42 protein-coding genes, 1 tRNA gene, 1 other RNA gene and 3 pseudogenes (1 of these 47 running past the window's edge) are annotated in these 57,671 nt (G+C 69.7%); 21 read left to right on the top strand and 26 right to left on the bottom strand.

Annotated features, from left to right (window positions below; all coding sequences use genetic code 11):
- The 5 genes in view from GF068_RS21160 to GF068_RS21140 are tightly spaced (at most 48 nt apart) and all read left to right on the top strand, a layout consistent with a single transcriptional unit that may run on beyond the window.
- Nucleotides 1–389, top strand: partial view of a reverse transcriptase family protein gene (locus GF068_RS21160; protein WP_153821265.1) — the final stretch only. It extends 1,054 nt beyond the left edge of the window; the window shows 389 of its 1,443 coding nt (coding positions 1,055–1,443); its start codon lies beyond the left edge, outside the window; its stop codon occupies nt 387–389.
- Nucleotides 390–406: 17 nt separating this feature from the next.
- Nucleotides 407–919, top strand: a complete 513-nt coding sequence (locus GF068_RS21155) for a hypothetical protein (protein WP_153821264.1) — start codon at nt 407–409, stop codon at nt 917–919.
- Nucleotides 920–928: 9 nt separating this feature from the next.
- Entirely contained in the window at nt 929–2,143 is a 1,215-nt protein-coding gene (locus GF068_RS21150; protein ID WP_153821263.1) for an aminotransferase class V-fold PLP-dependent enzyme, read from the top strand.
- A gap of 28 nt (nt 2,144–2,171) precedes the next feature.
- Nucleotides 2,172–3,848, top strand: a complete 1,677-nt coding sequence (locus tag GF068_RS21145) for an FAD-dependent oxidoreductase (RefSeq protein WP_153821262.1) — start codon at nt 2,172–2,174, stop codon at nt 3,846–3,848.
- A 48-nt stretch (nt 3,849–3,896) separates the two neighbouring features.
- Nucleotides 3,897–4,925, top strand: a complete 1,029-nt coding sequence (locus tag GF068_RS21140) for an aldo/keto reductase (RefSeq protein WP_153821261.1) — start codon at nt 3,897–3,899, stop codon at nt 4,923–4,925.
- A 22-nt stretch (nt 4,926–4,947) separates the two neighbouring features.
- Here the strand turns inward: GF068_RS21140 and GF068_RS21135 are convergent, their stop codons facing one another.
- The 3 genes from GF068_RS21135 to GF068_RS21125 are packed head-to-tail and all read right to left on the bottom strand — an operon-like array spanning nt 4,948 to nt 8,467.
- Nucleotides 4,948–5,826, bottom strand: coding sequence for a formylglycine-generating enzyme family protein (locus GF068_RS21135; RefSeq protein WP_153821260.1), 879 nt, complete (start codon nt 5,824–5,826; stop codon nt 4,948–4,950).
- Between the two features lie 32 nt (nt 5,827–5,858).
- Nucleotides 5,859–6,362 carry a hypothetical protein gene (locus tag GF068_RS21130; RefSeq protein WP_153821259.1) on the bottom strand — a complete coding sequence of 168 codons (504 nt, stop codon included), beginning with the start codon at nt 6,360–6,362 and terminating at the stop codon, nt 5,859–5,861.
- Nucleotides 6,359–8,467: a c-type cytochrome gene (locus GF068_RS21125; RefSeq protein ID WP_206079510.1), complete on the bottom strand. Its 2,109-nt coding sequence runs from the start codon at nt 8,465–8,467 to the stop codon at nt 6,359–6,361. Before GF068_RS21125 ends, GF068_RS21130 begins: the two co-directional genes overlap by 4 nt.
- Nucleotides 8,468–8,535: 68 nt before the next feature.
- Between GF068_RS21125 and GF068_RS21120 the strand changes: the two genes are divergently transcribed.
- The 4 genes from GF068_RS21120 (at nt 8,536) to GF068_RS21105 (ending at nt 13,664) form a co-directional block, all read left to right on the top strand.
- Nucleotides 8,536–9,645 (top strand): DUF4215 domain-containing protein, encoded by a 1,110-nt coding sequence (locus tag GF068_RS21120; RefSeq protein ID WP_153821258.1) that lies wholly within the window; start codon nt 8,536–8,538, stop codon nt 9,643–9,645.
- A 149-nt stretch (nt 9,646–9,794) separates the two neighbouring features.
- Entirely contained in the window at nt 9,795–11,102 is a 1,308-nt protein-coding gene (locus tag GF068_RS21115; RefSeq protein ID WP_170319597.1) for a plastocyanin/azurin family copper-binding protein, read from the top strand.
- 104 nt (nt 11,103–11,206) lie between these two features.
- Entirely contained in the window at nt 11,207–12,823 is a 1,617-nt protein-coding gene (locus GF068_RS21110; RefSeq protein ID WP_153821256.1) for a PAS domain-containing protein, read from the top strand.
- Nucleotide 12,824: 1 nt separating this feature from the next.
- Entirely contained in the window at nt 12,825–13,664 is an 840-nt protein-coding gene (locus GF068_RS21105; protein WP_153821255.1) for a hypothetical protein, read from the top strand.
- A 5-nt stretch (nt 13,665–13,669) separates the two neighbouring features.
- On the opposite strand, the gene GF068_RS21100 is transcribed toward GF068_RS21105, so the two are convergent.
- Nucleotides 13,670–15,232, bottom strand: a complete 1,563-nt coding sequence (locus GF068_RS21100; protein WP_153821254.1) for a carotenoid oxygenase family protein — start codon at nt 15,230–15,232, stop codon at nt 13,670–13,672.
- A gap of 21 nt (nt 15,233–15,253) precedes the next feature.
- Nucleotides 15,254–17,071, bottom strand: coding sequence for an NYN domain-containing protein (locus GF068_RS21095; RefSeq protein ID WP_153821253.1), 1,818 nt, complete (start codon nt 17,069–17,071; stop codon nt 15,254–15,256).
- 161 nt (nt 17,072–17,232) lie between these two features.
- Between GF068_RS21095 and GF068_RS21090 the strand changes: the two genes are divergently transcribed.
- The gene (locus GF068_RS21090; RefSeq protein WP_153821252.1) at nt 17,233–19,635 is read left to right on the top strand and encodes an FG-GAP repeat domain-containing protein; all 2,403 of its coding nucleotides are present in this window, start codon (nt 17,233–17,235) and stop codon (nt 19,633–19,635) included.
- A 3-nt stretch (nt 19,636–19,638) separates the two neighbouring features.
- On the opposite strand, the gene GF068_RS21085 is transcribed toward GF068_RS21090, so the two are convergent.
- Complete coding sequence (locus tag GF068_RS21085; protein WP_153821251.1) at nt 19,639–23,040, bottom strand: ATP-binding protein; 3,402 nt, start codon at nt 23,038–23,040, stop codon at nt 19,639–19,641.
- Nucleotides 23,041–23,274: 234 nt separating this feature from the next.
- Between GF068_RS21085 and GF068_RS21080 the strand changes: the two genes are divergently transcribed.
- Nucleotides 23,275–24,084 (top strand): SIMPL domain-containing protein, encoded by an 810-nt coding sequence (locus tag GF068_RS21080; RefSeq protein WP_170319596.1) that lies wholly within the window; start codon nt 23,275–23,277, stop codon nt 24,082–24,084.
- Between the two features lie 2 nt (nt 24,085–24,086).
- Here GF068_RS21080 and GF068_RS21075 read toward each other — a convergent pair whose 3' ends face one another.
- The 5 genes from GF068_RS21075 to GF068_RS21055 form a co-directional block, all read right to left on the bottom strand.
- Nucleotides 24,087–24,542, bottom strand: a complete 456-nt coding sequence (locus GF068_RS21075) for a hypothetical protein (RefSeq protein WP_153821249.1) — start codon at nt 24,540–24,542, stop codon at nt 24,087–24,089.
- A gap of 3 nt (nt 24,543–24,545) precedes the next feature.
- Nucleotides 24,546–25,529, bottom strand: a complete 984-nt coding sequence (gene floA / locus GF068_RS21070) for a flotillin-like protein FloA (RefSeq protein ID WP_153821248.1) — start codon at nt 25,527–25,529, stop codon at nt 24,546–24,548.
- A 4-nt stretch (nt 25,530–25,533) separates the two neighbouring features.
- Nucleotides 25,534–26,910, bottom strand: coding sequence for an NfeD family protein (locus tag GF068_RS21065; RefSeq protein WP_153821247.1), 1,377 nt, complete (start codon nt 26,908–26,910; stop codon nt 25,534–25,536).
- A gap of 72 nt (nt 26,911–26,982) precedes the next feature.
- Nucleotides 26,983–30,471, bottom strand: coding sequence for a protein kinase domain-containing protein (locus tag GF068_RS21060; RefSeq protein ID WP_153821246.1), 3,489 nt, complete (start codon nt 30,469–30,471; stop codon nt 26,983–26,985).
- A gap of 95 nt (nt 30,472–30,566) precedes the next feature.
- The gene (locus GF068_RS21055) at nt 30,567–31,352 is read right to left on the bottom strand and encodes a sterol desaturase family protein (RefSeq protein WP_153821245.1); all 786 of its coding nucleotides are present in this window, start codon (nt 31,350–31,352) and stop codon (nt 30,567–30,569) included.
- 186 nt (nt 31,353–31,538) lie between these two features.
- On the opposite strand from GF068_RS21055, the gene GF068_RS21050 reads away from it, so the two are divergent.
- Nucleotides 31,539–32,300, top strand: a complete 762-nt coding sequence (locus tag GF068_RS21050; RefSeq protein WP_153821244.1) for a hypothetical protein — start codon at nt 31,539–31,541, stop codon at nt 32,298–32,300.
- Nucleotide 32,301: 1 nt separating this feature from the next.
- Here GF068_RS21050 and GF068_RS21045 read toward each other — a convergent pair whose 3' ends face one another.
- Nucleotides 32,302–35,034: a phosphoenolpyruvate carboxylase gene (locus GF068_RS21045; protein ID WP_153821243.1), complete on the bottom strand. Its 2,733-nt coding sequence runs from the start codon at nt 35,032–35,034 to the stop codon at nt 32,302–32,304.
- Nucleotides 35,035–35,246: 212 nt separating this feature from the next.
- Here GF068_RS21045 and GF068_RS21040 point away from each other — a divergent pair, with 212 nt between their 5' ends.
- On the top strand, nt 35,247–35,867 hold the full coding sequence (locus tag GF068_RS21040) for a DUF4360 domain-containing protein (protein ID WP_153821242.1): 621 nt from the start codon (nt 35,247–35,249) through the stop codon (nt 35,865–35,867).
- A 29-nt stretch (nt 35,868–35,896) separates the two neighbouring features.
- On the opposite strand, the gene GF068_RS21035 is transcribed toward GF068_RS21040, so the two are convergent.
- The 4 genes from GF068_RS21035 to ffs all read right to left on the bottom strand — a co-directional run bounded on the left by GF068_RS21035 (nt 35,897) and on the right by ffs (nt 38,212).
- Entirely contained in the window at nt 35,897–36,442 is a 546-nt protein-coding gene (locus GF068_RS21035; RefSeq protein WP_153821241.1) for a hypothetical protein, read from the bottom strand.
- A complete protein-coding gene (locus tag GF068_RS21030) occupies nt 36,439–37,200 on the bottom strand; it encodes a TerC family protein (RefSeq protein ID WP_153821240.1) in 762 nt (253 codons plus the stop codon). Before GF068_RS21030 ends, GF068_RS21035 begins: the two co-directional genes overlap by 4 nt.
- Before the next feature lie 74 nt (nt 37,201–37,274).
- Nucleotides 37,275–38,060, bottom strand: coding sequence for a hypothetical protein (locus GF068_RS21025; RefSeq protein WP_153821239.1), 786 nt, complete (start codon nt 38,058–38,060; stop codon nt 37,275–37,277).
- A gap of 64 nt (nt 38,061–38,124) precedes the next feature.
- An RNA gene (ffs, locus tag GF068_RS21020) (signal recognition particle sRNA small type) lies at nt 38,125–38,212 on the bottom strand.
- 162 nt (nt 38,213–38,374) lie between these two features.
- Between ffs and purD the strand changes: the two genes are divergently transcribed.
- From purD to GF068_RS47590, 4 genes and pseudogenes are all read left to right on the top strand, one after another.
- Nucleotides 38,375–39,718 (top strand): phosphoribosylamine--glycine ligase, encoded by a 1,344-nt coding sequence (gene purD / locus GF068_RS21015; RefSeq protein WP_338046491.1) that lies wholly within the window; start codon nt 38,375–38,377, stop codon nt 39,716–39,718.
- Between the two features lie 47 nt (nt 39,719–39,765).
- Nucleotides 39,766–40,275, top strand: coding sequence for a hypothetical protein (locus tag GF068_RS21010; RefSeq protein WP_206079509.1), 510 nt, complete (start codon nt 39,766–39,768; stop codon nt 40,273–40,275).
- A 31-nt stretch (nt 40,276–40,306) separates the two neighbouring features.
- Entirely contained in the window at nt 40,307–41,245 is a 939-nt protein-coding gene (locus GF068_RS21005) for an FHA domain-containing protein (RefSeq protein ID WP_153821238.1), read from the top strand.
- Between the two features lie 9 nt (nt 41,246–41,254).
- A pseudogene (locus GF068_RS47590) lies at nt 41,255–41,515 on the top strand (FHA domain-containing protein); the annotation flags it as partial.
- An 87-nt stretch (nt 41,516–41,602) separates the two neighbouring features.
- Here the strand turns inward: GF068_RS47590 and GF068_RS47585 are convergent.
- The 3 genes and pseudogenes from GF068_RS47585 to GF068_RS20990 all read right to left on the bottom strand — a co-directional run.
- Nucleotides 41,603–41,824: pseudogene (locus GF068_RS47585) on the bottom strand (hypothetical protein); the annotation flags it as partial.
- Nucleotides 41,825–42,005: 181 nt separating this feature from the next.
- A complete protein-coding gene (locus tag GF068_RS20995) occupies nt 42,006–42,632 on the bottom strand; it encodes a DciA family protein (protein ID WP_153821236.1) in 627 nt (208 codons plus the stop codon).
- A 74-nt stretch (nt 42,633–42,706) separates the two neighbouring features.
- A tRNA-Leu gene (locus tag GF068_RS20990) sits at nt 42,707–42,789 on the bottom strand.
- Between the two features lie 115 nt (nt 42,790–42,904).
- Between GF068_RS20990 and GF068_RS20985 the strand changes: the two genes are divergently transcribed.
- Entirely contained in the window at nt 42,905–44,206 is a 1,302-nt protein-coding gene (locus GF068_RS20985) for a DUF362 domain-containing protein (RefSeq protein WP_153821235.1), read from the top strand.
- A 45-nt stretch (nt 44,207–44,251) separates the two neighbouring features.
- On the opposite strand, the gene GF068_RS20980 is transcribed toward GF068_RS20985, so the two are convergent.
- On the bottom strand, nt 44,252–46,252 hold the full coding sequence (locus GF068_RS20980; protein WP_153821234.1) for a protein kinase domain-containing protein: 2,001 nt from the start codon (nt 46,250–46,252) through the stop codon (nt 44,252–44,254).
- A 123-nt stretch (nt 46,253–46,375) separates the two neighbouring features.
- On the opposite strand from GF068_RS20980, the gene GF068_RS20975 reads away from it, so the two are divergent.
- Nucleotides 46,376–48,307, top strand: coding sequence for an ABC-F family ATP-binding cassette domain-containing protein (locus GF068_RS20975; RefSeq protein ID WP_338046490.1), 1,932 nt, complete (start codon nt 46,376–46,378; stop codon nt 48,305–48,307).
- A gap of 7 nt (nt 48,308–48,314) precedes the next feature.
- Here GF068_RS20975 and GF068_RS20970 read toward each other — a convergent pair whose 3' ends face one another.
- From GF068_RS20970 to GF068_RS20960, 3 genes are all read right to left on the bottom strand, one after another.
- Nucleotides 48,315–48,518, bottom strand: a complete 204-nt coding sequence (locus GF068_RS20970; RefSeq protein ID WP_153821232.1) for a hypothetical protein — start codon at nt 48,516–48,518, stop codon at nt 48,315–48,317.
- Nucleotides 48,519–48,650: 132 nt separating this feature from the next.
- Entirely contained in the window at nt 48,651–49,889 is a 1,239-nt protein-coding gene (locus tag GF068_RS20965) for a phospholipase D-like domain-containing protein (RefSeq protein ID WP_153821231.1), read from the bottom strand.
- 57 nt (nt 49,890–49,946) lie between these two features.
- Nucleotides 49,947–51,698, bottom strand: coding sequence for a vWA domain-containing protein (locus tag GF068_RS20960; RefSeq protein ID WP_153821230.1), 1,752 nt, complete (start codon nt 51,696–51,698; stop codon nt 49,947–49,949).
- Between the two features lie 265 nt (nt 51,699–51,963).
- Between GF068_RS20960 and GF068_RS20955 the strand changes: the two genes are divergently transcribed.
- Entirely contained in the window at nt 51,964–53,268 is a 1,305-nt protein-coding gene (locus GF068_RS20955) for a hypothetical protein (protein ID WP_153821229.1), read from the top strand.
- Nucleotides 53,269–53,317: 49 nt separating this feature from the next.
- On the opposite strand, the gene GF068_RS20950 is transcribed toward GF068_RS20955, so the two are convergent.
- The 3 genes from GF068_RS20950 to GF068_RS20940 form a co-directional block, all read right to left on the bottom strand.
- Entirely contained in the window at nt 53,318–54,949 is a 1,632-nt protein-coding gene (locus tag GF068_RS20950; protein ID WP_153821228.1) for a TROVE domain-containing protein, read from the bottom strand.
- A 300-nt stretch (nt 54,950–55,249) separates the two neighbouring features.
- The gene (locus GF068_RS20945; protein WP_153821227.1) at nt 55,250–56,707 is read right to left on the bottom strand and encodes a sensor histidine kinase; all 1,458 of its coding nucleotides are present in this window, start codon (nt 56,705–56,707) and stop codon (nt 55,250–55,252) included.
- On the bottom strand, nt 56,704–57,375 hold the full coding sequence (locus GF068_RS20940) for a response regulator transcription factor (RefSeq protein ID WP_153821226.1): 672 nt from the start codon (nt 57,373–57,375) through the stop codon (nt 56,704–56,706). Before GF068_RS20940 ends, GF068_RS20945 begins: the two co-directional genes overlap by 4 nt.
- 92 nt (nt 57,376–57,467) lie before the next feature.
- Between GF068_RS20940 and GF068_RS20935 the strand changes: the two are divergent.
- Nucleotides 57,468–57,671, top strand: a pseudogene (locus tag GF068_RS20935) (dioxygenase family protein); the annotation flags it as partial.

Genomic DNA, 57,671 nt, shown 5'->3' with positions numbered 1-57,671 from the left:
CCACGTATACCCGGTATGCCGACGACCTCACCTTCTCCTTCCGCGACCCGCCTGCGCGGCTCGGCCGGTTCCTCTGGTGGGTCAACGGAATCCTCCAGCAGGAGGGTTTTGCGGAGAACGTCAAGAAGCGCCGCATCATGCGCAAGGGCGGTCGCCAGCGCGTGACGGGCCTCGTCGTCGCCGAGAAGCCCGCCATCCCGCGCGAGGATCGCCGCCGCTTCAAGGCCATCCTGGCCAATTGCCGCCGCCACGGCGTGGAGTCGCAGGCCCGCGGCAAACCCGACTTCCCGGCGTGGCTGCGCGGATATGCGGCCTACGTGCGGATGGTCCACCCCGAGCTCGGCGCAAAATGGCAGCGCGAGGTCGAGGAGATCCTGTTGAAGAAGTGAAAAGAGGGGGAAAAATCGTGTCGAACGAAACCGAGCTGAATCCGTACGAGGCGCCCAAGGAGACGAAGGGCACGAAGAGGACCAGGAAGAAGAAGGAGCTCGCCGAGGACGATCACGAGCAGAGCGCGGCGATCGACGCGATCGTCTTCTCCCTGCGGAAGACGCGGCCCTGGATCACCCTGTTCGGCACCCTGAGCTACATCTTCGCCGTCGTGCTCGTGGGCTTCGGCCTCTACTCCATGAGCGCCACCTCGTCGTCGCGCGTGCTTGGCGAGATCGGGGCCGTCACCTTCGTCCTTTACCTCCTCATCGCGATCCTCTACGGCGTGATCGGCACGCGCCTCTTCCGGTATCGTGACAGCATCAATCAGGTCCTCGCCAGCGAAGGCCGCCTCGAGTTCGTCGCGACCGCGATCGAGCGGCAACGCGAGTTCTGGGCGCTCGTCGGGGTCATGACGGTCGTGCTCCTCGGCCTGTATCTGCTCACGATCCTCGGCGCGCTCCTCTTCTTCCCCCTCATCGGCCGATAATCCACCCCGATGCCCATTCACGAGTTCCCTCCCTCCCACGCCGCCCGCGTCCGGCCGCTCTGGGACCTCGACCCCACGATCGTCTACCTCAACCACGGCTCCTTCGGCGCCTGCCCCTTGCCGATTCGTGAGGCGCAGGATCGGCTGCGGGCGCAGATGGAGCGCGAGGCCGTCCGGTTTTTCCTCCGCGAGCTCGAGCCGCTCGCCGCCGCGGCCCGGGAGGCCCTCGGGGCGTTCGTCGGCGCGGGCCCCGACGATATCGCGTTCGTCCCCAACGCCACGGCCGGCGTCAATACGGTGCTCCGCTCGCTCGACCTCCGCCCCGGGGACGAGCTCGTCACGACGGACCACGAATACAACGCTTGCAAGAATGCCCTCGACGCCGCGGCCGCGCGCGCCGGGGCCCGCGTCGTCGTCGCCCGCGTCCCTTTCCCCATCGATTCCCCCGACCACGTCGTGACGGCCGTCCTCGATTGTGTCGGCCCGAGGACCCGCCTCGTCCTCGTCGATCACGTCACGAGCCAGACCGGCCTCGTGTTGCCCGTCGAGCGCCTCGTCCCCGAGCTCGCCCGCCGCGGCGTCGATACCCTCGTCGACGGCGCCCACGCCCCCGGCATGGTCCCGCTCGACCTCCGCGCGCTCGGCGCCGCCTACTACACCGGCAATTGCCACAAATGGATGTGCGCCCCCAAAGGCGCGGCCTTCCTCCACGTGCGCCCCGACAAACAGCTCGACGTCCGCCCGCTCTCGATCAGCCACGGCGCGAACAGCACGCGCACGGACGTCTCCCGCTTCCGCCTCGAATTCGACTGGACCGGCACCCACGATCCCACCCCGTACCTCGTCCTCCCCGAGGCGATCCGCTTCCTCTCGTCGCTGCTGCCGGGGGGCATCGCGGCCCTCGCCGCGCACAACCGAGGCACGGTCCTCGCCGCGCGTGAGCGGTTGTGTGAGGCCCTCGACGTGCCGCCGCCAACGCCCGACGCCATGATCGGCTCCCTCGCCAGCGTCCCCTTGCCGGACGGCACGGGGGAGCCGCCGCCGCCGCCTTTTTCCTTCGATCCTCTGCAGGAGGCGCTTTTTACGCGTCACAGCATCGAGGTCCCCGTCACCCCGTTTCCGCCCCCGCGCGGGCGGCTGCTCCGCATCTCGGCGCAAATCTACAACGACGCCGAAGAATACGCGCGCCTCGTAGACGCGCTCCGTGCCGAAGGGGTATCTTGACGGCCTCACGGATCCTTGGAGGTAGACCATGAAATTCAAGAGTGACCCCCCGAACCGGAAGCCCCTCAAGACGCTGGCCCCTGGGCTTCGGCGCCGCGATTTTCTGAATGGCCTGCTCGTGGGCGCCTCCGGGGTCTTCCTCGGCGGCCTCGGCGCGGGCTGCAGCGACGATCCCGGCACGGGCACGCCGCCCCCCGCGGGGCCGCAGTACAAGGGCGACGTCTTCACGATCTGCCACGAGATCCGCGACGGAAAGGCCTTCGAATTGCCGGCGGCGTCGGGGGAGCTCCTCGACTGCGTGATCATCGGGGGCGGCATCAGCGGCCTCGTCGCCGCGCGCAAATTGCAGCGGAGCGGGGTCACGAACATCCTGCTGCTCGAAAAAGAGGATCCCGTCGGCGGCGTCTCCAAGAAGGGCGGTGATCCCGACCGCACCCACGGCCAGGCCGCCGCGTACACGGTCTTTCCGTACAACGACAACCTCAACGAGACCTACGAGGACCTCGGCATCATCACGGGTTACGACATGGAGGGCACCCCCATCGTCGACGAGAAGTACATCATCCCGGGCCCGGCGAACGGCGACTGGATCGCCGGCAAATTCTACGAAGACGGCTGGGAGGCGGGCATGGACGCCCTGCCGTATCCGCCGAACGTCATCGCCGACCTCAAGGCCTTCCGCGAGGACATGATCGCCTGGTACGACTACGAGGGCCAGGACATGAAGTTCGGCTTCGACACGCCGACCGACAACTCCACGACGGATCCCGACGTCCGCGGCCTCGACAACATCACGCTCGCCGAATACATCGCAGGGAAGGGCTGGGCGCCCGAGGTGGGCCAGTATTTCGACCCGTACTGCCGCTCCTCGCTCGGCACGACCTACGACAAGGTCTCGGCCTGGGCCGCGATCAGCTTCCTCTGCGCCGAATTCGGCCCCGTCCTCTCCCAGCCCGGCGGCAATGCCTACCTCGCGCTCATGCTCGCCGAGAAGATCGGCGTCGACAAGATCAAGACCGGCGCCTTCGTGCTCCGCGCGAAGAACGAGGGCGACGAGGTCCACGTCTCCTACATGATCGACGGCGTCGTCACCACGATCCGCGCCAAGACCGCGATTTATGCGGCGAACCGGTACATCGCCAAGCACGTCCTGCCCGACCTCGGCGCCGCCGGCCGCGACGAGGCGAAGGATTTTCATTACACGCCCTACCTCGTCGCCGCCGTCTACGTGAACAAGACGCCGGCGAACCTCGGCTTCGACAACTGGGTCCACGGCGCCGATACCCTCTTCGCCGACTTCATCGTCGCCGACTGGACGAGCCACGCCGACCCGGTCAATGCCCCGCTCGATCGGCCGAACGTGCTCTCCTGCTATTGCCCCCTGCTCGGGCCCACGGCCCGCGTCGACCTGCAAACGAAGCCCTTCGAGGAGTACGAGGAGCGTATCCTCTCGGACCTCGAGAAGGTCATCCCCGGCGTGCGCGACACCGTCACGGGCGTCGACCTCTACCGCTGGGGCCACGCCATGATCGCCGCTGACAAAGGGTTTGTCTTTGGCGCGGCGCGCCTCTCGTCGAGGCAGCCGCTCGGCAAGATCAGCTTCGCCTGCCACGACACCGACGGCGTGCCCGCGTTCGAGAATGCCGTCGGGGCCGCGTATCTCGCCGTCGTCGAGGTGGCGGCCCACCTGGGCGTCATGCCCTGAGCGCACGCGCGGGGTCGACAGCCGCGGTCCGCGCGCTATGACGACCCCATGGAATACCGCACCCTCGGAAGCAGCGGCGTCAAGGTCTCCACCCTCTGCCTCGGCGCCATGACGTTCGGCGAGGCCGACGAGAAATCGTTCATGCACAAGGTGGGCTGCGACGAGCCCACGGCCCACGCCATCATGAACCGCGCCCTCGACCGCGGCTTGAACTTCATCGATACGGCCGACGTCTACGGGCAGGACGGCCTCTCCGAGCGCGTCGTCGGCAACTGGCTCGTGCAGGGCAAGCACCGCGAGCGCACGGTCCTCGCCACGAAATTCCGCTTCCGCATGGGCGACGGCCCGAACGGCACGGGCGCCTCGCGATATCGCATCATGCGCTGCGTGGAGGACAGCCTGCGCCGCCTGCGCACCGATCGAATCGACCTCTACCAGATCCACATGCAGGACAACGACACGCCCGAGGAGGAGACCTTGCGCGCGCTCGACGACCTCGTGCGCCAGGGAAAGGTCCTCTACATCGGCGCCAGCAATTACGCGGCGTACCGGCTCACCGATAGCCTCTGGACGAGCCGCACCTCGCACCTCTCCCCGTTCGTCTCGCTGCAGATGCAATACAGCCTGGTCTCGCGCGAGCTCGAGCGCGAGCACGTGCCGCTCTGCAAGAGGTTCGGCCTCGGGCTCTTGCCCTGGTCGCCGCTCGCGGGCGGCTTTCTCACGGGCAAGTACCAGAAGAACCAGCCCCCGCCCGAGGGCGCGCGGCTCGACAAGTGGAAAAACCAGCTCGCCGGCTTCGACAGCCCGCGCAACTGGCGGATCCTCGACGCCGTCACCGCCGTCGCCAGGGAGCGCAATTCGACGAAGGCCGCCGTCTCGCTGGCCTGGCTGCTCCACAAGCCCGCGGTGACGAGCGCGATCTTCGGCGCGCGTAGCCTCGAGCAGCTCGACGCTTGCCTCGTCGGCGCCGACCTCTCGCTCTCGGCCGAGGAGATGAAGCGGCTCGACGAGGCGAGCGCGTTCGAGCCGGGGTATCCCTACGAGATGATCGGCCGCGTGCAGCAGGGCCGCTGGTGATCGCGGAGCGGCGCGACCTGCCTCATTGACCTGCCGCCGCTCTCGGAGGCATCGCGCAACGAATCCCGAGAAATCCGCAGCGGTAGGTCACCTGGAAACGCCCCGGCCGCTCGTTGCGGAACATGTTCGGGATGCCGTCCCGCCAGCTCGCGCCGCGGCCCACGCGGTCCTTCGTCCTCGAATCCTGCACGCTCGTCGTCCATTCGAAGACGTTGCCCGCGAGCCCGAGCAGCCCGTCCTTGCTCGCGCCGGCGGGGTGCGCCGCGACCGGACACGTGCCCTTCAAGAGGCCCTCTTTTCCGCCCGACCAGCAGAGCTGATCCTTCGGAGCCTCGTTGCCCCACGGATAGACGCGCCCCTCCTCGCCGCCGCGCGCGGCCCACTCCCACTCCTCGTCCGAGGGCAGGCGTTTTCCTTGCGAGCCGCAGTAATCGATCGCCTGCTGGAAATCGACGCAGACCATCGGATGGTCCTCCTTGCCGGCCTTCTTGTACGTCGCCTCGGGCGCGCAGGTGACGAACGCCTCGTTGCATTTCTTCGATTCGACGCACGCCTCGTAGTCCTTCGCCGTGGCCTCCGTCTTGTCGAGGCAAAAATCGGCGACCTTCGCCTCGTTCTTCAAGAAGCCCATCTTGTACGCCCCGCCCTGGATGAACGCCATTCCCTCGGGGCAAGGGCTCGGGGGCGCCTTCGGGGGTTCGGGCGCGGGCGCGGCGGTCGCTTCGGGCGCGGCGGTCGGCGCGGCGGCCGTCGTCGCGGGCTCGGGGTCGCTCTTCGTCGCTTGCGGCTTGTCCTCGGCCGGCGCCGGCTCCTTCACGACGGCAGCGCCCTCCTGCGCGCCGCCGCCGCAGCCGAAGCCAGAAAGCGCCGTGCCAAAAGCGAGCCAACGAAGAGCCTTCATCTGCAATCCTCCCACACCCGAAAAACCGTTTGTCAGCGTAGAACGAGGACCGGCGCCGGGTCCCCCTCGATCCAGTATTCTTGCAATACGAGCCCCGGCGAGACCATGGAGCCGCCATAGGTCTCGCCGAAGGAGAACAGCTCGAAGATCCGCCGGTCCCCCGGCCGGATCGGGAACATGACCTGGCCCGACGGCGGCGCGGGCACGCCCTCCTTGGGCTCGGACATCCAGAGCGAGACGCCCCGGCTCGCGCCGCCGACGAGCGAGGCGGCCGTCGTCTGCACGTCGCAATGCACCTTGAGCCAGCCCCGCGCCCGCCACGCCCGGCAATGCTCGGCGCGCGGGCCCTTGCGGTGGATCTTCACCCGCGCCGCGTTTTGCCATTCGGCCGGCGTGGGTGGCTTCGGCGTCCCCTCCTCGACCGGGATCGGCTCGAAATCGATCGGCTTCTCCTCCTCGCTCGGCGGCTGCTCGGCCTTGGCGGCCGGCAGGAGCAGGAGGAAGACCAGGGCTTTGAGGATCCGGGCGCGGCTCATAACGTCTTCAAAAAGGCGACGAGGGCCTCGCGGTCCTCGGCGGAGAGCTGGCTCGTGTTCCCCATGCGATCGCCGTTCATCTCGATGAGTTTTTCCAGGGTCGAGACGCGGCCGTCGTGGAAATAGGGCGGCCTGCCGGCGACGAACCGGAGCGAGGGCGTCTTGAACTCCTGCTTCGTCTCGTCGTCGAAGCCGCTCACGGGCGGCAGGCGCTTCAGCGGATAGGGCGTGCGATCCGTGTAGCTCGTCTCGGGCACGTGGCAGCGGGCGCATTTCGTGGCGTCGCTATTGAAGAGCTCGCGCCCGCGTTTTTCCTTCTCGGTGAGCTCGCGATTCTCCCGCGGCGGCGGGACCAAACCTTCCCGCACGAACGCGGCGACGAGCGCGGCGCGGCCCACCGCGGCGCCGCCGATGTTCTGCGGCATGCGACCCCAGCGATGCAGGCTCATGCCCGCCGTCACGCGCGCGCCGAGGTCCGGGCTCTCGCCGTGCCAGCCATAAGGCCCGGCCGCGTTCACGAGGCCCGCGAGCATCGGCGTTCGTCGGGGAAAACCTTTTGATTTTGCGAGATCGGGGATGTTCTCGTGGGCGCCCACGAAGTTCGTGCCGAGCCCGTCGACGGTGTCGAACGTCGCCTCGCGCCAGACGTGACCGTCGTCGCGCCCGTCGGGGTGACAACCCGCGCAGCCGAGGCCGCCGCTGAGAATGGGATCCGTCGCGTTGTAGAAGAGCCTCCGCCCCTTCTGCGCGTCCCCCGAGAGTTTGTCGTCGGCGAGATGGACCCGGGTTTTTCTTTCGCGCACCACGGGGTCGATTGGCGCCTTCGGCGCGAGGTCGAGCGCGACCACGTCGTAGGTCGAGCGGCAAAACACGTACGCCGTGTCCTCGTCCGGCGAGAGCGTGATCCCCGAAGGCGCGCCGCATTCGCCGGCCGCGCCGTAGCCCGGATCGTATTTCTGGCCGACCTGGAAGATCCGCACGATCGCGAGCGTCGGATCGAGCGCCACCGCGTCGAGCTCGGCGACGACGTCGTCCCCTTCGCCGGCGACGAGCAGCGTGTCGGATTTCGCGCGGTAGACCATCGCGCGGGGCTGCGTGAACGGCCCTCGGTCGCGGCCCGGGATCGACACGGGCGTGTCCGCGGTCATCGTCAGATCCGCGACCCGGCTCTTCTGCGCAGGCAGCCCGCCCACGTGGATCGCCGCGAGCTGCGTCGGCGCCGCGTGGCCGTTTTTCCCGGGCAGGAGCACGACGTCCACCGTCGGCTGCCCGTACCACGAGCGCCGCGCGAGCGCGCCCACCGCGTGCCGCGCCACGAAGAGCCGCCCCTCGTCGGGCGAGGTCACGAGCGAATACCCGAGCGACGCGTGGACCTTTTTCCCCGAGGGCGCGCGCGCGGGGGAAGGCATCACGCTGATCGTCGAGACGACCGGCGCGCCCGCCTCCTCGCGCACGTGCGTCACGTCCGCGCCCACGAGGTGGCTGACGAAAACCTCGCCGTTTCCGAGCGCCACGACGCCCCGCGGCTCGCGCGCGACGTCCGCCGACCACACGACCTTGCCCGCCGCGAGATCGACCTTCGAGACCCGGTGCGTCCAGGCGCTCGTCACGAAGGCGTGACGTGCGTCCGCCGTCGCCGCGAGGCCCCAAGCGTCGGCGGGCAAGGCGACACGGTTCGTCTCGACGAACGAGCCCGATGCGTCGGGCCGGAGCACGAGGAGCAGGCCGGGATCGCGGATCGTCACGAGCACGGCGCCGTCGATCGAGAGGACCTCGGCCGGCGCGCCGGGCAGCGGCACCTCGGCGACGGCCGCCCCGGGCGCGAGCGGGAGCGGGATTTTCCGCAGGACCTTGTGATCCTCGTCGGCCACGAAGAGCACATCCCCCTGCCGGCTCCGCGTGATCGCCCCGCCCTTGCGTTCGGCCGGCGAGAGCGGCGATGGCTGCGCGGGCGCGGCGCTCGTCTGCGGCAGGGCGGCTTGTGAGGCCGAGGGCGCGGGCGCCGACGCGTCGGGTGTGTCCTTCGACGACGAGCAAGCGACGGGCGAGGCGAGCGTGATCGCGATCGCGAGGGAGAAGGAAACGCGAGGGTCTGGTCCACCCACGAAGAAAAGCTCTATCGGAGCGCCGCGCGCGCGGCAAGAGGCGGCGCGCTCGTGGTAGGTTCGCTCGCATGCACGCACGTGCTCTCGCCGCTCTCGCGCTGCTCGGCCTCGCCGCCGCGTGTGGCGCGCGCAGCGCCCTTTTTGCGCCCGAGGCCGAGCGGGGGGATCCTTTTTGCGGCGACGGCCTCGTCGACCCGGGCGAGGCGTGCGACGACCACAACGACGTCGCCACCGACGCCTGCGTCCCCGGCTGCCTCTTCGCGCGTTGCGGCGACGGCATCGTCCGGGCCTTCGTCGAGGCCTGCGACGACGGCAACCTCGTCTCGGGCGACGGCTGCACGGCGAGCTGCGCCCTGCTGAGCTGCGGCAATGGCATCGTCGAGCCGGGCGAGGTCTGCGACGACGGCAATGGCGTCGACACGGACGATTGCCCCTCGCGCTGCTTGCCGGCGATCTGCGGCGACGGCTTCGTGCACGCGGGCCTGGAGGCGTGCGACGGGGGCGCGGCGAACGCCGACAGCCCGGCCTTTTTGCTCCTGCAGGGCGCGCTCGCGCGGCCCGTCCTGCCGATCACGCGGCCCATGCCGCTCGTCTCGTTCTACGACTACGGCTCGGCCAGCGCGCACACGGGGTTCGAGGAGCTCGGGGCGAGCAAGCTGTTTTTGTATCGCGACCTCGCGCCCGGGGGCCTGCTCGGGCTCGTCACGGTCCACGGCGTGGACAAGAATACGAGCGGGCAGGAACAGCCTCCCGCGCGCGTGCAGATGGGGTTTTTGGGCTTGCCGGAGGGCACGTTCGTCGCGGTCGTGGACGACGGGAAGGGCGAATTCTCGCTGCTCGATCCCGCGACGGCGCAGGGAGACTGGACGTTCGACAACAACACCGACGGCGCCGCGCTCTCCGGCCTTCCCTCGCCGGGCGCGTGGGTGGTCGACGTGGTGCCCGGCTTTCTCCAGGGGATCGAGCGCTGGGAATGGGTGGACGGGAGCGGCGAGAAGAACGTGCTCGATCGCACCACGACGGCCCGGATCGTCGCGCTGGGCGCGCCCTCGGTTTGTCGGCTCGATTGCACGATTCCGCGGTGCGGCGACGGAATTCTCGACGCGGGCGAGGTGTGCGACGACGGGAATGTCGTGAGCTTCGACGGGTGCGCGGCGGATTGCAGATCCACCAATTGAACGGCAATCGGTTCGTCGCGTGAACCGTGGGAGCTGCAAGTTTCGAGCTGCACGAGATCCTTGACAGGCGCGGGAAAATTTGTCAATTGCGGTTCCCGTCCCGGCCGTACCATGGCCGTTCGGATGACCCTTACCCTTCGAGGCACCTCATGAAGATGCAGAACGCAAAGATCCTGACCGGCGCCGTGCTCGCTGCCGCGGGGCTCGTCTCTTTCGCTTCGGGCTGCGAGCTCATCGCGACCGTCGATCGTGGTCAGATCGACATGACGGGCACGGGGGCCAGCACGGGCGGCATGGGCGGGACCGGCGGCATGGGCGGGACCGGCGGCATGGGCGGGACCGGCGGCATGGGCGGGACCGGCGGCATGGGCGGAGCCGGCGGCATGGGCGGAGCCGGCGGCATGGGCGGGACCGGCGGCATGGGCGGAACCGGCGGCATGGGCGGAACCGGCGGCATGGGCGGCGCTGGTGGTATGGGCGGAACCGGCGGCATGGGCGGCGCCGGTGGTATGGGCGGCGCCGGTGGTATGGGCGGCGCCGGCGGTATGGGCGGCGCGGGCGGCGGCATGGGCGGCGCGGGCGGCGGCATGGGCGTGTGCCTCACGCCGAACGATTGCCCGACGCCTGCGAACGAGTGCGAGCAGGCGACCTGTATGGCCGGCACCTGCGGCACCGAGGCCAAGGCCAACGGCACGCCGACCTCGGGCGAAATGGCCGGCGACTGCAAGCGTCACGTCTGCGACGGCATGGGCATGGCGATCGTCGAGGACGACGCGATGGACGTGATGGACGACAACAACTCCTGCACGATGGACGCGTGCCTCGCGGGCGCGCCCACGCACACGCCCGTCGCGGTCGGGACCATGTGCACGGACGGCGGCGGCGCGGTTTGCGACGACAATGGCACCTGCGTCGCCTGCAACGTCGACGCCGATTGCATGAACGGCGACGTCTGCATGAACAACGCATGCGTGGCCCCCGCGACCTGCATGGACGGCATCATGAACGGCGACGAGACCGGCATCGATTGCGGCGGCGCGACGTGCACGAAATGCAATGGCGACGCTTGCGGCGGCGATGCCGAATGCCAGAGCGGGATCTGCGACGGCGGCCAGTGCGTGGCGAACATCAATGGCTGCACGCCGTCGATGGCGACGGACCTCACCGCCATGTCGGCGACGACGGTGACGTTCTCGAGCTTCGCCTACACCCCGAAGTGCATCAAGGTGAAGGCGGGGACGGTCGTGACGTTCTCGGGCTCGTTCTCCAGCCATCCGCTGCAGGGCGGCGTGGTCGCGAACGGCATGGCCACGCCCGCGGCGACGGGCCCGTTTGCCACGGTCACCAACTCGGGTGCGTCGGCGGATTTCACCATGTCGACGGCGGGGACCTATCCCTACTACTGCGTGCCCCACGCGCTCGGCGGCATGAACGGCGCGGTGTTCGTCGTTCCGTGACAGCACGATGACGTCGAGGAGCGGGCGCGCTCGTCCGAGCCGTGCCCGCCGCCCGCGCGGCGTCGCCCAACCTGCCGGCTCGTGTTATCGTGGCCGGCAAAATCATGGCAACCCTCGACGGCGCGCCGGCCTCGTTCTCCATCCACCCGGACCTCCTGCTCTCGGTCCTCGATGACGCGACCGCGCTCGTCGACGCTCGTGGCCGCGTTCGGCTCACCAACCCGCGCATGGACCGCCTCTTCGCCTCGGAGGAGGGCGCGCGTTTCCTCCCGTTCTTCGAGCGTCAGGGCGCCTTCCGGCTCCTGCCGACGAGCGTGCTCGAAGGGGCGGCGCTCGCGGCGGCGCGGGGGATCGAGGACGTGCTGGCGGGCGCGCGCGAGCGGCTCGAGCTCGACCTCGGGGCCCCGGGCAGCTCGATCCTGGCGATTGCGTGCGCCGTCGACGGCGGCCGGGGCGCGCTCGTGCGGGTGCGCTTGCGGACGGCCGAGGAGGAGCACCGGGCGCGCTGCGCCGAGGTGGTCGAGGCGATGCAGCTCGGGCTCTACGTCTATCGGCTCGAGGATTCGCAGGGCGACGAGGCCGCGCTGCGCTGCGTGTACGGCAACCCCGCCGCCGAAGAGCTCACGCAGCGGCCCACGGCGAAGTTCGTCGGAAAGCTGCTCGACGAGGTCTCGAGCGTTCCGCGGCAGAGAGGGCTCATCGATCGGTACGTCGAGGTGGTCCACCAGGGCAAGACGGTGGACATCGATTACACGACGAAGGACGCGAAGACCGGCACGGACATCGCCTGGGCGATCAAGGCCTTCCCGCTCTCGGGGCAATGCGTGGGCTCGATCTTCGAGGACGTCACGAAGCAAAGGGAGACCGAGCAATCGCTGCGGAGCACGTCACAGTTCCTGGATACGATCCTCGACAACCTCCCGATGTTCATCTTCATCAAGGACGCTCGGGACCTGCGCTACATCCACACGAATCGCTACATGGAGCAAGCCTTCAACTTTTCGTGGGTCGGCAAGAACGATCACGAAATCTTCCCGAAGGAGCAGGCCGACGTGTTCATCCAGCAGGACCGGGAGATCCTGGCGGGTCGGGTGATCGTCGACATCCCCGAAGAGGTTGTGCCGATCGGAGGCCTGGGCGTGCGGATCTGCCATACCCGCAAGATCCCGCTTTATGACGAGGCGGGGCAGCCGCTCTTCCTGATTGGAATGAGCGAGGACATCACGGATCGGAGATCGGCCGAGGACGCCAAGCGGCGCGAGCTCGTGCTCCTGGAGACGCAGACGAAGCTGATGGAGCTCGTCCGGCAGCTCTCGACGCCGCTCCTGCCGCTCGCGAAGGGCGTGCTCGTGGCGCCGCTCGTGGGGCAGATGGACGAGGCGCGAGGCCAGCATTTCATGGAGGCGCTGCTCGCGGGGATCCAGGATCACCAGGCGGAGACGGTGCTCATCGACATCACGGGCGTGCCCTCGATCGACGCGTCCGTGGCCGAGCAGCTCCTCCGGGCCACGCGCGCGGCGGGCCTGCTCGGCACGGAGACGGCGCTCGTCGGGGTCTCTCCGGACGTGGCGCGCACGATCGTGGACCTCGGGGTCGATTTCGGGAGCCTCGTGACGTACGCGGACCTGAGGGCGGGCATGCGGGCGGCCGAGGAGGCGAGGCGGCGAAGGCTCGTCGCGAAGCCACCCCAGGGAAATGGGCGCCCGAGCCCGCGGACGTGAAATGCCCCGCCCGAGCCCGCTGACCCCCGTCCTCGCGGCCGCGCTGCCGGCGAAGGGCGCGGCCGACGAGGCGCACGGAGAGGCCTTCCGCCGCGCGGCGCACGTCCTTCTCAATCACGCGACGCTCCACATCGCCGGAGCTGCTCATCGCCTCGCCGAGGTCGAGTTTTACTGGTACGGACCCGGGCACGAGGACCCGTTCGCGCACCGGGACCCGATCCAGGTCGAGTCGGGGATCTGGTATTTCCACCGGCAGGGCGGCACCTACAAGGGCGGCACTTACAAGGGCGTCGACATCGCCATGGGGCGGAGGCCCGATACGTACGTCGGCATCTTGATTCGCACGATCGTGGAGGCGGCGAGCGGCGCGATCATCGAGGGATCCTGCACGTGTGTCGATCACGTGCTCGCGAGGACGGGAATGGAGAGCGTCGCGGCGCTCGTGGGCTCGTTCGATGGGTCGATCGATCCGAGGGAGGGCTCGCCGCTTTACCTCACCCACGACAAACCCCGCGGCGGCGCGGCGGAGGTCTTCGATTCGCCGCGGGTGGGTTTGACCTTGAAGAAGGGCGCGACCCCGGAGCGGCGCGCCTTCCTCGGGCGGCCCTATCGATTCACGATCGAGCCGGCCCGGACGAAGAAGGGCCGGCCGCACCTCGTCGTGGGGCTGCACCAGAAAGGGCGGACGAACGAGGAGATCCGCCGGATCACCGGGAGCGGCGCGGCCCTGGTCGAGCGGTACGTGCGCGCGTTCGAGGCGGGGAAGGGGAAAAACCCGGACGAGTATCGCCGGGACCTCTCGACGGAGGAGCTCTGCGCGCTCTGGGGAGCGCTCTCGTAAAATGGTCAGCCCGCTCCGGGGATCCACGTGCCGTGAAAGCCGTAGGGGACCCGCTGGCGCGCGCGGACGACGGCGACGGGCTCGGCGTCGAGGTCCATGGCGTCGAGGATCAAGAGGTCGCTCTCGCCCTCGTCGGCGTGGTAAACCGTGGTGATCAGGTATCCGTCCCCCTCGGGCGCGTCCTTTGCGCGTGGGAGGAAGAGCGGCTCGTTGGTGTAGGTCGATCGGCCGAGGTTTCGATAACGGACCTCGCCGGTCTGGAAATCGACGCGGCCGATCGCATTCATGATGCCGCGGCCGCAGTTGGGCCAGAGCCTCGCCGCGACCCAGCCGTAGCGGTGGCGGCGCATGGCGAAGCGCCCGTCGACGACGGGGAACTCGCAGGGCGCGTCGTCGAGGACCGTCTCGGTGATCGCGCCGGTGTCGAGGTCGAGCCGGAGCCGCACGAGCAGGCCGGGCGGGTACTCTTCGATACCCGGGTTCATCGTCTCCCCGCCCGGATCGAAGAGCGGCAGGCGCGGATACCGCACGATGTCGAGCACGACCGCATGGCCGTCGTCGTACGCGTTCATCGGGTGGAAGACGAAGCAGGGCGGGATCTCGTACCAGCGCACGGGCGCGTGGGGGTCGTCCCGTAAAACCACGCCGATCCGCGCGCCCCGCGAGGGCTGCCACCGGACCGTGTTCGGGCTCTCGAGGTCGTCCATGCGGAGCACGGCCGGGAGGTGGTAAAACACAGCGCGCGTCTCGGTCACGCTGAAATCGTGCATCATCGCGGGGAACGGGGCCTCGATGTCCCGCGACAAACGCAGGGCGCCGTCCTTGCCGAGGACGTGATACGAGAGCCCGCCGCGGCCGCCCCAGTAGCCGAACGTGTAGACCGTCTCCGTGCCGGGCTCGATCTTGGGGTGCGCGACCATTCCGCCCTTGCCGGCCTGGATGGCGCCGCCGAAATCGAAGGAGCCCCTCGTCTCCAGCGTGACCGGGTCGATCTCGTGCGCGGCCGAGCCCTCGACGAGCGTGAGCAGCCGCCCCGCCATCCGCTGGATGCTCGTGTTGCTGCGGTCGACGGCGCGCAGGATGCGCTCGAGCTGCTCCGGGCTCGGCCCCTTGCCGAGCATGGCCTGGGCCTGCAGACCGACGAGCTCTTGTCCGGAAAAACCAAGCGCGAGCCAGCCCTCGATCGTCGTGGAGCGGGCGAGGTCGCGGAGGCCGCCGTAAAGCGCGCGGCCGGCGCGGTCCTCGAGGCGCCATTTCTCGGTGCGGACCCAGCGGTTCTTCTGGGAGACGCGCCCGTCCTCGATCACGAACGCGTCGATCATCCCGTCGCCGTCGAACCAATGATACAAATCCGGGTTCGGCGGCTCGAAGCGGGGGCCGGGGCTCATCCGGTAGAGCGTGCCGCGAAGCTCGCGCGGGACCTCGCCCGAGAGGACCGAGAGCGACGGGAAATCACCCTCCCGGCCCACGGGCGCGAAATTACCTTCGAGGTAGGGGTTTGGCCGGACCGAACGCGGCCTCGGCCTCTTCTTGTCGAGCGTGAGGAGGAGGTCTTCGACGAGGCCCATGGTGATCGGTCCTTTCGAGGCTCAGACTTTCAGTTCTTGCGTCGTTCCGCTCACGATGGTCTCGTCCGCGGGCGGCGCCTCTTCGATCCCGCCGATCAGCCAGCGCTCGATCGCCGCGCGTTCGGCCGCCGAGAGGTTGAGCTCGGCGTCCTCGCACATCGCGAGCACGTTGCGCTGGAAGGCCTCGGCGAGCAGGCGCGCGCCCCAGGGCTTCGGCGCCTCGTGCAGCGGCAGACCGCCGTACATGATGCCACGCAGGACGAAGGTCACGGCCGAGCGCGACACCGAGTGGCCCTCTGCGAGCAGCGCGTCCCGCACCGATTTCGAGGTCGCCGTGACCTGGAACGCGCTCTTGCCGAGGATGTCGGCGATCGTCCGGAAGAGCAGGCCAAACTCGGGCGGCCGGAGGACGGGCACGCCCGTGATCTCGTGCACGCGCCGGAGCACGCCCCAGAACTCGTCGCGCGAGGGCGGAGGCCAGTCCTCGCTCTCGGCGGGCGGCGCCTCGTGCCGCGTGGGATCGAAGAGGTGACCCGGGCTCGCCGTGTGCACGACGAAGCCGGGATCACTCGCGTGCAGCAGCAGATCCTTGAAGCTGCCGGTGCCGGCCCAGCGGCTGTCGACGACCACGTTGCCGAGCCGCCGGATGACCTCCTGCGAGGCCGAGGCCATCGTCACGGGGCGAGGCGAGCTCGACACGAAATCCCGCAGGACGCGGACGATCTCGGCCCGCAAATCGGAGGGGCGCGCCAAGGTGTCGGGCGAGGACTCGATCGTCGCCGAGAGCTGAACGTTCGGGCTCGAAGGAACCGGCACGCTCGGCGCCGGGCTCGACATCGGGCTCGACATCGAGCTCGACATCGGGGCGGGCATCGGCGGCGGCGGCGGGACGATCTGCGGAGGGGACGCGGGCGAGGTGAGCGACGACGGCACGGGCCCGGCCGGGTCGGCCGTGACGCGCCAGCTCTCGGCCTCGTCCTCGATGATCCGCAGGCGGCCGTCGCGGCGGCAGAGCTCCTCGGTGAGGGCGCGCAGGCTCTTGAAGCCGAGCCAGTCGCTCGCGGCGGAGAACTCCTGGAAGCGGCGGTAGACGCGCGGCAGGCTCGCGGCGGGCAGGCTCCCGGCCGCGCGCGCGGCGCCCACGACGGCCGCGGCCATCTGTGAGAGCAGCTCCGCGCCCGCGTCGCCGGCGGGCAACGAGGCCGGCGGAGGCGCGATGGAGGCCGAGGGGAACATCGAAAACGAGCGCTCGCGCAGGGAGAGCGCGGTCGTCTCGAACCCCTCGCCGCTCTCGGTCGCGACGCGCAGCGTATCCTCGATGAACCGGTCCTCGGTGATGAGCCTGTCGCACGCGGCGATGTAGGCCGAGGCCGCATAACCGACGGCCACGACCACGGTGCGCCGGTCGTGGGCGCGGAGGCGCAACAATACGGGCGTGAAGTCGGCGTCGCCCGACATGATCACGAACTCGTCGAAGCGCGTCGGGTGGCCGAGCGTGTCGAGGATGTCCATGACCATGCGGATGTCGGAGCTCGTCTTGCCCAGCGAGGTGAGGGGCGGGCAATCGACGACCTCGAACGCGGCGCGCGTGAAGTAGGGCCGGTACTTGTGGAACGTCTTCGGGTTCAGGTAGCACTTGCGGACGAGGACCGAGAGCGGCGTCCTGCCCGGCTCGCTGCTCTGCGACTTGCCGATGAGGCCCCGCTCCATCCACGCGAGCCAGCGCGTGGGCTCGGTGGCGAAGACCTCGGCGGCCTCCGGATCGACCCGATGGAGCCCGAGGTAGATGTTGTCGAAATCGACGAAAAGCGCGGTTCTGATCCGCTCGACTTGAGGCATGGAAGTCCCCCCGACGATCCGGGAGCGCGGAGCCTAGGCTGGGGCGGCGAGGTGCGTCAAGCGAACCCCGACGCGGATCTCGGGCGTCACCGGAGACTGGAAGGGGGGACCGAGGAGATTTGTCCTTCACGCCTGTACGTCGCAGTGCCATTCCTCCTGGGATGCGACGAAGGTTTGGCATCCTGGTTCTTTCTTCATCCGCCGCGGTCTTGGTGGCGGCGCTGGGTCAAGGGTGTGGCGACGGCGGCTCGTCGACGGGCGGCGCGGGGGCCTCGGGCAGCGCGACCGGGACGGGGGGCATGGGAGGCGCGAGCTCGTCGTCGGGCACGGGCGGCGACGACACGCTCTTCGACGCAGGGAGCTGCCCGCCCGGCGAGGCGTGTGACGGCGGCGTATGCGCGGGCGGCGTGTGCTGCGTGGTGGAGCTCGCGTGTGGCGACGCGTGTTGCGGCGGCGGTCAGGTCTGCTCGTTCCAGAAGTGCGTGGCGCCGGGGGCGAGCTGCGCCGAGTCGGGCGACTGCGCGGCGGGGGAATATTGCGAGCTCTCGCTCGGCGACCCGCAGGGCGGGGACGCCGGCATGGACGCGGGGTGCATGGGCGGGGCGGCTCTGCCCTCGGGCAAATGCCTGCCGAAGCCGCCGACGTGCGCGCCCGGCATGCCCCCGCCCGAGCCCGGGGCGCCGCTCACGTGCCTCGAGAGTTGTCAGTACAAACCCGCGCCCTCGACCTTCGCGCCGGAGCTGAAGTTCGCCTGGGGTGGGCTGCTCGCGCCGCCCTACTCGACGGACGTGATGATGTCGCCGATCGTGATCGAGCTCGACGACGACGACTGCGACGGGAAGGTCACGGCGAAGGACATCCCGGAGATCGTGTTCGCGACGTTCACGAACGGCAACTACCAGGGCGCGGGCGTGCTGCACGCGATCAGCGTCGTGGGCGGGCAGGTCGTGGAGAAATGGTCCGCAGCCGGCATTCACCCGACGAAGCAGCTCGCGGGCGGGAACATCGACGGCGCGCCGGGCAACGAGGTCGTGGGCTGCGCCGAGGGCGTCGACGGCGGCGTGCGCGCGCTGCGCGGCGACGGCACCGAGCTCTGGGCGACGCCGCCGATGCGCTGCTTCATGCCCACGATCGCGGACGTCGACGGCGACGGGACGGTGGAGGTCGTCGTCGAGGACGGCATCCTCGACGGCGCGACGGGCGTGATGGAAGCGCCGTTCTCGGCGCCGCTCGCGAGCTCGTTCGTCGTGAGCGACGTGACCGGCGACGGCGCGCTCGACATCGTGACGGGCAGCCAGGCCTTCGACGCGAAGGGCGTGCTGCTCGTCGACACGCAGACGGCGAACGGGAGCAACTTCTACGCGACGCAGGACTGGAAGAGCCCCTGGCCGGCGGTCGCCGATTTCGACGCCGACGGCAAGCCCGAGGTGGTCGTCGTGGACAACCTGAACCACGCGCTCGTCGTGTGGCGGTACGACGCGGCGGCGCCGGGGGGCTTCACGATCGTGCGCCCCGCGCTCGACATCAATGGCCCGCTCTCGCCCTCGCTTTGCCCTGCGGGGAGCTGGGGCAACACGCACGGCGGGGGCCCGCCCACGATCGCCGATTTCAATGGGGATGGGACGCCGGACGTGGCGATGGCCGGCGGCGTGGGGTATGCGGTGCTCGACGGCAAGAAGCTCGTCGACCCGGCCGTGCAGGGGGTCGATACGTTTTTGTGGATCAAGCAGACGAGTGATTGCTCGAGCGCGTCGACGGGCAGCACGGTCTTCGATTTCGACGGCGACGGCAAGGCCGAGGTCGTGTATTCGGACCAGCAGCGCCTGCGGGTCTACGAGGGCCCGACGGGGGAGGTGCTCTGGGAGCGGTGCAACACGACGGCGACCTTGATCGAGAACCCGGTCGTGGCGGACGTGGACAACGACGGGCACGCCGACATCGTGGCCGTGTCGAACGCGTACGGGCAGGCGAGCGCCTCGCTGCAATGCAACGACGGCGCGGCGAACGCGCAGTCGGGCGTGCGGATCTTCGGCGACACCGCGGGCAAGTGGGTGCGCACGCGGCGGGTGTGGAACGAGCACGCCTACCATATCACGAACGTCGAGGAGGACGGGACGATCCCGACGAAGGAGCCGCCGAACTACCTCCAGCCGGGCCTCAACAATTTCCGCCAGAACAAGCAGCCGGGAAGCGAGTTCGCCGCGCCGGACGCGATCGTGTCGGTGGGCCCATTCTGCGGCGGGCCGTACGCGCTCGTGGCGGTCGTGCGCAACGTGGGCGAGGCCTCGCTGCCCGCGGGCGTGGTCGTCGGGTTTTACAAGGGAAACCACCCGAACGGCGAGCTCCTCGGGCAGGCGACGACCTCGAAGGTGCTGTATCCGGCGGAGTCCGAGTCGGTCGTGCTCCCGCTCGCCGCGGCGCCGGGTGATGTCACGAACGGACAAACCCCGATCTACGCCGTCGTCGACGACGTGGGCGCGCCGCCGCACCCGACGTGGACCGAGTGCCGGACGGACAACAACGTGTCGGCCTCTGCGAGCGGCGCCTGCAATTCGCCGAAATGAGGCCTACGCCGCGGCCGCGGCCTGGAGCAGGCCGAGGACCACGTCGGGCTGGGCCGGCTTCACGAGGTGCTGCGTGAAGCCGGCCGCCAGGGCGAGGCGGCGGTCCGACTCCTGGCCATAACCGGTCAGCGCGATGAGCTTCTCCGGGCGCTCCGCGGAGGCGCGCAGCCGGCGGGCGACCTCGTAGCCATCCATCCCGGGCAAACCAATATCGAGAAAAACGATCTCGGGGCGCTGCTCGCCCGCCGCCGCGAGCGCGGAGAGCCCGTCGTGCACGATCCGGACCTCGTGGCCCGCATGCCGCGCGAGCTCCCCGATCATGGCCGCGGCGTCGACGTTGTCGTCCACCACGAGGACACGTAACCGCCGGCCCGGGTGTGGCAGCGTCGTCGCGTTGTGCTCTGCGTTCTCCCGGTCGTTCGAGGCCTCGGCCGGCGCGTCGGGCGCGACCGGCAACCACACGAGGAACGTGCTGCCGTGCCCGAGGCCGCGGCTCCGCGCCTCGACCGTCCCGCCGTGCATCTCGACCAACCGCCGGACGATGGAGAGCCCGATCCCGAGCCCGCCCTGGGCCCGGTCGAGGGTGCGCTCGGCCTGCTCGAAGATGTGGAAGACCCGATCGAGCATCTGCGGCGCGATTCCGACACCGTCGTCGGCGACGGAGAGCTCGACCCGACCGTCGATCCGCTCGACGTGGACGACGATGTGACCGCCCGGATCGGTGTATTTCGCCGCGTTCGTGAGCAGATTGACGAGGACCTGCTCCATACGAACCGCGTCCGCGAAGATGGCCACGGGTTCGTCCGGCAATTCGACGGTGATCACGTGCCGTCGCGCCTCGATGAGCCCGCGTGTCGCGTCGAGGGCGCGTGAGACCACGGACGCGACGTCGATCCGCTCCTTGCGGAGCTCGATCTTGCCCCGGGTCAGCCGGGAGACGTCGAGCAGGTCGTCGACGAGGCGGGCGAGGTTGTCGGTTTGTCGCTCCAGGATCTGGAGGTGCCGCTCGGTGCCGGGGCACGCCTGCCGCGCCCGGATGATGTGCAGCGCCATCCGCATGGGCGCGAGCGGGTTCCTGAGCTCGTGCGCGAGCATCGCGAGGAACTCGTCTTTGCGGCGGTCCGCCTCCGCCTGCATCTGCTCGGCCTGCTTGCGCTCCGTGATGTCGGTGCACGAGCCGATGAAGCCGAGGACGCCGCCGTCCTCGCCGCGCCGCGGGACGCCGTGATCGAGGAACCACCGGTACGAGCCGTCCGTCAATCGCAAGCGATACTCGAGCGTGACCGGCTCCTGACGGCGCACAGTGGCGCTGAAGATCTCCTCGGCGCGTGGCCGATCCTCGGGGTGCACCATGTCGAGCCAGCCGAAGCCCTGGGACTGCTCCGGCGATTGACCCGTGAGCCGCTGCCAGGTGTCGTTGATGTATTCGCACGACCCGGACGCGTCGGTCACCCAGATGACGACCGGCGCGTTGTCGGCCATCGTGCGGAAGCGTCTTTCGCTCTCGCGCAGGCGCTCTGTCTCGTGCGCCACCTGCCGGCGCAGCCGCGCGAGCTCGAGCCGCGAGCCGACCCGCGCGAGCAGCTCCCGCGGCGAGAAAGGTTTGACCAGGTAATCGTCGGCGCCGAGCAGGGCGCCCTCCACCCGCGCCGATTCGCTGGCGCGGGCCGAGAGCATCACCACGGGCACGGTCTGCGTCCGCGGATCGGTCCGCAACGCGCGGAGGAGCGCGCTGCCGTCGAGGCCCGGCATCATCACGTCCGTGAGGATCAGATCGGGGACGTGCTCGCGGGCCCGCTCGAGCGCCTCGATCCCGTTCGAGGCGACCTCGACGTCGTAGAGCGGCTCGAGCAGGCGGCGGACGTAACGCTGCATGTCGGCGTTGTCCTCGGCGAGCAGGACGCGGGCGCGGGTGATCGCGGGCGCGAGGCTCGAGGACGGGGGGGCCTGGTCGAGGAGCCGCGCGGGCGCGTCGATCCAGTGTGACGCCTCCTCCGCGAAGGCCGCGGCGGTCGTGGCCGAGAGGCCGTGCTCGCGTTCGGCGCCGAGGCGCTCGGCGGGCAGGTGCGCTTTGCCCGTGGGAATGGAGACCGTGAACGTGCTGCCTTTGCCGAGGGTGCTCGTGACGGAGACCTTGCCTTCGTGGAAGCCGACGAGCTCGCGGACGAGCGCGAGCCCGATGCCCGAGCCCTCGAACGTGCGCCCGCGCGCGCGCGGCACGCGATGAAAACGCTCGAAGAGCCGCGGCAGCTCGTCTGCGGGGATCCCCGTGCCGGAGTCGCGCACCACGAGCTCCACCTGCTCGCCCTTCCAGCGGAGCGAGACCTCGATCGTCCCCTCGAACGTGAATTTGAAGGCGTTCGAGACGAGGTTCGAGACGATCTTCTCCCACATGTCGCGGTCGACGTGGACCGGCTCCGGGAGCGGCGGGCAATCGACGACGAAATGGAGCCCGGCCCGCTCGACGACCGAGCGGAAGGTATTCGCGAGCTCCGCCGTGAAGGCGGCGAGGTCGGTCGGCTCGTGAGCCACCTGCACGGCCGCGGCCTCGATCCGCGAGAAATCGAGCAGGGCATTGACGAGCCTGAGCAGCCGGCGCGCGTTGCGCCGCACGACCTCGATTTCGTGGCGCTGCTCGGCCGAGAGCGGGCCATGCGCGCCGTGCAGCAGCTCCTCGACCGGTCCCAGCATGAGCGTGAGCGGCGTGCGGAACTCGTGGCTCACGTTGGAGAAGAAGCGGGTCTTGAGCTCGTCCAACCGGCTGAGCTTCTCGTTCGCGATACGGAGCTCCTCATTGGCCCGCTGGATCTCCTGGGCGCGGTGGTAGAGCTCCTCCTCCATCCGGTGCGCGCGCGACCGCTCCGCCTCGACGATCCGGCGCTGTTCGCCGCCGAGTTGCCTCAGGTGGACGAACTCGGTCACGTCCTCGCCGCGGTGGAGGACGTGCGTGACCCGCCCGTTCTCGTCGAGGACCGGCGTATTCGTCGGGCTGTAATACCGCTCGGTGAAGCCCCCGCCCTCCGATTCGGGCACGCGAATGTCGTACTTCTGCACGGCCATCGTGTCGGCGACCCCGGTCGCGAAGACGCGCTCGAGCGAGGCCCGCAGGTTGCGCATGCCCGTGGCGTTCGGATCGTCGGGGTTATCCGGAAAGACGTCGAACAGGTGGCGGCCGAGGATCGCCTCGCGCGTGACCAGCCTCGTGCGCAAAAAGGCGTTGCTCGCGGCCACGAGGGTGAGGCTCGCGTCGACGACGAAATAACTCTCCGGCGCGGACTCGAAGAGCGCGCGAAAGTCGGGCAGGCGCGCCGAGGAGCGCCCGCGTCGGTCGCGCGAATCGCGCTCGTCGGGGCCGATCCTCGGACGTTGCCGTCGCGCGGAGGAGAATGTGGCTCGCCCAGGCATATCGTCGTCCTGATGCGCCGCTCGTGCGCTGTCGCTCGGCCGCGCCTCCGTGCGCGTCGGGTACGAACATTGCGCACGGCGTGGACGATTCGACGCTCTTGCACGATCCCTTCCAACCCGGCCCCGGAACAATCGGGAGAACTCGACACCGGCGTGACCATCTGCCAGAGTCCGGGCGGCCGCCCTCGACGTGTGTGGTCGCTCGGCGTGATTTCCGTCAGGAGGATCTTTCGTATGCGCTTCGGTTCCGTGCTCGCGTTCGTCCTGCTCGTCCCCGCGTCATTCGGGCTGCTCGGCTGCGGCGCCGGGCCTCATCACGGCTCTCGCGGCGCGCCGCACCAGGCGATCCGCCACATCACCGTCGTCGGCCAGGGCGAGGCCAAGGGCAGCCCCGACATCGCGCGCACGAGCCTCGGCGTCGAGGCCTCGGCCGCGACGGTCGAGGAGGCGATGAACCAGACGAGCGCGCGGATGAAGGCGATCATGGGCGCGCTGAAGAAGCTCGGGATCGAGGACAAGGACCTGCAAACGGCGAATTTCTCGATTCAGGTCGAGCGACCCTACGTCGAGCCGCCGATGCCCATGCCCGCGGCCGCGCCTTCGCCCGCCGCGCCGCCCGCGCCGGCCGTGAAATACCGCGTCAGCAACACGGTGGAGGTGACGATCCGCGACGTGTCGAAGGCGAGCCAGGTGCTGCAGGCGGCCGTCGACGCGGGGGCGAACAACGTGTGGAGCGTGAGCTTCGGCATCGACGAGACGAAGCCGCTCGAGGCCGCGGCGCGGGAGAAGGCGGTCGCGGACGCGAAGGCGCGCGCCGAGGCGCTGGCGAAGCTCGCGGGGCTCGAGCTCGGGCCGGTGATCAGCGTGAGCGAGGTGATCGGCCGCGGCCCGATCGGCCCCATGCCGATGTTCGCGTCGGCCGAGGCGAAATGGGGCGGCGGCGGCCCGCCCCTCGCGCCGGGCGAGGTGACGTATTCGACCTCGATCGAGGTCGTCTTCGGCATCAAGAAGGCGCCCGCGCCTGCCGAGGCGAAGGACGACTGATCTCAATCGGCGCCGCGCGGCCGGCCGAGCAGGGTCGCGAGCAGGATCGCGCGGCGCACGTCGGAAGGTTTTTCCAAACGAACCAGCGGCGCGCGTCGGGCGAGCCGGCGCGGCTCGGGGGCGACGGGCGAGGGCGGCTCGGGGGTCCCTTCGAGCGTGCTCGGGACCTCGGGCAGCATCTCTTCGAGCGCGGACGCCCGCGGCGGGAGTTTTTCCAGCGAGACTGGGCGCGCGGGGATCTCCTCCAGCGATCGATATTCGGGGTGGGCCCGCGCGGGCAGGGGGCGCGACGGGGATGGCAACCTCTGCCGCGAGGCCTCCGCCACGGCGCGCCTGTGCTCCACGAACGCCTGCTCGGCGCGCTTTTGAGCCTTCTGGGCGGCCCGCGCGAACAGCGCGGGCAGGAGCGGCACCAGCAAAAAAAACATCAGGATGAGCAGCGAGACGAGCGCGTCCACGGCTCACCTGCGCGTCTGCCCGATGGCGGGCCTGACGTCGCTCGACACGTCGTTCGCGACCGAATGCCGCATGGACGTGTCCGCCTCGAGGTTCCGCATCCGGTGATAATCGAAGATGCCGAGGTTCCCCGAGCGGAACGCCTCGGCCATGGCGCGCGGCACGTCCGCCTCGGCCTCCACGACCAGCGCCCGCATCTCCTGCTCCTGGGCCACGGCCATCGCCCGGCGCTCCTCCGCCTTGGCCTGCGCGATCTGTTTGTCCGCGTTCGCCTGGTCGATCTGCAATTTCGCGCCGATGTTCGCGCCCACGTCCACGTCCGCGATGTCGATCGAGAGGATCTCGAACGCCGTGCCCGCGTCGAGCCCGCGCGCGAGGATGTTCTTCGAGATGTGATCGGGGTTCTCCAGCACCTCCTTGTGGCTGCCGGCCGAGCCGATGGTGCTCACCATTCCCTCGCCGACACGCGCGATGATCGTCTCCTCCCCGGCGCCGCCGACGAGCCGGTCGAGGTTCGCGCGCACCGTGACGCGGGCGATCGCGATGAGCTGGATGCCGTCCTTCGCGACCGCGGCGACCCGCGGCGTCTCGATCACCTTCGGCAATACGGACATCTTCACGGCCTCGAGCACGTCCCGGCCGGCGAGGTCGATCGCGGCGGCGCGCTTGAGCGGGAGCTGGATGTTCGCCTTGTCCGCCGAAATGAGGGCATTGACCACGCGCTCGACATGGCCACCCGCGAGGTAATGCGCCTCGAGGTCGTTCGTGGACACGTCGAGCCCGGCCTTCACCGCGCTGATCCGCGCATTGACGACGGTGCCCGGCGGCACCCTTCGGAACCGCATGCCGACGAGCGACGACAAACCCACGTACGCCCCCGAGGCCCACGCCGCGATCCAGAGCGGCACGGGGACCAGATAGAGGACGACGAACAGGCCCACGAGCACGAGGGCGACGATCCCGATGATCCCGAGCTCCACGCCGAACATGTGATCACCCCTTTTCTTTCTCGAAAGCGCGGCGGACGACGACGTGGCTCCGCTCCACGCGGAGGACTTCGAGCGCCGTGCCGGCCGGAATGAATTCACCCTCGGAGATCGCATCGACCCGCGCGCCCGTGATCTCCGCGACGCCCGAGGGGCGCAGCGGCGAGGCCGCCTTGCCGAGGTCGCCGGGCAGGATCGCGTCGAGGGGCGAGGGCTCGAAGGGGAGCGCGTGATCCGGGTGCCCCGTCTCGAGGACGAGCCGCCGACCGAACGGCAATCGCGGGAGGAACCGCAAGAGGAGCGCGGCCCCGACGAGCGTGACGGCGAGCGCGACGGCGACCTGCGCGGCGGCCGAGACGATACCCGCCGTGGTCACGCCCGCGCCGACGAAGCTCATCCCGAGCCCCGCGAGCAAGGCCGCCACGCCGAGGACGCCTGCCAGGCCAAACCCGGGGATCACGAAGATCTCCAGCAAGAGGAGCGCGATCCCGCCGCCCACGAGCGCGAGCTCCTCCCAGCCCACGAGCGCGATGATCGCGTGCGACCAGAAAAACAGGGCGAGGCAAACGAGCCCGACGATGCCTGGCGCGCCAAACCCCGGGGTGCGGATCTCCACGAAGAGCCCCAGCATGCCGAGCCCGAGCAGGAGCGAGCTGACGGCGGCCGAGGTCGAGAACCGGACGAGCTTCTCCGCCCAGTTCGGGGTGAGCGAACGAATCTCCGCGTCGGACAAACCTCGTTCGGCCAGGACCTCGTCGAGGGTCTCGGCGCGATAACTGGCGGCGCCGAGCGCGAGCGCCTCGTCGGTCGTCAGGGTGAGCAGCTTGCCTTTCGCGACGACGTCCGGGACCTCGACGTCCTCGTCGACCATGGCCTCGAAGAGCAATGGCTCCCGGCCGCGCGCCTCCGCGGTCGCGCGGAACTCTTTGCGTACGTACGAGGTCGCCTTCTCGCCGGCGGGCGCGGCTTGCCCCTGGGGACCGGCGAGCACGGGCGCCGCGGCCCCGATCGTCGCGCCCGTGGTCATGGCGATGTCCTCGGCCGCGAGCGCGATGAGCGCGCCCGCAGAGATCGCCCGCGGCGAGATGAAGGCGACGGTCGGGACCTTCGCGCCGAGCAGGGCGTCTCGAATGACGACGGCCGCGTCCACGCGCCCGCCGAAGGTGTCGATCGGCAAGACGAGCGCGGCGGCGCCGGCCTGCTCGGCTTCACGCACGGCGCGCTGCACGTAGGGCGCGAGGCCATTGTCGATCTCGCCACGAATGGGCGCGACGTACACGATGGGCCTCTCCGCCTGCCCACGCGCGGACGCGCCGAACAGGAGCGCCCAGCAAGCGAGCACGAAGACCCAGGCGCGACGTCGAGACCACGAGCCGCCATTCACCACGGAAACCCCCGCTGTGAGGCTAGGGCTCCCGGGGCGCGGCGGTAGGGGGATTCGGGCGAGGAGAGGGCGTCAGCGCGCAGGCTCGGCCGACGCCGGGCGCTCGTCGAGGTGCACGACGTCCTTCGTCGCCGCGTCGAGCCAGGCCCGCAGGCCGGCCTCGTCCGCGGGCAGGTCGTCGCCCCAGAGCCGCACCGTCCCGTCCTGGCCCGTCGTGACGAGCGTCCGGCCGTCCGGCGCGAAGGTGACCGAGGAGACGCCACCCGCGTGCCCCACGAGCGGCCGATCCTCGTGGCTCTGGAGGTCCCAGATGCGGACGGTGCCGTCGAGGCTCGCCGAGGCGATCCGCTTGCCGTCGGGGGAGATCGAGACGCTCTCCACGGTTTTCCCGTGCCCGCGCAGGATGTCCCGGCCCTTTCCGGTCGCCGTCTCCCAGAGCCGCACGGAGGGCTCGGAGCCGAGCGAGGCGAACGTGGCGCCGTCCGGGAAAAACACGATCTGCGTGACGCCATTGCCGCTCGCGTCGATCACCCGCCCCTTCTCGGTCGCGAGGTCCCAGAGGCCGATGGTATGGTCGGCGCTGCCCGAGGCGAGGGTCTTTCCGTCGGGCGAAAACGCGACGGCGCGGACGGGGCGCTCGTAGGTGCCGAGCGTCTTCGCTTCTTTCGTCGCGAACCGATAGATGCGCACGCTCCTGTCCGCGCCGCCCGTCGCGAGCGCCGCGCCGTCCGGCGAAAAGGCGAGCGCCTCGACGGGTTTGTCGTGCTCGTAGAGGACCTCGGCCTCGCCGGTCGCGACGTCCCAGAGCCGGACCTTCCTGTCGGCGCCGCCCGAGGCGAGGCGCTTTCCGTCCGGTGAAATGGCGATCCGCGCGACGCGCCCCGCGTGGCCCCGCCAAACCCGCGGCGCCTCGCCCGAGCCCGCGAGGGAGGTGATACGCACGGCGCCGTCCTCGCCCGCCGAGGCGACGGCATTGCCGTCCGGAAAGACGCGCAGATCGCTCACCTTGCCGCCATGTCGATCGACGACGCGGGGCGCGCCGGAGGTGAGGTCGAAGAGGCGGATCGTGCCGTCGTTGCCCGCCGAGACGACGCGCTTGCCGTCGGGCAAGAAGCTCGCGCTCGTCGCTGCGCCGTCGTGCTCGCCGGCCACGCGATCGACCTGCGCGCCGAGCTCCCAGACCCGCATCGTCTGGTCGAACCCCGCCGCGGCGAGGCGCTTGCCGTCCGGCGAGAAGGCGACGCCGTGGAGCCCGAGCCAATCCTGGAACCCGCCGAGCGTCCGGCGTTGCCCATTGGCGATGTCCCACAAGACCACGTTCTTGTCCTGCCCCACCGCGGCGACGCGGCTGCCGTCGGGGGAGACGGCGAGCGTCTTGATCTCGCCGCCATATTGACCGAGCAGCCGGGTCGCGCCATTCGAGAGGTCGGCGTGGCGCACCGCGCGGTCCTTCGAGCCGGAGACGAACGCCGCGCCGTTCGGCAAGAAGGCGAGGGCCGTGACCTCCTTCGTGTGCCCGGGGAACGTGCGCAGCGCGCCTTTCGAGGTGCTCCAGAGCCGCACCGAGCCGTCGGCGCCGCCCGTGATCACGGACGCCCCGTCGCTCGAGACGGCGATGCTCGTGCAGACCGAGGTTTGTCCCGAAAAGCTGCGGCTCGTGTCGGTCGCGAGGTCCCAGACGACGAGCTTGCCCTTCTCGACGAGGACGAGCACGCGGCTGTCGCCGGAGAAGACCGCGCCGCGGCTCATCTCGACGCCGTTGTTCACCGCGACGCGTTTGCCCGTCCCGGAGGCGACGTTCCAGAGAAAGACGCCGTCGTCGAAGCCCTGCGAGGTGATCCATTGCCCGTCCGGCGAGAACCGGATGCTGGTCACCCATTGCTCGTGGCCCGAGAGCACGCGCGAGGTGCCCGCGGCGAGGTCCCAGAGCCGCACGGATTTGTCCTTGCCGCCCGTGGCGAGGAGCTTTCCGTCGGGCGAATGCGCCACGGCCCAGACCTCGTCGCCGTGCCCCGAGAGGGCCTCGTGTGTGCCCGCTTCGACGTCCCAGATGCGCACGGTGCGGTCGTCGCTCCCCGTGGCGAGGGTGCGACCGTCGGGCGCGAATGCGACGGCGTTGATGCCGCCGGCGTGCCCCCGAAAGACCCGGCCGATGCCCCGCGAGAGCGCGTCGGCCGCGAGCGTGCGCGCCGCCGAGAAACGCGGGCTCTTCGGCGAGAGCGTCTTCAGCCACGCGATGGCCTGGCTCGGGTCCCGGTCCATGAGGCCGCGGGCCTGCGAGATCGTGAGCTCGTCGGCGCGCTTCGTGGCCTCGGCCTGCTTCTGCTGGGCTTCGAGGCGTTGCGCCTGGGCCTCGGCCTCCTGCCGCTGCGCCTCGATTTCGTTCGCCAGCGCCCGGTTCCGCTCCTGGATGATTCGATGCAGGCTGAGCACGCCGACGACCGTGAGGGCCACGACGCCGGCGAGGCCCACGAGCAGCGGCGTCCGGCGGCGCTGAATGAAGCGTCGGACGATCTCGCCCTTCGAATACGTGTGTGCCGCGACGAACTGGCCCATCTGAAAGCGGCGCAGGTCGTCCGCGAGCTCCTTGGCCGTCGGATACCGTTGGGCCGCCTCGCGGGCCATGGCTTTCTCCACGATGGCCAGGAGATCCTCGGGGAGCCCCTTTTGCCGCTCGGCGAGCGGCACGGGCGGCGCTTCGAGGACCTTGATGGCGACGTCGATCACGTCGCCGCCCGGGACGTCGTACGGGGCCACGCCGGAGAGCGCGCGGTAGAGCAGCGCGCCGATCGCATACACGTCGGCGCGCTCGTCCACGGGCTTCGCCGAGGCCTGCTCGGGGGGCATGTACGCGGGCGTGCCCATGATGGCGCCGACCGAGGTCAAATGGGCGCTGACCGATTTTTCGCCCGAGACGGCGGGCCGGGGTTTGCCCGAGAGGGGCTCGGAGAGGTCGTCGTTCAGGTCCTTGGCGAGGCCCCAATCGATGACGACGGTCTCGCCGAACCGACCCACGAGGACATTGGCGGGCTTGAGGTCGCGATGGACGATCCTCTGGCTGTGGGCATAGGCCATCGCGTCGGCGACGGCGAGCAGGTGCGGGAGCAGGGCGAGGCGCTCTTCGAGCGTGCGGGCCTCGTCCATCACCTCGCCGAGCGGCTTGCCCGAGATGAGCTTCATCGCGAAGAAGGGCTCGCCCGTCGGCCAGCGCCCAGCCTCGTGCACGGGGACGATCGAGGGGTGCTGGAGGCGCGCCGTGATGATCGCCTCGCGCACGAACCGCTCGGCCTCGCCCTCGTTCGTGGAGAGCAGCTCCTTGATGGCCACGGTACGCTTGAGCCGGGTGTCCTGAGCTTTCAGGATGCGGCCGATCCCGCCCTCGGCGAAGACGCCGCTCACCGCGTACGCCGTGCGCGGGACGACGGGGAGCGAGGCGGGGGTGAGCGCGGGGCGCGCCGGAGGTGGCGGCGGAGGTGGCGCGTCGCGGAAGGATGCGATCTCCGCGTCCGAGATCTCGAGCTCGTCGATCGACATCCTGTCTTTGGGAGGGCTCTCGGGCACGGGAGGAGCCTATCCGATTTACGTTTGGCCGGCACGGGGGAGCGTCGCGGCGTGGTCGTGCTCCGGCGGAGCGGAGCCTCCCCGGGACGTCCCGGTCAAGAGGGCTCGGCGCGCTCCTTGAGGCTCCGGAGCGGCTTACCGTCCATGACGCGCTGGAGGAGCGCGGGCCAGTCCTTCCATTCGGTGCCGAAGAGCCGATCCATCGTGGCGGCCTGGAAGCTGTAATGGCCTGTCCAGCGGGCGTGGTGGAGCGCGTGATAGACGAAGGGGTTCGCGTTGATCGATTTCCACCGGATGCCCGCGACGGAGCGCGTGAGCTCCACGTTCGAGTGACCGACGATGTTGCCGCCGATGTTGACCATCAGATAGGCGGTCCAGCCCCAGAAGCCGATCGGCGCCACGTACGACATGGCGAGCGGGATCCCGGCATATCCGATCATCCAGGCGCAGGCCTCGACGAAGTGCATCGATTGGCCCGTGAGCGGCGTGGTCACCTGGGAGCGATGATGCCACCGGTGAAACCGCACGAGCGCCCGGTGGTGCATGGCCCGATGCAGGCCGTAATAATAAACCTGAAAGCTCGCGCTCACCGCGAAGAACGTGAGGCCGTCCCGCAGGAGCGAGGTCTCGCCGAAACGCACGAGGCCCGAGGAGAGGACGGCCGTGAAGGTCGTCACGGCGACCACGAGGAAGACGAGGTTCCCCACGAGCTCGAAGCGGTACTGACCCTCGGCGAGGGGGACGGCGAAGACGCGGCGGTGCGGGAGCAGGCGCTCGAGCGCGAATCCGATCGGGACGTTGAAGAGCGTCAATCCCCCGAAAAAGGCGAGCATCAGCAAGGCCAGCTCGGGCAAGGAGGCCTCTGCAAGGATGTCGGGCATGTTCCATCCGTAGCGGCAAGGCGGCGCACATTCAAGACGTCCGGGTCGCGCTGGCGAAAAATTTACCGGGAGGGTTCAAAGTTCCATGAGGGAGCGGCGTCCAATCCCTGCGCTCGACGTGATGGCGCCCTTCCGGCGCGCCTCGTCGATGTCGTGATCCTTTGCCCTATCGGGAGGCATGCCCCCATGTCCGCCACGCGAGACAACTCCGTCCTTTTTTCGCTGAATCAGCTCCTTTCCCTGCACGAGGAGGCCGTGCGCGCGGAGGAAGAGGCCGCGCGGGCGCGCGTCGAGGCCGAGCGAACCGCGCGTGAAGACGCGGCGCGGCGCGAGGCGGAAGCTTTGATGCAAAAGGCGCGCGAAGAGGCCGAGCGAATCGCGCGTGAAGAGGCGGCGCGGCGCGCGGAGGCGGCCAGGCTCGAGGCGCTCCGGCTCGCCGAGGTGGAGCGCGCGCGCGCCGAGGTCGAGACGCAAGCGCGCCTCGAGATGATGCGCAAGGCCGACGAGCACGAGCGCGCGCTCGCGGCGCTGCGCGAGGACGAGAAAAAAAAGAAGCTGAAGCGCGCCCTCGTCTCGTGCGTGCTCGGCGCCGCGGCGCTGATCGGCGGCGGAATGGGCCTGTATTTCGGCAAGATCAAGCCGGACCAGGACGCGCTGCTCGCGAGCCAGGCGGCCGACGCGGCGGCGACACGCGAGGAGGCGGCGAAGCTCCGGGCGAAGCTCGACGCGGACGCCAAGCGAATGGACGAGGTCGCGCGGCGATTGGAGGAGGAGAAACAAAAGGCGCGCGAGCTCGAGGAGAAAAAAAACGCGGCGAACGAGGCCCCCCCCACGCGCCCCGGCCGTCCGGGCACCGGGCCGAAGCCGAACGAGGGCCCCAAGACGGGCGGCGGCAAGTGCGAGCCCGGCGATCCGGGCTGCGGCATCGACGGCACGCGTCTCTTCTAGCCTAACCCGTATTGCGCATCCCCGCGGCGATCCCGTTGATCGACAGCAGGATCGCCCGGTCGCAATGCCCGTCCCCCGCGCGCTTCCGCCGGAGCAGCGCCACCTGCAAGAACGACATCGGGTCCACGTAGGGGTTGCGGAGGTCGATCGACCTCTGCAACGTGGGGTTCCCATCCAGCAATCGTTTCACCCCGAAGAGACGGCGAATCCATTGCACGGTGCGCGCGTGCTCGTCCTGGATGCGGGGCCAGATGGCCTTGCGGGTGGCGGGCGCGGCGAGGGCCGCGTAACGAGCGGCGATCTCCATGTCGCTCTTCGCGAGCACCATTTGCACGTTGTCGAGCACGGTCCGGAAGAAGGGCCAGCGCCTCGTCATTTCGACGAGCAGCTCCTCGCCGCCTTCGTGTCGCGCGAAGGCCTCGAGCGCGCTGCCGACGCCATACCAGCCAGGCAAGATCGCCCGCGTCTGCGTCCAGCCGAAGACCCACGGGATCGCCCGCAGCACCTCGAGGCCGCCCGACTTGCGCTTGCTCGGGCGCGAACCGATCGGCAAACGCGCGATCTCGTCGACCGGCGTCGCGGTGGTGAAGAAATCGACGAAACGAGGGTGCTCCCAGACGAGCCCGCGATAAACACGCCGCCCCTCCTCCGCGAGCTCCTCGAAGGCCTCGGCATAACGACGCTCGTCCTCGTCCGAGGGGCGCTCCTCGGCGCCGAGGGTGTGCAGCAAGGCGCCGCCGACCACGAGCTCGAGCGTACGCAAGGCGAGCTCGGGGCGCGCATACTTGTGATCGAGCGCCTCGCCCTGCTCCGTCGCCTTGTACCGCCCGGCCACGCTGCCCGCCGGCAGCGCCAGGATCGCCTGCTGCGCCGGGCCTCCGCCCCGCGCCACGGACTCGCCGCGGCCATGAAACACCCGGAGCGCGATGCCCGCCTCGCGCGAGACCTTCGTGAGCTCGGTCTGCGCCTTGCGGAGCGCGAAGGCCGCCGCGAGGAGCCCGACTTCCTTGCCCGAGTCGCTGTAGCCGACCATCACCTCCTGCGCGCCGCGGGCCGAGAGGTGGCGCCGATACGCGGGGTGCGCGAGCAGCTCGCGCAGGATGTTCGGCGCAGAGACGAGCGCGTCGTGTGTCTCGAAGAGCGGGACGATGTCGACCGTGACGGCATGTTTGTCGACGTCGTACAGGCCCGCGGCCCGCGCCAGCGTGAGCGCCGCGAGGATGTCGTCGGCGCGCTGGGTCATGGAGAGGATCAACGTGCGCGCCGCGCGCTCGCCGTACTCGCGCTGCGCCTCGGCGAGCTTGCGCAGCGCGGCGAGCAGGCGCGCCGCGCCGGGCGTCTCGTCGCCGCCGCCCGCGAGCCACGCCGCCGCGGCGATCGCGTCCTCCGCGGGCGCGCGGAGCTCGAGCTCGGCGATCGACAGGCCGAGGACACGCACCCGCTCGGCGAGGGCGCGCGCCCGCTTCTCCCCGGCGTTCGAGGCGTTCGCCTCGCGCAGCGTGTCCGCGACGAGCGAGAGGTCGCGATGGAGCTCCTCGCTCGTCCGGTACGCGACGCCGAGCTCGGCGTGGCTGCCGATCACGCCCGCGTGACCTCGTGAAGGCGGCGGCACGCTGCCGAGCCGCGGCATGCGTTGCCGGGCCACCTGGCGCTCCTGCTCCACGGCTTCGAGCGTCGCCGCGAGCCGAGCCTCCACGAAGCGCAGCTTGCGCCGCCACGGCTCGCCCTCGGTCTGCGCGCTCTCCTGCGCGGCCACGCCGGGCATCACGACCGCGTCGTCCGCGAGCGAGACGATGAGCGACTCCGGCACGCGCACGTGCCGCGACGACTGCGAGAGCGAGCCGCCGAGCTCGCGCACGGCCCCGATCAAGCGCCGCAGGCCGCGGGCGCGATACGCGCGGATCGCGTCCTCGACGACCTCGGGCGTCACGTTGGGGTTGCCGTCCATGTCGCCGCCGGGCCAGGCGTGGATCCGGAGCGGCGACGTCCGCGCGGCGAGCGGCTCGCCGTACGCACGTTCGAACGCGCGGCCGAGCTCCTCGCTGAGCTCGGGCAGGAGGTCCCAGAGGATCTCCTCGACGTACCAGAGGACGTTCTTCACCTCGTCGCCGACGGTGGGTTTTTCTCGACGGACCTCGTCGGTCTGCCAGAGCAAGGTGATCTCCTCGCGGATGGCGGCGCGTGCTTCCTCCTCCTCGCGAGGGAGCAGGTGGCATCGGTCGCGCTCCTCGAGGCGACGCGCGATGCGGTAGAGCTTCTCGAGCACCGTGCGCCGCGCCGCCTCGGTGGGGTGCGCCGTGAGCGTGAGCGTCACCTCGAGACGCGCGAGCGCCTCGCGCATGGCCTCGGCCGAGACGCCCGCGTCCTTCGCGGCGGTCATGACTGCCGCGAGCGAACCGCGTTGCGGCGGCTCGCCGGGGCTGCTCGCGTGGGCGCGCGCGCGCCGGATGCGGTGGTGTTGCTCGGCGATGTTGACGAGGCGGAAGTACATCGCGAAGGCGCGGAGCACGGGCTCGGCCTGCTCGATCGGCAGCGCCTCGAGCAGCCGCACGAGCTCCTGCTGCGCCTCCTCTCTCTCCGCGCGTGGGCCCCGACGCCTCTGGATCGAGAGCTTGCGGATCACCTCCTCCACGGCGAAGAGCGCCTCGCCCTCCTGTTCGACCAGCACCTCGCCGAGCAGGCGACCGAGGAAACGGACGTCGGAGCGGAGCGGAGCGTCGACTTCGCGGCTCATGACCTGGAGTGTACGCCGAGGGGAGGCGGAAGAAGACGACCAACCATCGAATCGGTGTTTCCCAGGGAATCCGTGACCACGAGGCGAATCGTTGGTGGTGCACGGATCGTCTTGCCGATGGGCTCGATCGGCCCGACGTGTTCACGGCCGGCGCGTCAGGGACAGCGCCGGACGCACGCATCCGGGGCGCGGGCCCCAGGGGGAGGGAAACCATGAAAAAGACGTTGGCTCGGGTGTTGTTCGGGCTCGGGCTCTCGGCGCTCGTCGCGCCCTCGGCCGCGGAGGCGCAGGCGCCGCCCCGGGCCTCCATTCGTTCGATCACGGCGCTCGGCACCGGGTGCCCGTCGGGTTCCGTGACCGCGATCCTCACGCAGGACCTGGGGATGCTCGTCTTCGTCAACGGTGCTCTCTCGGTCGAAGCCGGGCCCGGCGTGTCGCCCTCGGAGCAACGGGTGTTTTGCCAGGTGATGATCGATCTCGATCACACGCCCGGCTACTCGTACGCCGTGTCGAGCGCGTACGGATACCGCGGCTACGCGGAGCTCGACGCCGGCGTGACCGCGACGCTCGACGTGGAGCGGTACTTCACGGGTGAGCTCGGCACGAACCCGGTGCAGTCGACGCTGCGTGGACCGTTCGCGGCTCGTTTCCACGTGCGCGAGCCGCCCGAGGCCGTGGGTCCGTTCTCGCCGTGCGGGGCCTCGCGGCCGCTCAACATCCGCACCGCGCTGAACGTGAGCACCATCGGCAACCCCGGGGCCTCGGGCCGTGTCCGGCTCACGCCGATGTGGGGCGCGCAGCACCTGCAGTTGCACTGGAGGCGCTGCTCGTAACGCGGCGGCTCGCGCCACGCGCGCGGCGCCTACTTGGCCTTCGACCTGGCCTGGATGGGCAGCCGCGCCGTGGCGAGCGTCGCGCCGCCGTCGTCGAAGACGCGCACCTCGAGCTCGCCGGTGTCGCCCGCCTGCATCGTGTTGTAGCCCCACGTGCGGTACGACCACGAAGGCTCGACCGTGAGGTCGAGCGGCGTGCGGACCTTGCCGTTCACGAGGAAGTCGATGTGCACCTTGCGCTGGTCCTGCGATCGGTTGCGCAGCTTGAGGTGCGCGTAGACGCGTGTCCCGGGAGGCGCGACGTCGAGCGTGTCGACGGGCTCCTTCTTCTGCACGTCGGACGTGAGCGTGAGCTGCAAGAGCTCGAGCGAGGGGCGCTCGCTCGGCGTCGCGGGCGGAGCGGCGGGCGCGGACGACGACGACTGCCAAGGTACCGTGCCCTGTGCGTCCGTGACGCCGGCGTCGACGGGCGCGCTCGCGTCGGGGTTCTGCGCGCCGACGGCGGAGCCCTCGGGACAACCCGCGAGGGCGAACATCGAAGCGGCGAGCGTGGCGAGGTGCAGAGAGCGGTTCACTGCGCGCGATCCTCGTAGGGGTTGTGGAGCTCGACGGGCGCCTGCTGGCGGACGCGCAGCTTCATGTTGATGAGCTCGACGCCGAGCGAGAACGCCATCGCGAAGTAGACGTAGCCCTTGTTGATGTGCTGGCGCATGCCCTCGGCCACGAGCAGCACGCCGATGAGCAGGAGGAAGCTCAGCGCGAGGATCCGCATGCTCGGGTGACGGTTGACGAAGCGGCCGATCGCCCCGGCGAAGAGGAGCATCACGAAGACGGCGATCACCACGGCCGTGGCCATGATGCTGAGGTGCTTCGCCATGCCGACCGCGGTGATCACCGAGTCGAGCGAGAAGACGATGTCGAGCAGGACGATCTGCGCGACGGCCGAGGCGAAGGAGATGTGCTTGACGGGCGCGCCGTCCTTCTGGGTGTCGACCTCGAGGCGCTCGAACATCTCGTGCGTGCTCTTCGCGATCAAGAACAGGCCGCCGCCGAGCAGGATGAGGTCGCGCGCGGAGAACGCGTGGCCGAGGAGGGTGAAGAGATCACTCTTCAAGCCCATCACCCACGAGATCCCGAAGAGCAGGCCGAGGCGCATGAAGAGCGCGAGCGCGAGGCCGAGCGAGCGAGCCGTGGGCTGCTGCTTCGGCGGCAGCTTGTTCGTCATGAGCGTCAGGAAGACGATGTTGTCGATCCCGAGCACGACCTCGAGACCCGTCAACGTCGCGAGGCTCGCCCAGCTATCGGCTTGCTTGAAGATTTCGAGGCCGCTCATGGCGCGCTGGCTCTAGCACGACGGCCAAGCGGCTGCCGGGCGACCTCGTGCCGCGGCGGGATCACGCGTTCACGTCAAGCGGAAGGCGCGAGCCGCGCGCGCTCCTCGATCTCCAGGTGGAAGGCGCGGAAGATCGACTCCTCGGGCCAGGGCGGCGCGCCCGCGAGCAGGCGCGTGGCCTTGTCGTTGTCGCCGCGGTCGATCGCCACGATCGCGGCCGCGTACCGCATCGCCCAAAAGACGAGCGGGCTGTTCTCGCTCGCCCTCTCGAGCAGCTCGTCGTCGCCGGGCTCGCTCTGGTGCGCGAAGGCGCGCGCGAGCGCGAACGCCGCGGAGCGCAAGCCGAGGACACGCTCGCGGAGCACGCCCCTGGAGCGCGGCAAGGGCAAACGCACGAGGCGGCGGGCTTGATCGAGCGCGGCGTCGCGATCACCCTCGAACGTGAGGAGGAGCGTGTCGAGGAAGAGGCGGTGCTCGATCGCCGCCTCCCACACGGGCCCTCGCTCGGCGGTCGCGAGCGCGGCGCGCGCCTTGTCGATCCAGCCACACGCGGCGAACGCCGTGGCCGCCATGAGGGGCGCCATCGTGGCCGGGTAGGGGACCCGCTCGAGCGAGCCCGCCCAGCTCCGCAAGACCGCGATGACGTCTCCCGATCGAAGCACGCGCCGCAGGCGCCTGCGCGACAGCCACCGGCCGATCCAGGCGACGGCGAGGATGCCGAGCACCACGGCGGCGACGAGCGGTTCGTGCAGGGCAAACCGCAGGCCTGCGGCGACGAGGGCGGCGGACGCGACGAACGCGACCCACCGGAAGGCGCGACCCTCGCGTGGCTCGTCGTTGCCCGGGGACAGAAAATCCACGACGACCGTAGCGTACGGCCAGTCCTGAGGAGAGCAACCCCCCGCGGGCCGAGCAGGGACAAAAGCAAAAGGGCCCGCCACACCCGCTTCCTGCTACCGTTGCTCCCTTCCGGGCCTGGCGGGGTTCACAGTGCGCTGTCGGCGGACCCACAACGGGACGGGTCCCGAACGGCCACAGTGGTACTGCATCGAGACGCGCCTGTCGAGCGCCCGCCCGAAAAAAGATCGGGGCGCGGCCGTACGCATGGGGTTGCTCGGCGCGCGGGGCCACTTTTCGTTCGCGCGAGCTCGGGGCGCGTGGTAGCCGCCGCACCGTGAATCAACGGGCTTCCGGATCGGGGCGGTCGTCGGGGCGGCGGGTGCTCGTGCTCGGGTCGGGCGCGCGAGAGCACGCCCTGGCGAGGGCACTCGCGCGGTCGAGCACGACGGCGGAGGTCCTCGTGGCGCCGGGCAACGCGGGGACCGTGAGCGAAGGCGGAGAGGGCACGGCGCCGATCCACAACGCTTCGATCGCGCGGCTGGAAGCCGCCCCGGTCGTCGAGCTCGCGCGTCGGGAGAGCGTGGACCTCGTGGTCGTGGGCCCGGAGGGGCCGCTCTGCGCGGGCGTGAGCGACGCGCTCGAAGCGGCGGGGATCGCGGTCTTCGGGCCGAGCGCGGAGGCCGCGCGGCTCGAGGGCTCGAAGGCGTTCATGAAGCAGTTCGCCGCGCGGCACCGGATCCCCACGGCGGACTTCGCCATCGTGACGGACATGGCCGGCGCAGAGGCCGAGATCCGGCGGCGCGGCGCGCCCGTGGTCGTGAAGGCCGACGGCCTCTGCGCGGGCAAGGGTGTCGTCGTCGCGCAGACGGAAGCCGAGGCGATCGAGGCGGCGCGCGCCATGCTCGTCGAGCGTCGCTTCGGCGACGCAGGGAGCGTGGTCGTGATCGAGGAGGCGCTCGTCGGCGAGGAGGCGAGCGTCCTCGCGGTCACCGATGGGAGCGCGCTCTTCGTGCTGCCCGTCGCCCGCGATCACAAGCGCGTCTTCGACGGCGACCAGGGCCCCAACACGGGCGGCATGGGCGTGTTCGCGCCCTCGCCGCACGTCGGCCCCGAGCTGCTCGCGCGGGTCGAGCGAGAGATCTTGCGGCCGACGATCGACGGCATGCGCGCGGACGGACGACCGCTGCGCGGCGTGCTCTTCGCGGGGCTGATGATCACGCCCGCGGGGGAGCCGATGCTGCTCGAGCACAACGTCCGCTTCGGCGATCCCGAGTGCGAGGCGCTCGTCGCGCTCCTCGATGGAGACCTCGCCGCGATGTGCGCGTCGGTCGCGAGCGGCGAGCTCGATCCCACGGCGGTGCGGGTCGCGCCTGCGCGGAGCGCGGTCGTCGTGGTGCTCGCGGCGGCGGGGTATCCGGCCGCGCCCCGCGCGGGGGACGTGATCCGCGGGCTCGACGCGGCGGCCGAGGTGCCGGGCGTGGCCGTGTTTCATGCGGGCACGAAGAGGACGGCCGAGGGGATCGTCACCGCCGGCGGGCGCGTCCTCGCGGTCACGGCGGTGGGCGCGTCGATCGCGGAGGCGCGGGAGCGCGCCTACGAGGCGGCGCGGCGCATCTCCTTCGCGGGCGTGCATTTCCGGACGGACATCGGCGCTTCGGTCGGCGTCGCCTCTCGGTAGCGCTCGACCGCGCGGCGTGAGGCCGTCATGCTCCTCTCCACGCCGCCGTGGATCCGATCATCGACCTCGCCGAAGGCACGGAAGAAAACACCCTCGCCCTCCTGCTCGCGGACCGGATCCGGCAGAACGTCTCCCGCTCTGCTCGGAAAAAGCAGGACTTTCGCGCGCTCCGTGGCTCCGTGCTCGTCGTCGCGCAAGACACCACGCAGACGCTGACGATGCGCTTCGATCACGGTCGGCTGACGATCCACGACGGCACCGTGGGCATCCCGTCGGTGACCCTCTGCGGCGACGAAGCCGTGCTCCGGCGCCTCGTGAACGTCGGCTTGTCCCGCTGGTTGCGGCTCCCGAGGGTGTTCTCGCGCACGCCCGAGCGGGGTACGACCCTGTGGGACGTCGGGCGCGCGATGGCGGACGAGAAGTTGACGGTTTACGGGCTTTTATCGCATCCGCGGTTGCTCCTGTTCCTGCTCCGGGTTCTGTCCGAGGAGGGTGCGGGCCGGGGGTGGCCCTTCTTCCGGGGCGCGGAGGAGCCGGACCGAAAAGAGCCGCTTTGACGGCGTTCTGCGCCATTGGTATGGCTCGAACATGGCGGTCCGACTGCGGTATCTGTCGCACGAGCTCGAAGTGCCGCTGGGCCAGTTCGTGATCGGCCGCAGCGCCGACTGTCAACTCGCGCTCGACGATCCGCTCGTATCACGCAGGCACGCGCTGCTCACCGTGCGCGGCGACGGCGTCACGATCGAGGACCTCGGCAGCCGCAACGGCGTGAGCGTGAACGGCGCGAAGATCGACGGTCCGCGCCAGCTCGCGCACGGTGATCACATCACCATCGGCGGCCAGGAGATGGCGCTCGAGAACATCCCCGAGGAGGGCCTCGTGAGTGTGCCCGAGTCGATCGCGTTCGGCCATCCGCGCAGCGCCGCGCGCTCGGCGCGCATGCCGACCGTGGCGGGCCACGAGGGCTTCGACACGCGCGAGGATTTCTGGAGTGACTACACGACGCCGGGCGTCGCGTCGCAGCAGGCCACCTCGCCGACGCCGAGCGTGAACAGCGCGAACCTCGCGGCCGGCGCCGCGCCCGCGCAGCCCGATCGCCACATCAACGCGCTGTCGCTGATCGGGAGCGTCGCGGACAAAGCGCTCGCGATGGGGCGCGCCGAGGAGGCCGAGCGCATCCTCCTGCGCTCGCTGAACGACGTGCTCGTGAAGGCGCGCGAGGGAAAGGAGCCTCCGCTCGACCTCGCGTCGACGGCGGCCACCTACGCGGCGAAGCTCGCCTCGGCGACGGGCAAAGGGAGCTGGATCGACTACATCTTCGAGCTCTACACGCGCATCGCTCAGCTCCTGCCGGGCACGGTCGTCGACGAGCTCTACTCGGCGGTGCGCAAGGTCAAGACGCTCGACATGGGCAAGATGCGGGCGTACATCGAGTCGCTCCGGAGCCGCTCGTCGAGCTTCGGCCCCAGCGAACGGTTCGTGCAGCAACGAATCGAGGGCCTCGAGCGCCTCGGTGGGCTCAAGTGAGGTTCGGGCATGCCGTTCAGGATCCGCTACCTCGCGCATGACCTCGAGCTCCCGTTCGGGGAGTTCGTCGTCGGGCGCGGGCCCGAGTGCCAGCTCGCGGTCGATGATCCGCTCGTGTCACGCAAGCACGCCGCGCTCGTCGTCGGGTCGACCGGCGTCGTCGCCAAGGACCTCGGCAGCCGCAACGGCGTCCTCGTCAACGGCGTGCGGATCGAGGGCCCACGCGAGCTCGTGCCGGGCGACAAGATCCGCATCGGCAACCAGGAGATCATCATCTACAAGACCGACGAGCCCCGCTCGAGCCCGTACGCGGACGAGGAGCATCGCCGCGCGATGCAGACGATCGGCGGCATGCAGGTCGCCGAGATCCATGCCTCCATCGAGGCCGCGGCGATCGACTCGAAGGGCGAGGTCGACATCCGGCTCAGTGGTCGATCGGAGACGTCGCGTCGCTTCCAGTCGGTCCGCCTGCTCTGCGGCGTCGCGGACAAGGCCCTCGCGATGGGCCGCGCCGACGAGGCCGAGCGGATCCTCGCCTCGCTGCTGCAGGGCATCTTGAAGCGCGCCAAGTCGGGCCAGCGCCCGAAGGGCGGCGTCGCCGAGTACGCCGCGCTCTACGCCGCGCGCCTCGCCGCCGCGACCACGAAGGGCTCGTGGATCGACTACGTGTTCGATCTGTACACGACGATCAGCGCGCCCTTGCCCGGCTCGGTGATCGACGAGCTCTACACGATCGTGCGCAAGGTGAAGGGGTACGACATCAAGTTGATCCGCGCGTACGTCGCGGAGCTGCAGCGGGTGGCGCCGCAGCTCGGTCCTGCGGACCGCTTCCTGGTGCAGCGGGTCGAGGGCCTCGAGCGGCTCGCGTCGTCGTAGGCGCCTCCGGCTTTGCTGGCGTCGCTGGTGCCTCCGTCGCGGGCGCTTCCGTCCGCTTGCGGCTCGTGCGCATGCGTTGCCAGCCGAGGTTCTTCGCCGCGGCCCGCCGGATCGCCTCGCGCAGCGCCTCGTCGGCGACGTGCTCGATCTCCGTCGCGAGCGCCTCCGGCAGCTTCACCGCGGGTGGCGTCGTGCGCAGCTCGCCCCGTGTCTTCGCGCGCTCGGGTGGGTCGACGGGGCCCACGCGGAAACGAAGCGACTCGACCGCGACGCCGCGCGCCTTGAGCTGCGCGAGGATCGGCTCGCAGAGCATCGACAGCTCCTGCGCCCACGTCGAGCTCGCCGCGCGCACGTGGAGCACGCCGCGCTCGAGCTTGACCGGCCGCGCGCGGGCCGCGATCCGCGAGCCCACGGCCGCCTCCCAGTCGCGCGCGCTCACGGGTGAGCGTGACGTGTCCGACGGCGGCGCGATCCCGCGCTCGCGGGCGAGCACCGCGACGAGCGGCTCCATCCCCCAACGCCCTCTTCCGCGCTTCAAACCAGCCTCATCGTGTCGCTGCGTTGGCCCTGCAGCGACGATCTCGGTACCGAAGGTGGGACTCGAACCCACAAGCCCGTGAGGACAGTGGATTTTGAATCCACCGCGTTTGCCATTCCGCCACTTCGGCTTGTCTTGCGGGCGGATCCTACCCACAGAGGAGGAGATCTGCAACAGCTTGGGCGGCGTGGGCGGCCAGGAGGGTCCCCCATGCTATATGCACGGCCGAAAGCGCCGAGGTCTAGATGAGCAAGTCGAAAGTCGCGATCCTCCGGACGTCCCCCGCGACCGTCCTCGAGGACTACCACCGCTTGATGAACCTGGCGGGCTACCAGGACGTCGTCGCCAAGGACGCGGACACGGCCCTCAAGGTCAACATCTCCTGGCATTTCTTCTTTCCGGGCTCGTCCACGGTGCCCTGGCAGCTCGAGGGCGTCATCCGCGCGATGAAGCGCGACGGTTACGCGAAGGACCTCATCCACGCCTGCCACAACCGCACCGTCGTCATCGACGCGCACCTCGGCGAGCGCGAGAACAAGCAGATCGACGTCGTCGAGGCCCACGGCCTGCGCAACGTCCACCTCTACGAGGGCGAGGAGTGGATCGACGTGCGCGACGCCGTCGGTGACCTTGCCAAAAAATTCCTCTGCTTGAACGAGGTCTACCCGAAGGGCTTCAGCATCCCGAAGCGCTTCATCGGGGAGAACATCATCCACCTGCCCACGGTGAAGACGCACATCTTCACGACGACGACGGGCGCGATGAAGAACGCGTTCGGCGGCCTCTTGAACGAGCACCGCCACTGGACGCACCCGGTCATCCACGAGACGCTCGTCGATCTCCTGATGATCCAGAAGAAGATCCACCGCGGCGTCTTCGCCGTGATGGACGGGACCTTCGCCGGCGACGGCCCTGGGCCGCGCTGCATGATCCCGCACGTGAAGAACGTGATCCTCGCGTCGGCCGATCAGGTCGCGATCGACGCGGTCGCGGGCAAGCTCATGGGCTTCGACCCGCTGAAGGATCTGAAGTTCGTCCGCCTCGCGCACGACCTCGGCCTCGGCTGCGGCGACGTGCGCGACATCGAGATCGTCGGCGACGTCGATGCCTTGAACGACAAGTGGGACTTCCAGGGTCCGTTCAAGGAGATGACCTTCGCCTCGCGCAACCAGCACCGGATCTACTGGGGCCCGCTGAAGAAGCCGGTCGAGTGGTCGCTGAAGACGTGGCTCGCGCCGTGGGCCTACGTCGCTTCGGTCGCGTACCACGACGCGTTCTGGTACCCGATGTACGCGCAGAAGAACGTGCAGCGCGTGCTCGCGAGCGAGTGGGGTCGGCTCTTCGCGAACTGGGGCAAGGTGCAGCCCGACGCCGAGGGCCGCGGCTACCCCGACGTCGGCGAGGTGAGCCCCGAGCTCATCCGGATCGGCCTCAAGCACTTCCTCGAGGCGTTCCGCCTCATCGGCATGGCCGTCGCCGAGTCGCCCGAGCTCAAGAGCCGCAAGCTGCGCCAGGAGCGCGAGGCGGCGCGCAGCGAGCACCCCTGAACCAGCCGACCCTCTCCCCTCTCCACGCCGTGGAGAGGGGCGAGGTCAGAGCAGCGGCCCCCCGTTTCCGCTCTCCGTCGACCCATTCCCGCCGAGCGGACCGCCCGTCAGGTTGATCGTCTCGGCCATCGAATTCGGGCCGGCTCTCCCCCCGCCGTCGGCGCGACGCACGAGCTCGAAGGCTGCCATGGGCGAGCTCGTATTCACGTGCACGGGCACGCAATCGAACCAATCCCTGGCGACGTCGAATGCGCCGCGGTTGAGCAGGATCTGGTTCTTCGCGGCCGAGGCCTGGAGGATCGCCGCCGCGCGCGGGACCTCGCCGAGGATCGTGTAATCGAGGCGGCCAAACGCTTTCGAACCGATCTCGCCGGAGAGCATCTCCCCCGTCGCCACGCCGATCGAGACGCCGAGGGCGAACGGTGAATCTTGCCCGGCGCGCAGGGCGAGCGTGCGGAGCTGCATGCGCGCGTCGAGGCTCGCTTCGAGCGCGCGCGTCACGTGGTTGTCGCCGCGGAACGTCGCCATCACCGCGTCGCCGAGGAACTTGTCGACCACGCCGCCGCGGTTCGTGACGGCAGGCACGATCACCTCGAAATTCGCGTTCAGCGTGCGCACGCGGTCGGTGGGCGGTTGCGCCTTCGAGCGCGCGTGGAAGCCCGCGACGTCGATGAACACGACCGTGCCTTGCCAGGTGTCGATCGTGCCGAACGGCGACGACGAGCGCAGCCGATCGACGAGGCTCGGGCTCACGAACATGCGCAGCACGCTGTTCTCCTCGGTCGAGCGGGCGTTCGATCGGAGCTCCGTCACGTGCTTGAGCGTCTTTTCGATCGTGACCTCGAGGTCCTTGAAATCGATCGGTTTGACCAGGAAATCGAATGCGCCGCAGTTCATCGCGGTGCGGATGTTGGTCATGTCGCCGTAGGCCGAGACGATGATCGTCCGGACGAGCGGGTTCACGTCGCCCACGCGCGAGAGGAACGTGAGCCCGTCCATGCCCGGCATGTTGATGTCGGTGAGGACGACGTCGATGTCCTCGTGCTTGCGCAGCTCCGCGAGCGCGCTCTCGCCGTTCGTCGCGAAGACGAAATCGTAGACCGATTTTTTGATGTGCTGGCGAAAGCGTTGCTTGATGAGGTGCGGGACGTCGGGCTCGTCGTCGACGACGAGGATCTTCGCGGGCCCCACCTCTTTTCGTTCGGCGAGCGCCGCGAATGTGCCCGCGAATTCCCTCGCCGAGCGGAAACGTTTGTCCGGGTCCTTGGCCAGGGCGCGCTCGAAGAAGCGGTCCACCTCGGGGGACAGATCCTTCAGAATGCTCGACGGAGGCGGGAATGGGTCGGTGCAAATACGCACCATGAGCATCCCCAGCCATTGCCCGGGGAATGGATGCTGCCCCGTGAGCGCCCGATAGGCGAGGACCCCGAGCGACCACAGATCACTGCGCAGATCGACGACGCCGCAGCGGATCTGCTCGGGGCTCATGTAGAGCGGCGTCCCCACGATGCTGCCCGAGGACGTGAGCTGGAGCTCGTCTTCGGTCAGATCCTCCTCGCTCGTCAGCATCGATACGACGCCGAAATCGAGGATCTTCACGGACTCGTCGGCCTCGCCGCGGGCCAAGAACACGTTCGCCGGCTTGAAATCGCGGTGGACGATGCCCTTCGCGTGCGCGGAAGAGAGGCCCATCGCCGCCTGCATCACGATCGGCACGAGGGCGGGCAGCGGCATACGCTCGATCCGCTCGAGCCGGCTCTCGAAGTCCTCGCCCTCCAGGAGCTCCATCACGATGTACGGCGAACCCTCGTCAATGCCGTAATCGTAGATCTGCACGACGTGCGGATTCTTGAGCTGCGCAATGGCCTTCGCCTCCCGGTCGAACCGGGTGCGCGCCGTGGCCGAGGCGACGTGGTCGGGGGACATGAGCTTGAGCGCCACCCGCCTGCGCAGATGTTGATCGAGCGCCTCCCAGATGTAGCCCATGGCCCCACGTCCGATCTGCCGCACGATCTCGTATTTGCCGGCGATGACGCGCTGGGACATGAGAATTTTCCCGACTCTAGCCGATGGTCCCGCGCGCCGTCAACGCGGCGTTCGGGGCTGCGTGACGGAACTTCGGTCGTTCCCGTCGTACCCGAGGTTCGCCGCGGTGCTACGCTCGCCGCCGTGCCCGTCCTCGTCGCGCAGGAGTTAACGAAGTCGTTTGGTGAGAGGCGCATCCTCGATGCGGTCTCGCTTTCCATCCACAGCGGAGAACGCGTGGGGCTCGTCGGAGCCAATGGCAGCGGCAAGAGCACGCTCGCCCGTATCCTCGCGGGGCTCGACAAGCCCGACGCGGGCACGGTCGCGCAGCGGCGCGGCGCCGACGTCGCGTATCTCTCGCAGGAGCCGGCGCTCGATCCGGCGAAAACGGGCCGCGCGCTGGTGGTCGACGGGCTCGGGCCCTGGGCCGCGGCGAAGGCGCGATACGAGGCGATCTCGGCGCGGCTCGGCCAGGGCGAGGGTGATCAAGACGCCCTGCTCGCCGAGCAAGCCGAGCTCGGCGCGCAGATCGAGCGGCTCGGCGGCTGGGATCAGCTCCACAAGGTCGACGAGATCCTCGATCACGTGGGCGTCACGCGCCCCGACGCGCCCACGGCCGAGCTCTCGGGCGGGGACAAACGGCGCGTCGCGCTCGCTTGCCTGCTCATCGCGCCGCCCGCGCTGCTCGTGCTCGACGAGCCATCGAACCACCTCGACACCGAGACGATCGACTGGCTCGAGCGCTGGCTCGTCGAGGAGTTCAAGGGCGCGCTGCTCATCGTGACGCACGATCGGTATTTGCTCGACCGCGTGGTCGACCGGACGATCGAGCTCCACCGCGGCAAGGTGTATTCGTACGAGGGCGGCTACGAGGACTACCTCGAGGCGAAGGCCGAGCGGCTCGCGATCGAGGCGCGAACCGAGCAGAACCGGCAGAACCTGCTCCGGACCGAGCTCGAATGGCTGAGGCGCCAGCCGAAGGCGCGCACGGGCAAGCAGAAGGCCCGGATCCAGCGGGCCGAGGCGGCGAAGGCGGCCGCCCCTGCCCGCGCGGAGCAGACGGCGAAGCTCCTGGCGGAGTCGAGTTTTACTGGAAAAACCGTCCTCGAATTGCGAAAGCTCTCCCTGGAGATGGGGGGCCGCACGCTGGTGAAGGACCTCGATTTCGTGCTCGCCGCGGGCGAACGCGTGGGGGTCGTGGGGCGAAACGGGACCGGAAAAACCACGCTCTTGCGGGCGATCCTGGGCGACGTCGCGCCGGCGCGCGGCGAGGTGGTGATCGGGAAAAACACCCGCGTGGGGTATTTCGACCAGCACCGGAGCGGGCTCGACGAGGAGAAATCCATTTACGACAACGTGGCGGCCGCGGGGAACAAGATCGAGCTCGGCGGCCAGCCGATCGAGGTCCGCTCGTTCCTCGAGAGGTTCCTCTTCGACGGACACGCGCAGAGGCAGCCCGTGAAATCCCTGTCCGGCGGGGAGCGGGCCCGCGTCGTCCTGGCCAAGATGCTCTCGCAGAGCCATAGCCTGCTCATCCTGGACGAGCCCACGAACGACCTCGACCTGCCCACGCTCTCGGCGCTCGAGGAGATGCTCACCGAATACGGCGGCAGCGCGCTCGTCGTGACGCACGACCGGTGGTTCCTCGATCGGGTGGCCACGTCGCTGCTCGTGTTCGAGGGCGACGGCCGCGTCGTGCGTTACGCCGGCGGGCACCAGGATTACCTCCTGCAGAAGGCGGCCGCGGAGGCGGCGAAGGACGAGGCGGCGAAGGCCGCGGCGGCCGCGGCGAAGGTGGTCAATAAGGACAAACCCGCCGCGGCGAAGGCGGCCGCGCCCAGGGCGAAGGGGCTCACCTGGGCGGAGCAACGCGAGCTCGAAGGGATCATGGGCCGGATCGAGGAGGCGGAGGGCGAGGTCGCGGCGCTCGAAAAGGAACTCGCGGATCCGGCGCTGTATTCGTCACGCGGGACGGAGGTCGCGGCGCTCGGGCGGCGCCTCGAGGAGGCCAAGGCCCGGGCCGCGACCTTGATCGCGCGGTGGGAAGAGCTGGAGCAGAAACAGGCGGGCGCTTAGCCGCCGCTCATTCCTTCACGATATCGCAGGTGAGCTCCTCGGAGACGAGCTCGGTGCCGCCCTGGCCCTCGATGAACGCGAGCCAGCGCCGGCCTTGCGTGTCACGCACGAAGCTCGGGTCGGTCTCGGAGTGGTCGTGGTGGTCCGCCTCGTCGTCGTGCCCGTGGGCGTGGTCGTGGCCCGCGTCGCCCATGTGCGTGTCGATCGCCACGAGCTTCTTCGGGCGGTGGGTTTGATGTCGCTCGCGCCGCGATCACACGCGGCGACGAGGACGAGGAGCGGGGCTACGCGGCGGAGGTCGTGCACGGGAAGATGAGAAACAGGATCGCCCCGGTAGTCAATCTCATTCGAGCCGCGGCGGCTCGTATGCGCGGTCGGGATCGAGCACCTCGGTGTACGCGCCGCCGAACCCGTCCTCGAAGATCCGCGCGAGCTTCTCGGCGATCGCCTTGCCGTCGATGAAGAGGCCGACGTTCCGGCTCACCGTGAAATAGTCGCCCTCCCAGTTGCTCGTGCCGATCCAGGCGCTCTTGCCGTCGACGACCATGTATTTCGCGTGGGCCACGCGGGCGAACGGTATGAAGCCGGACGAGCTCTGCGGGATCACGATGAACCGGATTGAAATACCGTCCACGCGCGCGAGCTCCCGCAGCCCTTCGAGCGAGGCCGGGCGTTTGCTCCAATCGGCGACGAGCAAACGCACGCGCACGCCCCGCTCGGCTGCCCGCCGGAGCGCGTCGTCGAGCTCGGTCCACGGCGCGCCGCCGCGTGTCTTCGTGCGGTACGTGAGGACCTGGACGTCGAGCGTGCGCTTGGCGCCGTCGATCCGCGAAAGCAACTCGGGCAGCTCCCACGGCACGCCTTCGGGCAGCAAATCCTTGGGGCTCGCCGTAGGCAGGATCTTTACCTCTTCGCCGCCGAGCGAGACCCGCGCGGGGATCTCGAGGGATCGTTTGGTCGCGCCGCCAAAAGGCTCGCCGCCGGCCGCGTGCCAATCGAGCTCGAAGACCCGGAGCAGCGCCCCGGCGATCTCGGGGACCCGCACGCGCGCGCCGATCTCCTGGATGTGCTCGAGGGCGCGGTAATCCATGTTCTGGCTGCCGACGTAGGCGTCCGACCCGTCGACCACCATGTATTTCGCGTGTTGCACGCCGTCGCGCCCTCGCAAATCGAGCTTGCGGACGGCGACCCCGCGCGCGGCGAGCCGATCGACGGACTCGGGATATCGAAGGTAAAACTTCATGTCGACGAGGAGCCGCACGCGCACGCCGCGCGCCGCGGCCTGTTCGATGGCCACGAGGATCGGCTCGAGTTTGCCCCCGGGCGCATTGCTGACGTAGAAGTGGCCGATGTCGAGGGTGCGCTTCGCGCCCTGGATCATGGAGAGCCACACGTCCGCGGCGTTCGGAACGTCGGGGTGGTCGAGCGTGGTCTCTGCCGGCGGGGTTTCGACGACCTCGATCGGCGGCGCCGCGGCGATCGGCTGCGTCGGCGCGGGCGCGGGCGTTTGCGGGGCCGGTTCGTGGGGACAACCCGTGAGGGCGAGGAGCGAGGCGGCGAGGGGGAGGGCGAGGCGCGACATCGAGGCCGCGCCAGGGTAGGAGAATCGGAGGCGTTCGTCGAGGGCCCGAGTGCTTTTTCAGCGCGCCACGGACGGCCCTCGATTGCCCGTCGCGAGCCGCTCGGCGCGGTGCACGAGGCTCACGAACTCCTGCTGATCCGATTGCGTCGACGCGGCCTGGTCCGCGAGCCGCGCGATGTCCTTCATCGACCAATTCCGCGCGTGCGGGCTCTGCCGCAGCACCTCGGCGAACGCCGCCACCGTCGCGGCGAACCGGAAATCACGGCCGGCCGCGTCGAACGAGGCCACGATCGAGGACGGATCCATCTTGAATGCGCTCTCCGTCGCCGTATCGCCCGAGAGCGGCTGCTTGTGGCGGAGGCGAAGCACGATCGGCGAGGCCTTCGTGTCCTTGAGGACCACGTCGTAGATCGCCGTCACCGCGTGGCCGTTGCCGATCTCGCCGGCGTCGACCTTGTCATTGCGGAAATCCTTGTCCGCGATGTCCCGGTTCTCGTAGCCGATGAGCCGGTACTCCTTCACCACCTTCGGATCGAACTCCACCTGGATCTTCACGTCCCGCGCGATCACCTCCAGCATGCCCGAGAGCTGGTCCTGGAACACGCGCTTCGCCTGCACCTCGCTGTCGATGTACGCGTAGTTTCCGTCGCCCTTGTCGGCGAGGCGCTCCATCATCGTATCCTTGTAATTGCCGCTGCCGAAGCCCACCGTGCTCAGCGTGATGCCCTTGTCCTTGTAGCGGCCGATCATGTCGAGGATCTGGTCGTGCGAGGTCGGCCCCACGTTCGCGTCGCCGTCCGAGAGCACGATGACGCGATTGACGTGACCCTTCACGAGCGTCCGCTCCGCGAGCTTGTACGCGAGCTCGATCCCGCTCGCCATCGCCGTCGATCCCGACGCGGAGAGGTCGTCGATCGCCCGGAAGATCTTGTCCTTCTCCTCGATGCCCGTCGGCGCGAGCACCTCGCGCACGCTGCCGGCGTACGTGCAGAGCGCCACCGTATCGCCCTTCTTCAGCGAACTCGTGAGCAGCTTCAGGCTCTGCTTGGCGAGCGGGATCTTGTCGGATGAATGCATCGAGCCGCTCGTGTCGACGAGGTAGACGAGGTGCACGGGCTTGCGCGCGCTCTCCGGCACGCGTTTGCCCTGCACGGCGACCCGCACGAGGTGATGGCCCTTCGTGAACGGCGAGGGCGCGGCGGCGAAGTGGACCGCGAACGGGCCGCTCTTCGGCGCCTCGTAGCCGTAATCGAAGTAGTTCAGGAACTCCTCGGCGCGGACGGAGGCGAACGGCGGGAGCGTGCCCTCCATGATCTTGCGGCGCGCGATCGAATACGAGGCCGTATCCACGTCGATGGCGAACGTCGAGAGACGGTCCTTCTGCGGGTCGACGACCGGGTTCACGCCGTAATCCTTGTAATCCTCGGTGCCCTTCGGCTCGGGCGGCGCGACCGCGATCGGCGCGGGCTGCGGCGCCGGCTTCTGCGTGGCGACGGCGACCTTCGCCTCGGCCTTCTTCGTCGATTGCACGGGCATCACCGGCGGCGGCGGCGGCGCCATCATGGTGGCCCCCGGGGCCGCGGTCACTCGCGACGGCTGCTGCGCCATCGGCGTGGCCTCGGCTTCGGCCGGCGCCGCGGCCGTATCGGCCGCCGGGTATTGCTGCGGGTAGGAGCTCTCCTCCGCGGCCGCCGCGGTCCTCGGCTCGGCCGCGCCTCCGGCGGAGGGTGCGCCGGCGCTGCAGCCGGCGAGGGTCTGGGCGAGGGTGACGAGCGCGACGAGGGCGACGACGGGGCGGGAGCGCAACATGGCAGAAGTTCCTCCGGGCTTGCGTTTCGCCCGAGGAAACGGCGCGCCTCGCGGCGACCTTACAGCCCCTCGTGCAGATCGCGGCGAACGGCGTCCGGGGCGGCGGGCCCGGGGCCGGGCACTGTGAACGAGACGGCGCGCCGCTCCTGCGCAAGTCGAGCAGCCCTGGCGCAACCGAGCCTCCCGTTGTGAAGCCGCACCATCAAATACCGCTGGCATTGCCCTTGCGAGAGGCGCCGACGAACCCGCTTGCGGAGTAAAACTCATGCGATCCATTCTTGCTTTCCTTTTCGTCGCGTCGCTCCTGCCCGCTTGCTCCGATCCGGCGCCCACGGACCCGCGCAATGACCCCGACAAACCTAACGAACCGGTGGCGCTCGTCTGCGGCCTCATGCGCGCGGCCTGCGAGAAGCAGGTCGCCTGCGGCCATCCGATCCTCAACAACACCCCGGGCGACGTCGACGCTTGCCTCGAAGCGCAGCGCTGCGAATCGGTCGTCGATGTGCTCGCCTCGCCCGACGTCGTGGTCGACGCTGGCGCCGTCGAGGCTTGCGAGGCGGCGATCGAGGCCGCGAGCTGCGGGGCGCTCGCCGCGCAGGGGCTCTCCATCGATCCCTCCTGCGAGCATTACCTCGTCGGCACGCGGGGCGAGGGCGAGAGCTGCCGCGGCGGCGCCGTCTCCGATTGCGAGGCGGGCCTCGCCTGCGTGTTCGAGGGCGACACCTGCCCGGGCACCTGCACGCGCGCGCCCGAGCGTTGCACCGAGGGCTCCTGCGGCCCCGACGCATTTTGCGCCTCGAACGGCACCTGCGAGGCCCGCGCGCAGGTCGGCGAGGCCTGTGATGAGACGCAGCTCGATTTCTCGAACCTCGGCGACGAGCCTTGTGTCGCGGGCGCTCATTGCGACAATTTCGTCTGCGTGGCCGACCTCGACGCGGGCGCTTCGTGCGCCGGCAAGAGCCCACGCGCGTGCGGCGAGGGCGCGGCGTGCCTCTGCGAGGATCCGGCCTCCTGCGCGAGCGAAGCCGATTACGCCTGCCGGCCCGCGCGCGCCGAGGGCGAGCCTTGCAACATGGCCTTCGATTGCGCGGACGGCCTCTTCTGCAATTTCGACGACGAGGGGCGCTGCGCGGCGCGCGGGGGCCTCGGCGCGGCGTGCGGCGGTTCGTTCGGCGCTTGCCAGCACCCGCTCGAATGTGTCGACGGGACATGCGCGGGGGAGGAGCCGATCGCCGCGGAGCTCCCTCTCCTCGAAGAGGGACAGAGCTGCGTGGAGAGCGGCTCCTGCCCGCTTGGCACGGCCTGCACCTGCGATAACGAGAATTGCACGGAGAAACGCTGCCTGCCGGCGCCCGGGCTCGGCGAGAGCTGCGAAGCGCTCATGCTCGCGAATGTCACCCCGTTTGCCTGCGCCGAGGGCCTTTGTGACATCCTCGCCGGGTATACCTGCGTGCTCCCCGCGGCCGCGGGCGAACCTTGCCCCGTCGACGGATTGACCCTCGCCTGCGCCTCGCTCGTCTGCACCGGCGGCAAATGCGCCTCCATGGAGGAGACGCGCTGCGAGGAGTGACGCAAAAACAATCGGGGGGCGGGGCATCCGGCGCGCCCCGCCCCCTCGATCACGCCGCCTGCTCGGCGGCCTTCTCCATCTCGGCCGCGAAGCGGAGCAGGCCCTCGCCCCAGCCGCCGAGGATGTACGTACGGTCGTAGAACTCCGGCACGAGCGTGTCCTTGTAGCCCGCGATCTGCACCAGGAACACCTTCACGTCCGGGTTCACGCGCTTGCGATACGTCGACACGAGCTTCGCCACGTCGATGTATTGCCCACCCGCGCCCCAGCCGTATTCGCGGTACTGCGTCTTGTTCGTCCCGTACAGGCCGCCGTGGCCCGCCTGCATGTCGCTCATCACGAAGATCGTGTCCCAGTGCTCCTTCATCCGGATCGCCCGGTCGAAGAAGATCCAGATACCATTCTCCGTCGACGTACCGATGCGCTTCGCGAGCTCCTCGGCCTTCTTCAACTGGTCGAAGATCGACGCGCCCTTGCGGACCGCGAGCGTCTCCAGCGAATCACCGAACACGCCGAGGTGGCCCTCGTCCGCCCGCATACCCGCGAGCACGCCCGTCAGGTTGCCGATCGTCGAGACCTTCATCGTGCCCATCGCGCTCGTCGTCGTCCCCTGCGCCGAGCCGCTGTTGTCCGCGAGCGCCATCACGCGGCCGCGGAAATACGGCAATTCACCGAGCGAACCGACCAGGCACTTCTCGATCGCGTCGAGCAGCGCCCCCGGCGCCTTGTCCTCCACGGCCTTGTAGGCCGAGAAGTAACGGAAAGGCAATTGCTTGCCATCCTTCGCGCCCGCGACGAGGCGCGGGATGATCTCGTCGGTCTTGATACCCGCCGCCAGCATGTTGCGAAGGTTGCGCAGCATCGCCATGTGGCCCATGACCGCCATCGCCTTCTTCCACGCCGTTCGGTTCGAGCCGCGCGCGCTCACGATCGCCTCCCACGTGCGGCCCGTGTTCTTCGCCTCGCCCTTCACGAGCGAATGGACCGCCTCACTCTTCGGGTGCACGAGGTTCACGACGTCGACGGTCTTCGCCGCGTGGCCCTCGAGCCGGTACTTCGCGAGCCCGTACGCGTCGAAGCGCGCGAGCGCGTCGCGCCACGCCTTCTTCAGCGCGTTCGGGATCGGCTTGCCATAACGGAACATCTGGTACGACAAACCCACCGCCGGCTCGTCCGCGCGCTTGATGATCCGCGGCGCGTACTTGCGCACGAGGCCCGTGCCCTTCACGGCGTGGTGGTTCGCCGCGCGCACGAGGATGACCTGCGGCGTCGTGCGGATGTGCTCCTCGTTCCGGAGCCGCGCCGCCTCCTCGAGCGTCGCCTCGGCGTCGTGATCGAGCGCCTCGTCGATCGCGCTCTCGATGAGCTCCGCGGGCGACATCTTGCGCCACGCCTGCGGATCGACCGCGTCGAGCGTCTTGCGCAGGTAATGGACCTGCTCATTCGAGAGCCGGCACGGATTCGCGGCGGCCTTGACGGGACGCGCGTCCTTCTCGTCACGGTGGTAATACATGGGCTCGCCGAAGAAACACGTCGACGCCGCGAGGCGGAGGCGCAGGATCGGCGACGACGGGTCGTACGACACGCCGCCCATGAAGTTCAGGTGGCCCGAGGCCGGGGGCGTCTGCGCCGCCGTGTTCGCGCGAGCCTTCTCCTTCTTGATGAAGCTGAAAAACGCCATGACGAACCTACCGGTTCCCCGCGAGGCGAGCGCGCCGCGCGGATCGAAAAAACGCCCGAGGAGCCCGGGAGGACCGCTGGCTGCGGGTTGGTTTCGTTGGAATCGAAGAAACCGCAGCCTTCACTGCCCGGGGCTCGGGGGAGCCGCCCTCGCGAGGAGGGGTGCTCGGGGAGGAGCCATTGCAGCGGGCGTGCCAGCGCCTCGCGCGGCCAGAAAACGCGAGCCTTCGCGCGCATGTTCGGGGATCCGGCCGCGCAGCGGAGGAGCTCGCCAACAAACCGTAGACGGCTGTATAAAATCTTATCCGTGCGGAGCGCCCAGGCTCCCTTCGAGCTCGACCTCGAGGCCGCCGTATTCGGACGGACGGAGCGTCAGGCGGAAGCCGTGGAGCTCCGCGGCGCGGTGGGTGATGTGCAGGCCGAGCCCTTGCCCGTCCGGCGCGCGCGTGCGCGCCTCGTTGCCCCGAAAGCCACGCTCCGCGAGCCGCGCGAGCTCGGCCTCGGGGATGCCGGGGCCGTCGTCGATCACCCGCAAACGGAAAGCCGCCTTCGCGACGCGCTCCAGAATGACGGCGACGTGACCGCCGGGGCGATTGTAACGAACGGCATTGTAGGTGACGTTGCTGATCGCCTGTTCGAGGAGCGTCACGTCGGCCGAGACATGGACTGGCTCCGCGGGCACGGCGGCCTCGATCGACACCCCGAGCTGTCTCGCAATGGGCTTGTGGCGGAGGGCGACCCGCTTCACGAGCGCGTCGAGCTCCACCTCGATGGGCTGCAGGTGCACGACCGCCGCTTCGAGCCGGGCCGTGACCGCGAGGTTGTGGACGAGCGAGGCCATGTAATGCGCCTCGTCCATCGCCGAGACGAGCGCGCCGACGTCGACGGGTTTTCCCTCGGACGCGCCCTCGCGTAATGTCGCGAGGTGGCCTTGCAGCACGGTGAGCGGGATCATCACGTCGTGCGTCGTGTTTGCCAGGAAATGGCGGAGCGCCTGCTCCCGCCGGTCCTTCTCCTCGAGCTGCGCGCGGATCTCGCGGCCGGCGGCATTGAAGGCCCGCGCGAGCACGCCGATCTCGTCGTCGCCCTCGACCTCGACGGCGTCCGCGTACGTCGCCTTGGCCGAGCGCTCCACCGCCTCGGTGAGCTTGCGAATACGCCGGATCACCGGGCCCATGGCGAGCAGCATCGCCGCGAAGACGCCGGCCGTGGGCAGGAGCCACAGGTTCGATTCGGGCAGGACGGCGCCCCAGCTCGGATCGGTCGTCCCGCGCGCCAGCACGACCGCGCACGGGCCCGTGCTCCAGGGCATTCGCGCGAGGATCTCGACCGACGGCCCCGGAAACACGTACGAAGCGACGGCGACGTCTTGCCCCTGGAGGGCCCGCGCGAGGGATTCGGGGACGGCGGGCGCGCCCGGGTTCTCCGATTGGAGGTTTTCATCGTACGCGAAGACGACCGCGGGCTTCGCGCCGCGCGGCCGAGGCGGCGGCCGTCCTGGCGGAGGTGGAGGTTTTCCGGGCGGCGGGCCGTGGCCGCGCGGCGGGCCCGGGGGCCGAACTGGGTGGAGCTCGCCCCCGAACGACGCGGGAGCCGCCTCGCACGCCTCGCGCGCGGCGGGCATCTGTCCGAGGACGAACGTCGTGAGGTTCTGCTCCGCGGCGTGGTGCCTCGCCGCCGCGTCGTACCAGAAGAGCGCGAACGTCAGGGGCAACGTCGCTGCAATGGTCGCGACCGCGAGTCGCGCGCGCAGCTTCATTGCTCGCGCCCGTCGCCGAGCCGATAACCGATCCCCCAGACGGTCTCGACGAACGCCCCGCGCCCGAGCTTCTTGCGTAACCGGGAGACGTGCACGTCGAGCGTCCGCTCGGTCCCGTCGCGCTCGGGGTCGAGCACGCGCTCGGCGAGCGCGCTCCGCGTCATGGGTTCGCCCGGCCGCTCGGCGAGCGCCGCGAGCAATTCGAACTCGAGGCGCGTGAGCGGGGCGCGCTCGCCGCGCACGAGCACCTCGCGCCGCACGCGATCGATACGCAGCGACCCGACCTCGACCGCATCCTCGCGCCCGAGCGTCGGCCTCCGGAGGCGCGCGCGCACGCGCTCGACGAGCTCCTCGGGCCAGAAGGGTTTCGTCATGTAGTCGTCGGCGCCGAGCCGGAGCGCGCGGACCTTGTCCGCCGTATCGTTGCGCGCGCTGAGCACGAGCACCGGCACCTCGGAGAGGCCACGCAGGTCCTTGAGGACATCCATTCCGTACGTGCCGGGCAGCATCAAATCCAGGATGACGAGGTCGACGTCGGGCAAGGTCTCTCGGGACAAACGCCGCCCTTCCTTCCACCAGGTCGGCTCGTAGCCGGCGTCGCGGAGGCGCTTGACGATCTGCGCGCCGAGCTCTTGATCATCCTCGATGACGAGCAACCTCTTGCTCATCCTCTCAGCGTAGCCGAGGACGGAGGGCGTGTCCCGCGACGTAAGGAATTCGTAAGATTTCGGATCTACCAACGAGGGCAGGAGGAACACCCATGTCCAAGCACTCGAAGAAGGACCGCTCCCGGGAACCCTTGACGCGGAGGTCCGTTCTGCGCGGCATTGGCTCGGCCCTGTGCGCCGCGCCGCTCGTGGCTCTCGTCGGATGCGGGGGGACGAACGAAAACACCGGCAGCGGCGGCGCGGGCGGCAGCGGCGGCGCGGGCGGCGCGGGCGGCGCGGGCGGCGCAGGCGGCGCG

This window comes from Polyangium spumosum (assembly GCF_009649845.1).
Classification (GTDB): domain Bacteria; phylum Myxococcota_A; class Polyangia; order Polyangiales; family Polyangiaceae; genus Polyangium; species Polyangium spumosum.
This window is presented reverse-complemented; position numbering and strand designations above follow the sequence as displayed.

Bases quoted from the DNA above. Each gene is read 5' to 3' on its own strand.
- GF068_RS21150 (WP_153821263.1), top strand. From the start codon at position 929: ATGCCCATTCACGAGTTCCCTCCCTCCCACGCCGCCCGCGTCCGGCCG.
- GF068_RS21145 (WP_153821262.1), top strand. From the start codon at position 2,172: ATGAAATTCAAGAGTGACCCCCCGAACCGGAAGCCCCTCAAGACGCTG.
- GF068_RS21140 (WP_153821261.1), top strand. From the start codon at position 3,897: ATGGAATACCGCACCCTCGGAAGCAGCGGCGTCAAGGTCTCCACCCTC.
- GF068_RS21135 (WP_153821260.1), bottom strand. From the start codon at position 5,826: ATGAAGGCTCTTCGTTGGCTCGCTTTTGGCACGGCGCTTTCTGGCTTC.
- GF068_RS21130 (WP_153821259.1), bottom strand. From the start codon at position 6,362: ATGAGCCGCGCCCGGATCCTCAAAGCCCTGGTCTTCCTCCTGCTCCTG.
- GF068_RS21120 (WP_153821258.1), top strand. From the start codon at position 8,536: ATGCACGCACGTGCTCTCGCCGCTCTCGCGCTGCTCGGCCTCGCCGCC.
- GF068_RS21115 (WP_170319597.1), top strand. From the start codon at position 9,795: ATGAAGATGCAGAACGCAAAGATCCTGACCGGCGCCGTGCTCGCTGCC.
- GF068_RS21110 (WP_153821256.1), top strand. From the start codon at position 11,207: ATGGCAACCCTCGACGGCGCGCCGGCCTCGTTCTCCATCCACCCGGAC.
- GF068_RS21105 (WP_153821255.1), top strand. From the start codon at position 12,825: ATGCCCCGCCCGAGCCCGCTGACCCCCGTCCTCGCGGCCGCGCTGCCG.
- GF068_RS21100 (WP_153821254.1), bottom strand. From the start codon at position 15,232: ATGGGCCTCGTCGAAGACCTCCTCCTCACGCTCGACAAGAAGAGGCCG.
- GF068_RS21095 (WP_153821253.1), bottom strand. From the start codon at position 17,071: ATGCCTCAAGTCGAGCGGATCAGAACCGCGCTTTTCGTCGATTTCGAC.
- GF068_RS21090 (WP_153821252.1), top strand. From the start codon at position 17,233: ATGCGACGAAGGTTTGGCATCCTGGTTCTTTCTTCATCCGCCGCGGTC.
- GF068_RS21085 (WP_153821251.1), bottom strand. From the start codon at position 23,040: ATGCCTGGGCGAGCCACATTCTCCTCCGCGCGACGGCAACGTCCGAGG.
- GF068_RS21080 (WP_170319596.1), top strand. From the start codon at position 23,275: ATGCGCTTCGGTTCCGTGCTCGCGTTCGTCCTGCTCGTCCCCGCGTCA.
- floA (WP_153821248.1), bottom strand. From the start codon at position 25,529: ATGTTCGGCGTGGAGCTCGGGATCATCGGGATCGTCGCCCTCGTGCTC.
- GF068_RS21055 (WP_153821245.1), bottom strand. From the start codon at position 31,352: ATGCCCGACATCCTTGCAGAGGCCTCCTTGCCCGAGCTGGCCTTGCTG.
- GF068_RS21050 (WP_153821244.1), top strand. From the start codon at position 31,539: ATGTCCGCCACGCGAGACAACTCCGTCCTTTTTTCGCTGAATCAGCTC.
- GF068_RS21045 (WP_153821243.1), bottom strand. From the start codon at position 35,034: ATGAGCCGCGAAGTCGACGCTCCGCTCCGCTCCGACGTCCGTTTCCTC.
- GF068_RS21040 (WP_153821242.1), top strand. From the start codon at position 35,247: ATGAAAAAGACGTTGGCTCGGGTGTTGTTCGGGCTCGGGCTCTCGGCG.
- GF068_RS21030 (WP_153821240.1), bottom strand. From the start codon at position 37,200: ATGAGCGGCCTCGAAATCTTCAAGCAAGCCGATAGCTGGGCGAGCCTC.
- GF068_RS21005 (WP_153821238.1), top strand. From the start codon at position 40,307: ATGGCGGTCCGACTGCGGTATCTGTCGCACGAGCTCGAAGTGCCGCTG.
- GF068_RS20995 (WP_153821236.1), bottom strand. From the start codon at position 42,632: ATGGAGCCGCTCGTCGCGGTGCTCGCCCGCGAGCGCGGGATCGCGCCG.
- GF068_RS20985 (WP_153821235.1), top strand. From the start codon at position 42,905: ATGAGCAAGTCGAAAGTCGCGATCCTCCGGACGTCCCCCGCGACCGTC.
- GF068_RS20980 (WP_153821234.1), bottom strand. From the start codon at position 46,252: ATGTCCCAGCGCGTCATCGCCGGCAAATACGAGATCGTGCGGCAGATC.
- GF068_RS20965 (WP_153821231.1), bottom strand. From the start codon at position 49,889: ATGTCGCGCCTCGCCCTCCCCCTCGCCGCCTCGCTCCTCGCCCTCACG.
- GF068_RS20960 (WP_153821230.1), bottom strand. From the start codon at position 51,698: ATGTTGCGCTCCCGCCCCGTCGTCGCCCTCGTCGCGCTCGTCACCCTC.
- GF068_RS20955 (WP_153821229.1), top strand. From the start codon at position 51,964: ATGCGATCCATTCTTGCTTTCCTTTTCGTCGCGTCGCTCCTGCCCGCT.
- GF068_RS20950 (WP_153821228.1), bottom strand. From the start codon at position 54,949: ATGGCGTTTTTCAGCTTCATCAAGAAGGAGAAGGCTCGCGCGAACACG.
- GF068_RS20945 (WP_153821227.1), bottom strand. From the start codon at position 56,707: ATGAAGCTGCGCGCGCGACTCGCGGTCGCGACCATTGCAGCGACGTTG.
- GF068_RS20940 (WP_153821226.1), bottom strand. From the start codon at position 57,375: ATGAGCAAGAGGTTGCTCGTCATCGAGGATGATCAAGAGCTCGGCGCG.